The organism is Paracoccus shanxieyensis (assembly GCF_009711265.1).
Classification (GTDB): domain Bacteria; phylum Pseudomonadota; class Alphaproteobacteria; order Rhodobacterales; family Rhodobacteraceae; genus Paracoccus; species Paracoccus shanxieyensis.
This window is the reverse complement of the sequence record NZ_WMII01000005.1, coordinates 172,205-229,875: the sequence shown is the minus strand read 5'-3', so window position 1 is coordinate 229,875 and position 57,671 is coordinate 172,205. Positions and strand designations below refer to the sequence as shown.

43 protein-coding genes (2 of these 43 running past the window's edge) are annotated in these 57,671 nt (G+C 63.7%); 29 read left to right on the top strand and 14 right to left on the bottom strand.

The window, feature by feature from the left end; all coding sequences use genetic code 11:
• Window positions 1–1,806: the 3' portion of a calcium-binding protein gene (locus GL284_RS07505; protein WP_155043971.1), read on the top strand. It extends 180 nt beyond the left edge of the window; the window shows 1,806 of its 1,986 coding nt (coding positions 181–1,986); its start codon lies off the left edge, out of view; its stop codon occupies window positions 1,804–1,806.
• Between the two features lie 12 nt (window positions 1,807–1,818).
• Here the strand turns inward: GL284_RS07505 and GL284_RS07500 are convergent, their stop codons facing one another.
• The 4 genes from GL284_RS07500 to GL284_RS07485 form a co-directional block, all read right to left on the bottom strand.
• Window positions 1,819–4,728 (bottom strand): calcium-binding protein, encoded by a 2,910-nt coding sequence (locus GL284_RS07500; RefSeq protein ID WP_155043970.1) that lies wholly within the window; start codon window positions 4,726–4,728, stop codon window positions 1,819–1,821.
• 249 nt (window positions 4,729–4,977) lie between these two features.
• Window positions 4,978–9,522 (bottom strand): polysaccharide pyruvyl transferase family protein, encoded by a 4,545-nt coding sequence (locus GL284_RS07495; RefSeq protein WP_155043969.1) that lies wholly within the window; start codon window positions 9,520–9,522, stop codon window positions 4,978–4,980.
• A 450-nt stretch (window positions 9,523–9,972) separates the two neighbouring features.
• Window positions 9,973–11,133 (bottom strand): YncE family protein, encoded by a 1,161-nt coding sequence (locus tag GL284_RS07490; RefSeq protein ID WP_230383498.1) that lies wholly within the window; start codon window positions 11,131–11,133, stop codon window positions 9,973–9,975.
• A 62-nt stretch (window positions 11,134–11,195) separates the two neighbouring features.
• Window positions 11,196–13,424, bottom strand: a complete 2,229-nt coding sequence (locus GL284_RS07485; protein ID WP_155043967.1) for a TonB-dependent siderophore receptor — start codon at window positions 13,422–13,424, stop codon at window positions 11,196–11,198.
• Window positions 13,425–14,180: 756 nt separating this feature from the next.
• Between GL284_RS07485 and GL284_RS07480 the strand changes: the two genes are divergently transcribed.
• From GL284_RS07480 to GL284_RS07470, 3 genes are all read left to right on the top strand, one after another.
• Window positions 14,181–15,362 (top strand): efflux RND transporter periplasmic adaptor subunit, encoded by a 1,182-nt coding sequence (locus GL284_RS07480; protein ID WP_155043966.1) that lies wholly within the window; start codon window positions 14,181–14,183, stop codon window positions 15,360–15,362.
• A complete protein-coding gene (locus tag GL284_RS07475; protein ID WP_155043965.1) occupies window positions 15,359–17,281 on the top strand; it encodes an ABC transporter permease in 1,923 nt (640 codons plus the stop codon). Before GL284_RS07480 ends, GL284_RS07475 begins: the two co-directional genes overlap by 4 nt.
• Window positions 17,282–17,443: 162 nt before the next feature.
• Window positions 17,444–19,615: a TonB-dependent siderophore receptor gene (locus GL284_RS07470; protein WP_155043964.1), complete on the top strand. Its 2,172-nt coding sequence runs from the start codon at window positions 17,444–17,446 to the stop codon at window positions 19,613–19,615.
• Between the two features lie 251 nt (window positions 19,616–19,866).
• Here the strand turns inward: GL284_RS07470 and GL284_RS07465 are convergent, their stop codons facing one another.
• From GL284_RS07465 to GL284_RS07455, 3 genes are all read right to left on the bottom strand, one after another.
• Window positions 19,867–20,145: an SH3 domain-containing protein gene (locus tag GL284_RS07465; protein WP_155043963.1), complete on the bottom strand. Its 279-nt coding sequence runs from the start codon at window positions 20,143–20,145 to the stop codon at window positions 19,867–19,869.
• Window positions 20,146–20,307: 162 nt separating this feature from the next.
• Complete coding sequence (locus GL284_RS07460; protein ID WP_155043962.1) at window positions 20,308–21,255, bottom strand: alpha/beta hydrolase; 948 nt, start codon at window positions 21,253–21,255, stop codon at window positions 20,308–20,310.
• 4 nt (window positions 21,256–21,259) lie between these two features.
• Entirely contained in the window at window positions 21,260–22,222 is a 963-nt protein-coding gene (locus GL284_RS07455) for an alpha/beta hydrolase (RefSeq protein WP_155043961.1), read from the bottom strand.
• A 127-nt stretch (window positions 22,223–22,349) separates the two neighbouring features.
• Between GL284_RS07455 and GL284_RS07450 the strand changes: the two genes are divergently transcribed.
• The gene (locus GL284_RS07450) at window positions 22,350–23,243 is read left to right on the top strand and encodes a LysR family transcriptional regulator (protein WP_155043960.1); all 894 of its coding nucleotides are present in this window, start codon (window positions 22,350–22,352) and stop codon (window positions 23,241–23,243) included.
• 27 nt (window positions 23,244–23,270) lie between these two features.
• On the opposite strand, the gene GL284_RS07445 is transcribed toward GL284_RS07450, so the two are convergent.
• The gene (locus GL284_RS07445) at window positions 23,271–24,287 is read right to left on the bottom strand and encodes a LacI family DNA-binding transcriptional regulator (RefSeq protein WP_155043959.1); all 1,017 of its coding nucleotides are present in this window, start codon (window positions 24,285–24,287) and stop codon (window positions 23,271–23,273) included.
• A 272-nt stretch (window positions 24,288–24,559) separates the two neighbouring features.
• Between GL284_RS07445 and GL284_RS07440 the strand changes: the two genes are divergently transcribed.
• The 12 genes from GL284_RS07440 (at window position 24,560) to GL284_RS07385 (ending at window position 34,940) form a co-directional block, all read left to right on the top strand.
• Window positions 24,560–25,594, top strand: coding sequence for an ABC transporter substrate-binding protein (locus GL284_RS07440; RefSeq protein WP_230382935.1), 1,035 nt, complete (start codon window positions 24,560–24,562; stop codon window positions 25,592–25,594).
• Window positions 25,595–25,620: 26 nt separating this feature from the next.
• Window positions 25,621–26,664 (top strand): ABC transporter ATP-binding protein, encoded by a 1,044-nt coding sequence (locus GL284_RS07435; RefSeq protein ID WP_155043957.1) that lies wholly within the window; start codon window positions 25,621–25,623, stop codon window positions 26,662–26,664.
• A complete protein-coding gene (locus GL284_RS07430) occupies window positions 26,661–27,539 on the top strand; it encodes an ABC transporter permease (RefSeq protein WP_155043956.1) in 879 nt (292 codons plus the stop codon). Before GL284_RS07435 ends, GL284_RS07430 begins: the two co-directional genes overlap by 4 nt.
• On the top strand, window positions 27,539–28,330 hold the full coding sequence (locus GL284_RS07425) for an ABC transporter permease (RefSeq protein WP_230383497.1): 792 nt from the start codon (window positions 27,539–27,541) through the stop codon (window positions 28,328–28,330). The genes GL284_RS07430 and GL284_RS07425 overlap by 1 nt, the downstream gene beginning before the upstream one ends.
• A 47-nt stretch (window positions 28,331–28,377) precedes the next feature.
• A complete protein-coding gene (locus GL284_RS07420) occupies window positions 28,378–29,262 on the top strand; it encodes a phosphorylase family protein (protein WP_155043954.1) in 885 nt (294 codons plus the stop codon).
• A gap of 78 nt (window positions 29,263–29,340) precedes the next feature.
• Complete coding sequence (locus GL284_RS07415; protein WP_155043953.1) at window positions 29,341–29,994, top strand: TetR/AcrR family transcriptional regulator; 654 nt, start codon at window positions 29,341–29,343, stop codon at window positions 29,992–29,994.
• A gap of 70 nt (window positions 29,995–30,064) precedes the next feature.
• On the top strand, window positions 30,065–30,814 hold the full coding sequence (locus GL284_RS07410; RefSeq protein ID WP_482811959.1) for a maleate cis-trans isomerase family protein: 750 nt from the start codon (window positions 30,065–30,067) through the stop codon (window positions 30,812–30,814).
• Window positions 30,814–31,593 (top strand): alpha/beta fold hydrolase, encoded by a 780-nt coding sequence (locus GL284_RS07405; RefSeq protein ID WP_155043952.1) that lies wholly within the window; start codon window positions 30,814–30,816, stop codon window positions 31,591–31,593. The genes GL284_RS07410 and GL284_RS07405 overlap by 1 nt, the downstream gene beginning before the upstream one ends.
• A 3-nt stretch (window positions 31,594–31,596) precedes the next feature.
• Window positions 31,597–32,628 carry a 2,5-dihydroxypyridine 5,6-dioxygenase NicX family protein gene (locus GL284_RS07400; RefSeq protein WP_155043951.1) on the top strand — a complete coding sequence of 344 codons (1,032 nt, stop codon included), beginning with the start codon at window positions 31,597–31,599 and terminating at the stop codon, window positions 32,626–32,628.
• 47 nt (window positions 32,629–32,675) lie between these two features.
• The gene (locus GL284_RS07395) at window positions 32,676–33,299 is read left to right on the top strand and encodes an isochorismatase family protein (RefSeq protein ID WP_155043950.1); all 624 of its coding nucleotides are present in this window, start codon (window positions 32,676–32,678) and stop codon (window positions 33,297–33,299) included.
• Entirely contained in the window at window positions 33,250–34,335 is a 1,086-nt protein-coding gene (locus GL284_RS07390) for an XdhC family protein (protein WP_155043949.1), read from the top strand. The genes GL284_RS07395 and GL284_RS07390 overlap by 50 nt, the downstream gene beginning before the upstream one ends.
• A complete protein-coding gene (locus tag GL284_RS07385) occupies window positions 34,335–34,940 on the top strand; it encodes a flavin reductase family protein (protein WP_155043948.1) in 606 nt (201 codons plus the stop codon). Before GL284_RS07390 ends, GL284_RS07385 begins: the two co-directional genes overlap by 1 nt.
• A 39-nt stretch (window positions 34,941–34,979) precedes the next feature.
• Here GL284_RS07385 and GL284_RS07380 read toward each other — a convergent pair whose 3' ends face one another.
• Window positions 34,980–35,411 (bottom strand): MarR family winged helix-turn-helix transcriptional regulator, encoded by a 432-nt coding sequence (locus GL284_RS07380; protein WP_155043947.1) that lies wholly within the window; start codon window positions 35,409–35,411, stop codon window positions 34,980–34,982.
• A 190-nt stretch (window positions 35,412–35,601) separates the two neighbouring features.
• Between GL284_RS07380 and GL284_RS07375 the strand changes: the two genes are divergently transcribed.
• The 5 genes from GL284_RS07375 (at window position 35,602) to GL284_RS07355 (ending at window position 44,099) form a co-directional block, all read left to right on the top strand.
• Complete coding sequence (locus tag GL284_RS07375) at window positions 35,602–36,090, top strand: (2Fe-2S)-binding protein (protein ID WP_341870292.1); 489 nt, start codon at window positions 35,602–35,604, stop codon at window positions 36,088–36,090.
• Entirely contained in the window at window positions 36,083–39,499 is a 3,417-nt protein-coding gene (locus tag GL284_RS07370; RefSeq protein WP_155043946.1) for a molybdopterin cofactor-binding domain-containing protein, read from the top strand. Before GL284_RS07375 ends, GL284_RS07370 begins: the two co-directional genes overlap by 8 nt.
• A 121-nt stretch (window positions 39,500–39,620) precedes the next feature.
• Window positions 39,621–40,781 carry an FAD-dependent monooxygenase gene (locus tag GL284_RS07365; RefSeq protein WP_155043945.1) on the top strand — a complete coding sequence of 387 codons (1,161 nt, stop codon included), beginning with the start codon at window positions 39,621–39,623 and terminating at the stop codon, window positions 40,779–40,781.
• Between the two features lie 99 nt (window positions 40,782–40,880).
• Complete coding sequence (locus GL284_RS07360) at window positions 40,881–42,197, top strand: MFS transporter (protein ID WP_155043944.1); 1,317 nt, start codon at window positions 40,881–40,883, stop codon at window positions 42,195–42,197.
• 237 nt (window positions 42,198–42,434) lie between these two features.
• A complete protein-coding gene (locus GL284_RS07355; RefSeq protein WP_155043943.1) occupies window positions 42,435–44,099 on the top strand; it encodes a BCCT family transporter in 1,665 nt (554 codons plus the stop codon).
• A gap of 69 nt (window positions 44,100–44,168) precedes the next feature.
• Here the strand turns inward: GL284_RS07355 and GL284_RS07350 are convergent, their stop codons facing one another.
• The gene (locus GL284_RS07350; RefSeq protein WP_155043942.1) at window positions 44,169–45,476 is read right to left on the bottom strand and encodes a short-chain fatty acid transporter; all 1,308 of its coding nucleotides are present in this window, start codon (window positions 45,474–45,476) and stop codon (window positions 44,169–44,171) included.
• A 195-nt stretch (window positions 45,477–45,671) separates the two neighbouring features.
• On the opposite strand from GL284_RS07350, the gene GL284_RS07345 reads away from it, so the two are divergent.
• Both GL284_RS07345 and GL284_RS07340 read left to right on the top strand, forming a co-directional pair.
• A complete protein-coding gene (locus tag GL284_RS07345) occupies window positions 45,672–47,144 on the top strand; it encodes an alanine/glycine:cation symporter family protein (protein ID WP_155043941.1) in 1,473 nt (490 codons plus the stop codon).
• 151 nt (window positions 47,145–47,295) lie between these two features.
• Window positions 47,296–47,928: a helix-turn-helix domain-containing protein gene (locus tag GL284_RS07340; protein ID WP_155043940.1), complete on the top strand. Its 633-nt coding sequence runs from the start codon at window positions 47,296–47,298 to the stop codon at window positions 47,926–47,928.
• A gap of 49 nt (window positions 47,929–47,977) precedes the next feature.
• Here the strand turns inward: GL284_RS07340 and GL284_RS07335 are convergent, their stop codons facing one another.
• On the bottom strand, window positions 47,978–49,369 hold the full coding sequence (locus GL284_RS07335) for an ammonium transporter (RefSeq protein WP_155043939.1): 1,392 nt from the start codon (window positions 49,367–49,369) through the stop codon (window positions 47,978–47,980).
• A gap of 228 nt (window positions 49,370–49,597) precedes the next feature.
• Entirely contained in the window at window positions 49,598–50,449 is an 852-nt protein-coding gene (locus tag GL284_RS07330; RefSeq protein WP_196216718.1) for a helix-turn-helix domain-containing protein, read from the bottom strand.
• Window positions 50,450–50,541: 92 nt separating this feature from the next.
• Here GL284_RS07330 and pobA point away from each other — a divergent pair, with 92 nt between their 5' ends.
• The 5 genes from pobA to efeO (GL284_RS07305) all read left to right on the top strand — a co-directional run bounded on the left by pobA (window position 50,542) and on the right by efeO (GL284_RS07305) (window position 56,022).
• On the top strand, window positions 50,542–51,711 hold the full coding sequence (gene pobA, locus GL284_RS07325; RefSeq protein WP_155043937.1) for a 4-hydroxybenzoate 3-monooxygenase: 1,170 nt from the start codon (window positions 50,542–50,544) through the stop codon (window positions 51,709–51,711).
• Between the two features lie 148 nt (window positions 51,712–51,859).
• Window positions 51,860–52,696, top strand: coding sequence for an iron uptake transporter permease EfeU (efeU, locus tag GL284_RS07320; protein ID WP_155043936.1), 837 nt, complete (start codon window positions 51,860–51,862; stop codon window positions 52,694–52,696).
• Window positions 52,693–53,835 (top strand): iron uptake system protein EfeO, encoded by a 1,143-nt coding sequence (efeO, locus tag GL284_RS07315; protein ID WP_155043935.1) that lies wholly within the window; start codon window positions 52,693–52,695, stop codon window positions 53,833–53,835. The genes efeU and efeO (GL284_RS07315) overlap by 4 nt, the downstream gene beginning before the upstream one ends.
• Before the next feature lies 1 nt (window position 53,836).
• On the top strand, window positions 53,837–55,153 hold the full coding sequence (gene efeB, locus GL284_RS07310; protein WP_155043934.1) for an iron uptake transporter deferrochelatase/peroxidase subunit: 1,317 nt from the start codon (window positions 53,837–53,839) through the stop codon (window positions 55,151–55,153).
• 44 nt (window positions 55,154–55,197) lie between these two features.
• Entirely contained in the window at window positions 55,198–56,022 is an 825-nt protein-coding gene (gene efeO, locus GL284_RS07305) for an iron uptake system protein EfeO (protein ID WP_155043933.1), read from the top strand.
• A 50-nt stretch (window positions 56,023–56,072) separates the two neighbouring features.
• Here efeO (GL284_RS07305) and GL284_RS07300 read toward each other — a convergent pair whose 3' ends face one another.
• Window positions 56,073–57,281, bottom strand: coding sequence for an acyl-CoA dehydrogenase (locus tag GL284_RS07300; protein ID WP_155043932.1), 1,209 nt, complete (start codon window positions 57,279–57,281; stop codon window positions 56,073–56,075).
• Between the two features lie 14 nt (window positions 57,282–57,295).
• A protein-coding gene (locus tag GL284_RS07295) for a CaiB/BaiF CoA transferase family protein (RefSeq protein WP_155043931.1) crosses the window boundary here: on the bottom strand, window positions 57,296–57,671 show its 3' portion. Its footprint extends 773 nt past the window's final position; the window shows 376 of its 1,149 coding nt (coding positions 774–1,149); its start codon lies off the right edge, out of view — the gene reads right to left on this strand; its stop codon occupies window positions 57,296–57,298.

The following is a 57,671-nucleotide window of genomic DNA, read 5'->3' as shown; positions in this document are numbered from 1 at the left end:
CTGGCGCAGTCCCAGCGCCAGCAGCTGCGCCGCCAGCACGATCTGCGCGATCTGGCGGTGCTGAATGCGCCGGACACCGGCGAGCCTGCGCTGGATGCTGCGACCGGCCAGCCGCTGATCGTGGCGCTGAACGGCAAGACCTCCGAGGCGGCGGGCGTCGAAACCATGGTCGGCTGGCGCGCGCCGGTGGGCTTGCAGATCGCTTATGGCGGCAGCGCAGCCGATGTGCTGGACGCGCTGCAAGCCGCATTCCCCGAGGTCAATGTGCTGCGGCTGGATTTCAACGCCAGCACGGCCCGCAGCCCGGCTGCGGCGAATTGGGCGGCCTTTGCCCGTGCCGCAGCCGAGCGCGGCTATCGCCTGATCGTGCAGAATTCGGATGGCGAACTGGCAGGCGGCTTCGTGCGGGACGCGCCGGGCGCGCATATCATGGCGCGCGACCGGCTTGGGCCGATCGACGCCTTGCAGCAGCCCGATGGCCAGTGGAAAATCAATCAGGTGCTGCGCGACTGGCAGGTGATGCTGGACTGGTTCGCCCGGCCGGACAATGCCTTGATCCTTCAGGCGGTCGCGGGGTGGGAGCTGATCAATGAGCCGATGGCCTATGGCAACGGGCCAGAGCCGGGAAAGATCTACAGCCGGCACATCGCCGATCTGATCGGCGCGCTGGATTGGCGCGGCAAGCGGATTCTGGTTGGCGGGCTGGGGGCCTCGGCGCAGTTTGCCGATCTGGACCATGATCTGATCCGTCAGGCCGCCGGTCCCGCGCTGATCTGGTCGGTGCATCTGTATCCGACATGGGTGGTGCCGGGTTATCCCGACCTGTCCGGAACAGCGTTTCGCGACCAGCTGTGCAAGCGCATCGGCAGCCTGCGCGAACCGGGCGATGACATCCTGATTACCGAGACCCAGCTTTACACGCAGACCGGATCGCTCTGGCCCGCAAGCGATGAGAAACGCGCGGTTTCAAGCTTCAACATGGCGCGGGAACTGCCATGGCTGGCGGAACAGGGCATCGGCCTGACATGGTGGCCGCCGACCGGGCGCAAAAGCGAATTGCTGACATGGAACGGCCAGCGCAGCGGCTATAGCGTGGCGCTGGATTCGGCGGCCTTTGCGCATTGGGGCTGGTCGCGATCCGCCGATCCCACGGAAAAGGGCGAGGCATGGGCCACGCCGGGCGCCGATGTGGTGACGGTCCAGCCGGGCGGCGATCCCCGGCAGGACCGCATGACGGATGATCTGGCCAATGCGCATGGGCTGATCTTCGGCATGGCGGGGAATGACAGCCTGCAGGGTCATGATGGCACGGATATGCTGTATGGCGGCGATGACGATGACACCCTGATCGGCGGCGGCGGCGACGACTGGCTGTTCGGCGACCGCGGCAACGACGTGCTGGAGGGCGGCGACGGTCATGATGTGCTGATCGACCACGAAGGGCAGAACCGTCTGTCGGGCGGCGCGGGCGATGACCACCTTGAAGGCAGCGGCGTTCTGGATGCGGGGCAGGGCGCTGACCGGCTGATCGCCATCGGGCAGGGGCCCTTTACCCTGACCGGAGGGCCGGGCGCGGATCTGTTCGTGCCGACCGGGGCGGGCGAGATCACCATCACCGATTTCGCCCCTGCCGAGGATCGGCTGGACTGGTCACTGCTGGGACGGCAATTCCGCTGCGATCTTGATGTGCAGCAGGACGGGCAGGACACGGTGATGTCATGGCGCGAGCTGCGCATCCGTCTGGCAGGTGTCGCCTATGACCCGCAGAAGGATTGTCTGGTGCAACGGGGCAGGCGGGCGAAATGACCGCCGCCCGTCCTACAAGATGAACGAACTTGCCACCAGACCGTTGGAATTCTCGATCAGGATCTCGAAATCGCTGATGCGGTCGCCATTCATATCGGCCGCGATCAGCGTGCCAGCGGCGGTGGCCCTTGCCGCAAGCTCACCCGATCTGCCCGAGAAATCCGCCGCCCCGATATAGCTGAGCGCAGCGTCGCCCTGCGGGTTCATCGCGCTGAGGTCGATCCGGTCGCCCTGCGAATGCTTGAAATAGGTGATGGTGTCGCGAAGCCCCGCGCCGGGCCGGGAATCCGACAGCGCCAGAAACACGAAGACATCCGCTCCGTCACCGCCGCTCAGCAGGTCCGCGCCTGCGCCGCCGGTCAGCCGGTCCCTGCCCGCGCCGCCGATCAGGTAATCGTCGCCCGTGCCGCCGATCAGCGTGTCATTGCCCACGCCGCCGTCCAGCGTATCATTGCCCGTCAGCCCGTCCAGCAGGTTATTGCCGGCGCTGCCGACAAGCATATTGCCCAGCGAGTTGCCCGATCCGGTGCTGTTGCCCGCGGTCAAAGTCAGATTTTCCAGATTGGCCCCCAGCGCATAGCTGATGCTGGAAAACACATGGTCGGTGCCGCCATTGCCCTTTTCCGTCACCGTATCACCCGGATCGTCGACGAAATACACGTCGTCCCCCGCGCCGCCGACCATGACATCATTGCCCTGTCCGCCCGTCAGCGTGTCGTTGCCGCCCGAGCCGATCAACGTGTCATTGCCCGTGCCGCCGTCGATCCAGTCGTGATCGCCGTTTCCGTCGATCCAGTCGTCGCCATCGCCGCCAAAGATCGTCTCATTGCCGAAACCGCCCTGAATGCTGTCGGCATCGTCGCCACCATACATGTAATCATGCCCGGCCCCGCCGAACATGGTGTCGCTGCCGCTGTCGCCGAACATGTGATCGTTGCCATCGCCGCCATCAAGGCTGTCATTACCCGCGCCGCCCCACAAGGTATCGGCATCGGCATTGCCGGTGATCGTATCCGCGCCCGCGCCGCCTTCGATCTGGTCCGCGCCGCCATCGCCCGCCAGCAGATCGTCGCCATCGCCGCCGGCCAGCACATCATTGCCGACGCGACCATAGATCACATCATTCCCCGCGCCGCCGTTCAGCGTATCGTCCGAGGTGCTGCCATACACGGTGTCGTCTCCGCCAAGGGCGTGGACGCGTGCGCCCGCCCAGGTGAAGCTGTCGCCCTGAATATCGGTATAGCCGACCTGAATAAGCTCGCTCTGCTCGGTCCCCTGAACGATGCCGTCGGGGCGGCGCATGTTCAGAAAGATGCCGGTGCCATTGCTGTATTCGATGATCAGATCATCGGACAGACCGTCGCCATCGGCATCCATGAAAATGCCCAGTTCAAGCAATTCCGCCTCGGACCATTGCCGCCCTTCGATGATCAGGCTGTCGCCCTGATCGAAGCGCAGATCGCTGACCAGATCCGCGCCGCCGCCGGTCAGGATGAAGGTGTCGCGCCCGCGTCCTCCGGTCAGGATGTCGTCGCCCGCGCCGCCGTCCAGCACATCGTCCCCATCACCGCCCATCAGCACGTCATGGCCGCCAAGACCCATCAGCGTATCATTGTCGGCCTGACCGAACAGGTGATCGCGCTCGACCGTGCCCAGCAGCAGATCGTCGCCCGCGCCGCCGTAAAGCATGTTGCGGGCCTGTGCGATGCCGCTGATCGTGTCGTTGCCGCCATGGCCTGTGGCATAGCCCATGCCCAGCAATGGCAGCCGCGTGCCATCATCGGCAAGGACATTGCCCGGCAGCAGCGTGGCCGTGATGTTTTCGGAGGCCGCGTGATCGGGGTCGGAATAGCCCAGCAGAAAGGCGTTCATGCCCAAGGCATAGATATCGGGATGCACATAATTGATGTGCCGTCCGTTGCCGATATGCACGAATGAGGACGCGCCTGCCTCGGCGGCCGGAAACCAGCTTATGCCAATCCCGACATCGGCAAATGCCTCATAGGCGCGGGCCATCCAGAAGGACATCGCGGTGCTGGGATCCAGATTGGTCTCGGTCAGGAAGATGTTGTCATCGCCCAGAACCGCAAAGCGCCGGGCGATGAAATCCACCAGGCCGTCGATTTCCTGGCCGGCCGACGCGGCCCAGTTGGGATAAAGATGCGCCGACCAGATCAGATCGTCGCCGACTGCCGCGCGGATCTGATCCAACACTGTCGTCTGCAGATCGCTGGAAATCGTCTGCGCAAAAACATCGAACAGCGCCGAGTAAGCCCAGCCGCCCACCATCATCGGCACGTCAAGCCGCGCATCCAGCATCTGCGACAGCGCCGCGATGTGATCGCCATACATCCTGACGAATTCGCCGGTATTTCCAGCAAGCTGTTCGGCGCGGCTATAGGCGGCGGGCTCATTGATGGCCTCAAGCGCGTAGATCGCATCGCGCACGGTTTCGTGATCGTCCAGCCAGTCCAGCATTTTGGTCCAGCCCGATATCATGCGGTCATGCACCTCTCCGCTGAGCCCCTCGCGGATCTGATCCAGACCAAGGCCATCGTTCTGGCCCAGCCGCTGCGCGTCGCCATCGGCGTAGACGAACACAAAATCAAAGCCTTGTTCAGCGGCCGCGACCAGAAATCGGGTGAACATCGGATCCAGCGTCCCGTTCGAGCTGAACGAATATTCGTTGAACGGGATCCGGATCGTGGTGATATCGGGCAGGCTTTGACGCAGCAGTTGGGCGTATTCCTCGGGCTTGTTTTCCATGCCCATGGGCCGGGTCTGAAAATCGGACTGCCACAGATAGTATTTGTCATCTGACGCCAGATTGCTTTCGTAAGTCCCGGCAGCCTTGTCGGCCTGAATTTGCTTTTCGGCCACGACCTGCAAATTTATCATGCGAATTTCGGTGGTTGCAGACATGCCAATCTCCTGTCGGTTACGGAACTGCGATTTCTGTAACCGGAAGAATCTGAACCACTCGGTTCAGCATAGAGCACAACCACAGGTTATCTCAATTGCTCAAATGCAGCTTATTGGCTAAATTTTTATTATCCCCGTGATGGTCGGCTGAACCGACCTGATGATCCGATACGAAAAGGCGCCCGGACCGCAACGCGGGGGCGCCTTGTTTTGATATAAGGACTCAGGCTGCTCAGGCCGGGGGTGGTATCAGCTGCGCGGCCTAATCATTGCGCGCGTCAAGACCATGATCTGCCTCGGGATATTTGGCCAGAGCGCGCTCAACAATTCAACCGAGATCGTGCCATTCTTCACCAAACGGTTAAACAGCGTCAGTGCGGCCCGCGTTGCCTGAATCTCGGTGTCATGGCCGGGAATATTGCTCGGATTGTTCAGCAATTTGAACGCATCGGCATCGACAGACGCAGATTGCTTGCGCGCGGCTGTCGCACCGGACAGCGACCGCAAGCTGCAGCGCATCTGCCGCATGAATGCGCGGTGGTCGCGGGTGTCGCGCCAGATCTCCAGACTCTTGCGACGGGTGCGATTGCGCAAAACCTGCACGATCATCTCGGCAATCGAGCTGTCGGCCAATATCCGAGACCGGACATGGGGAATTCTGCGCTGTCCTGACACCTCTTCGGTCAACATGCGGAATTTCACGGCATTCTGCTTGTGATTGAAGCCGCCACTTTGTGTCCGCGCCGCGATGTCGGGCGAGACAGGATCAAGGCGCAACTCGCCTGTTTCGATCCCCTCGCGGATGATGTCATCGGCCAGCCGACTGCGCGTCACCACAACGCTGTTGCCCATGCCATCCTTCTTGTATTCAGGCAGCCAAGCATCGCCCAATGAGATATCGGCAAGCTCTGTCATCACATCGGTGCAGAAATCGCAGGCGCGCGATTTGAAAAGGCCGGTCCCCCACATATCCCCGAGCTTTTGCATCCGGATACGATGGTCCCGACCTGCGTCGTCCGTAACACCAAAGGAATAATCACTGGACAGGCTATCGGGTGATTTGATGCGATATTCAGCGTCGCGATAGCCGCCTTTTGCTCCTGCGCTCTGCGCCAGAAAATCTGTGTAGTAACGGCTTTTAAGCCCACCACAGATGATCCCCGCCACAAACGGGATCTTCTGCTTCAACTCGGGATGGTAATGCTGCTTGAGGCGGATCGATTTGACAAAACATGCCACGCCGGAAACGGCGACGCGACCATTGACGCTTTCGATTTCAGAATACAAATTTTCAAGCGTGACAGGATAGTACCTTGTTTTCGAGGTCGTCAGAATATCGTCGCCGCGCCCGAACATGCGGTAAGCATAGCCGCCTTGCGGTGTCCGACCAACGACGAACAGATGATCAACCTTGCCCTTTTCCAGCAGCGTCTTGAAGACATATGTTGCCATGCCGCCAGATGACGAACTGGGGCGATAGGATGGGCTGTATCCGACATAGGTTTGTAAAAATCGCCCCAGCCTCGCATCATACTTATCCGCATCCGGCAAACATCCGAGGGCGATACGATCCTCATCCTTTACGGCGTTGTCTGGCGCAGGATTGAAGGGGCATATCTTGATGATATTTTGCAAAGAGGCGTCGGTCTTTGCGCGCGGTTCAAGAAAACCCTCTGGTGACCATGCCATCTCAAGCGCGCCACTTGCTTCCGAGATACAGCCACCACAGCCCGTGCAATGAACGTTCAACGGATGCTGCTCGGAGCCGGATTGGGCGAACGTATCAACGGCTGCTGCTGAAACGGGCTGTGGAAGATCCGTTTTCGGCGATTTGTTATCCGAGCCGCCCCCGGATGGAGGGGTGTATTTGTCAATTTTCGGAAGTGCATTTTTCAGAAACTGCATCGACTTCTTGCGCAGCTGATCCAGCCGATCATTCACCGAAACCCAATCGATCGGCTGCATGAGCGCGTCGATATCCGCGCCTTCCGAGTCAACGATCAGCCGGTTTTCCAACCCAACCGCGCGAAGCAGGGATTTGAACCTGCCAAGACCACGGGTCGGATTGCCGTAGGCAATAAACGGACGATTGAAAATAATCGAAAATGCAACGCCATGAAAGGAATCCGTGACCACAAATTCTGCGTTGTGAAAACTGGCCAGCCACGCCTCGACCGTCTTGTCACCATCCTTACCCCGCAGCGGATCACCCGCAGAAAACGCCTGACCACTTGTCGTGCGAGGCTTCAACCCCGTCTTCTTCGAGATCCGCGCGATTACATCGACCTTGTCTGGCGTTGCATCCAGAACGTAGGTGAGCATGTAATCGTTTTTTCTACTCGACTGATTTTCATTGAAAAGTTCGGCATAGTCCTGACTTTTCAGCAGCAGCGTTGGATCCAGAACATGCTGCGCTGCCACATCAAACATGTCGCGGCACAGATCGACCGCGCTGTCCTCTCGCACCGAAACGGCGTCGAAATCTTTGAGCAGTTTTGATGCGAGGGCTTTCTCCGAAGGCTTGTATTCGTCATCTTCGGTCCCAAAGGAAGCAGCGTATGAGATTTTCTTTGTATCGATTTGGCTATTGTTCAGAAATCCAAGAAAGAAATCTGACAGAATGCTTCGAGCATATTTCGGCCGCCACACTTGATCGCTGCCGACAATCACCGAACCGAAGTCAAACCTATCGACGATTTCAGCAAGTGCGTGGCTACTATCAAACTGCCGGGATATTGGCGTCAGATATTTTTCGACGAAAAGACGGTTGGGAACGTTTTGACCCAGTCCAATGGTTTCAGAAAATATCGAAGCGTCATTCTTGTCGTCTTCCGACGTGCCTTCTTTCGCTCCGTGCCGCCGATTCAAAAGCACGGGACGATAGCCCAGTTCCCGCAGTTTTCGCATCAAGGCATAGGCCTGAAGATTGCCGCCGTAGTTGCGGTTCATTGGCAGCGTCAAGATCCCAACCTGCGTCGGATCCCCCGGCGCGCGGAGGTCAGGGGGAACATCAGCGACGACCGACGCTATGTCAGGCCTTTCAGTTTGTCCTGATTTTTCCTTTTTTGGTTTTTTTTTGACACTACCGACGGCCACAGGCTGCTCTGCAGGATCAAGCGCCTTTCCAAGCATGTCACGCAAAAGTTTTGCCGCAGACTTTCCGGTGGGTTGGCGCAGTTCAAGCTTGGCCAAAACACGATTTGCTTCGGTGGGTCTATCCAGGTTCAAGACCAGCGCCGAAGGGTTCTGGTTCAGGAATTCCTGCAGGCGCAGCCTGGGATCCGGGATTTTTTTGGCCGAGATGAGGGCCTCGATTTCCGAGGTTGCCTCTTTGCCTTTCAAAGCTTCACGAATGGCAGTCTTGCCGCCTTTCTGGGGCTTGTCAAAATGCTTTGCCTTGGATGCCGCAACGTGAGCCGAGTAACCGGAAACAATGCTGTCGTCATCTCGGGTCAAGATGACAGTGATTTCTTCGTCGATGGGCCAATCTTGCTTCCGTTCTGCGCGGTTGTAGTCGTGGAACCAGCGCACCGTCAGACCGAAATCATCTTCCCGGCTCTGCGCGCGTTTCAGGCTTTCAACAATATGTGTGATTGGCTTTGAACCAAACTTCTTTTCCGGCCAGAATGTTGCGCCATGGTTTCGTGCACGCTTGAAGACCCGGAACGAAAAACTTGACGCATCCGCAAGATTGGCATCCGTGATACTGAGCAGCGTGGAATGCGGAACGTCACCGTCGATCAGACTCTCTTTCTTCAGCGCGGGTGACATTTGCGTCACAAGCTCACGAGACGTGGCGATGTCTTCGGGCTGCAGGTCACCATTCGTGCTTTTTTGCAGAATGCTTCTTAGCTTCTGAACGTCGGGATTGGCAAGTATTTTTCCAAGCCTTTCAAGCCGTCCCGCGACGGCTTTCCGATGCAATTCGGACAAGACCGGATCTGCAAACAACCTGTCGCGTTCTTTGGAAAATCCAGACACGTTATCGGCGACGACAAGGTCCGAGACCTCGTTGATATCGCCGTTTCGCCAATAGTCGATCCCGTGCCTGTTTGAATTCATAAGCCCGTCGCCTCTGAATATCTTTAACAGATATTCATCGAGACTTTTGATCATGAAATGCGCGACCTCGGCATGGTCGCGATGTATTTTCTGGCGACCGCCATTCCATGTCAGGCGGGCTTGATCTATCGACTTGCCGCCAGCATCCACCCATTTTGCATCTTCAGGTTCTGTGGATCTGTCGGCTTTTTTCACGAACTTGGGAAAATGTATCGCAAGCCGAACATCATCTGAATTGCGAAACAAGGTCTTTACCCCGACCTTGGGCAGTTCCGACGTATCCATGGATTGCGTGAAACGTTCGATAACCGGAACATCTTTGAAATTCATGTTCTGTGATGACCCGAAAAGCCGCCATGGGATCACCATCATCCCGGCGGATTTCTTGTCCATCATTGTGAGAAGAACATGCAGCTTATGCGGCGGCTTTTTGACGACAAGAAATTCATCCGCGTCCAGAACCATGACGAAATCGGCGGTTTTGACCTCGGGTGCGATATTTGCGATTTTCAGCGCAGAGGAATGCGGCTTTGCGCCCAGCTCGACTTTGTTTTCGTAATATGTGATCGCATTCAGCTCTTGCAGGCGCACCAGCATTTCGTGCGTTCCGTCGCTGCAATCATTGGCAAGAACGACGATACGGTCAAAGCCAAGAGCGCGATGATATGCGACCCATTCGATGATATAGGGCGCTTCATCTTTCATGGACGTCACGACGGCGGAAATCGGCATGAAGCAATAACTCCAGAGATTACACGGCAAGGGTTCATGACCCCGCGATTCGCGCGTCAGGGTCGCACTTCGATCACTAAGATCAATAGTTAACGATTTCTTATAGTTACGTTAATCAGTGTTAACAGATTACAGGGGCCACAGTCACGGTGCAAGGTGGTGGTTGGCGCTGACGGGAACCGGTAATAAGTTGGCCGGAACGCCTGCCTTGTCGGACGCAGCGAGCGTAAGAGCCGCGCATTTCAGTAATTTGACATAACTCGTATTATTCAATCATCCACGCGCCTCTAAGGGCGCAGATGTAGCTTTCATTGAGATGGCGCGGACTCGCACCTCTGTGGTCAGGGTCTTTGTCGCTGAAACACAAGGCCCCAACCACAGACCGCCCACTTGCCCGCAAACCGAAAACCTGCGCGCAACCCTCAGGCCGCGCGCAGTTGATATCCTCGCTCAGCCGATGGCGTTCCCCAATGCGGTCAGGTCAAAGCGCAGCACGCTGTCGGCGGCGCCTTCGCGATACAAGGGATGCTCTTTCTCCATCGGCGCCTTGACGGTAACGAACAGTGCCTTGCCGCCATCGCCCAGCGTCAGGCTGTTGGGATGGGCGGGCAGCGGGATGCTGGCCTGAGGTGCGTAGTCTTCGCCCGACAGAACGATGACGCCGCCGGTCCCGTCCGTCTTTTCCCGACCCGCGCCACGATAGGTCACGAAGATCTGGTCGGTTTCGGCGGCATAGAGCACGTCCAGCGTGCCCAGCCCGATCGGCACGGTCTTCTGGACCTTGCCGCTGGCGATGTCAAAGACGTAAAGCTGACCGCTGTTGGCATCCGCCGCGAACAGCCGCCCGCGCTTGGCGTCCAGCGACAGGTTGACGAAGAAATGCTTCGAGCCGTCCTTGCTGGCCTCGGTCGTGTCGCCGGTCGACAGCGTGCCGACCCGCTCACCCGTCTTGCCGTCGACGATCAGCACCTCGTCGATGCCGCCACCGCTGACATAGACCCGGCCCGATGCCGGATCATGCACCAGACCCGCGGCCCAAAGCCCGGCATCGTCGATGCGGGTGACGGCGTTCTCCGCCATCGTATCGACGATCCACAGCGTCCCGGCATCGGAGGGGCTGGAGACGAAGACGCGGCCGCTGTCCTCATCGACCTCGACCATGCGGGTATGCTCAAATCCCTCGCCCTCGGGTTTGCCCAGCTGCACCGTCTCCAGCAGCAACCCGCTTTTGGCATCCAGCACACTGAGTGAGCCGTCCAGCGTATTGCCGACAAACAGCTTGCCGCGCTGATGGTCCATGGCCAGCGCAAAGGCGCGGCGCGGCAGTTCGATCCGGCGGATCGGGCTCAGATCCGCGGGGTCCAGCAGGTCGACATAGCCCGGCGTGCCCGCATCGAAGCTGGGGGTCGAGGCGACAAAAAGCGCCCCCAGTTCCGCAGCCTCGGCGGTCTCATAGACCCCGGGGATCATGTCTTGCCGGATTGCGGTCTGCGCGATGGCGGGTTGCGTCAGCACCTTGCCCCCTGAATTGTCCTGCGCGAATGCCGGGCCGATCAACAAGCCAAGTGCAGTCATCATGCCGGCGGCGCGAATTGTGTTGCGTATCATCATGGTTCCCTCTGTCAGAAATTGCCAGCAGCGACATGGCGGCGCTGCCGGTGGGTCAAAGCGTGTCAGAACGTGCCGCGCAGGGTCAGCGAGGCGCTGCGTGGCTCGCCATACCAATTGCCGCCGCCGGGCGTGCCGATGGTCGAGTAATAGGTCTTGTCGAACAGGTTGTTCACATTCAGATCCAGCGACCACTGATCGTCGATGCGATATTTGGCATGGGCGTCCCAGATCGCATAACCGCCCTGACGGATCTGGAATTCCGGCCGGGTCCACTGGTCGTCCACGCGCAGCCAATAGGTGCCGCTGTTGGCCTGGGCACTTTTCACGGTCACGCCGCCACCCAGAGTCCATTTCGACCATGCGCCGGTCAGGTCGTAATCGGTCCACAGCTTGAACATGTGTTTGGGCGTCAGCTCATGATAGGCCACGCCGTCGGCATCGTTCTTGTTGTGGTTATAGGAATAGGCCGCCATGATCTGCCAGCCGGGCTGCACCTCGCCCGAGACTTCCAGATCGATGCCCCGGCTGGTGATTTCGCCGCTGGGCAGATAGCAGCAGGGGCTGCCGTCATCGGGCAGGCTGGGGTCGCGGAAACCCTCGCCCTTGCGTTTGATGTGATAGACCGCCGCCGCGACATTCAGCGCGCCGTCCATCACCTCGCCCTTGATCCCCAGTTCGTAGTTGCGGCCCGTGATCGGGTCCAGCGGCGTGTTCCCCGCGCCGATCAGGTTCGCCTGCGGCTTGAAGATCTCGGTCACGCTGCCATAGGCGGTCCAGTCGGGCGTCAGTTCGTATGACAGCGCGGCATAGGGCGTGAAGATGCCGGTGTCCGACCACCCGCCATCGGTGTTGCGCGTCAGCAGATTGCCGTCTGCGTCATAGAACTCGTAGATCGTGGAAAAGTCATAGCGCCCATAACGCCCGCCGACCGTGGCTTTCAGGCGGTCGGTGACTTCCATGTCCAGCTTGCCATAGATGCCCATCTGCTTGGCCCCCCAGGCGGGCCAGCCGTGATCGCGGGTCGTGACCTCGGGTTCCGGCAGAACCAGCCCCGGGAAATCGCCGATGCCGAAATCGCCGGGCAGGCTGTTGGGCGAGACGTTATAGCGGATCTGCTTGCCATAGCTGCGCCGCCAATCCGCACCCACGACCAGATTGTAATCCCGGCCCCAGGCGTCGAAGCGTCCGGTCAGGTTCAGGTCCACCACGTCCGAATGGTTGCCATTGTTTTCCGAAAACATTGTCGGCTGGCCAAAGGATCCGGTCGCCGGATCGACCGGGCCGTTGGTGTTCAGGCGCAGGTAATCATAGTCGAACCGCTGCCGCATCGCGCTGGCCTTCAGGCGCCAGTCGCTGTTGAAGTCATGCTCCAGCGACAGATAGGTCTCGCGGATCGTCTCGTTGCGGCGGGCCCAGTCGACGGTCAGCGCCACATCGCGCGGCAGGCCGATCTGGCTGCCATCGGTATAGGTCGGCAGGCCGCTTTGCCAGCGATTGCCCTGCAGATGCTGATAGGCGACCCCACCCGTCAGCAGGGTCGAGGGCGTTAGATCATATTCCAGCACCCCGTAAAGGACGTGCTTTTCCTCCTCGGACGGCTTGTAAAAGAAATCGCGGTCCTGCCAGACCCCGACCATCCGGCCGCGCAGCCGGCCATCCAGCCCCAGCGGGCCGCCGATATCGGCCTCGACGCGGTGATTGTTCCAGCTGCCGACCGACGAGGCGAACGAACTGCGAAGCTGGTCGGTGGGCCTTTTGCGCACAAGGTTCAGCGTGCCGCCGGGTTCGCCTGCGCCGGAGAACAGCCCCTCGGCACCGCGCAGGATTTCCAGACGGTCATAGATCGCCATCTCGAAATCGGGGGTATAGGTCGAATCGTAAGACGTGCCCAAGCCGTCGACCTGATAGTTCTTGATCTGGAAGCCGCGGGCATAGAACGAGGTCTCGCCGCCCTCGCCCTGCGTCACGACGATGCCCGGTGCCTTGCGCATGGCGTCCGACATTGTGGTCAGGTTCTGATCCTGCAAAACCTGCTGCGTCATCACGCTGACGGTCTGCGGCACGTCCTTCAGCGTCTCGGGGCCGCGGGTGATGCTGGCCTTTTGCGTGGCATAGCTGCCGGTGCCCTCGGTCGTCGCGGCATCGGCGTTCAGCGTCACCTGATCCAGCACGACCTGCGCCGCGGCGCTGTCCTGCGCCGACGCATGGCGGACCGGCGCGATCATCGCCACGGCCAGCGCCAGCGCGCTGACGCCCAGCGTATATCTCGACAGATGGTGTCGATTGTTCATGGTTTCTGTCCCGTTGTTTTTCTTGGTTTCCGCACGGCTGGTCTGTCGCGGGCGCTCAGGGCGCGCCGGCAGGTCCGGTGGCGTGCTGGCGTCGGCGCTGCAGGGGCATCGCCCGCAGCGCCAAGACGCTGAAGCAGGGGCCGCTTAGCAATAAGGGTCGGATGCAAGCGCGGGGCTGCATTGCGATTCTCCTGCGAGAAACCGGCCGGAAAAACGCCGCCCAAGCCGGTTTTCATGATATATCAATGATTCCGCTGGAGGATCTTTCTGCTTCACGCAGGATCCGCATCTGGCTTTTCTGTCCCGCCTTCGCGGACGGGCGGAAATTGCTGCTTTCGCCCTGCCCTGCCTAGAGGCCGCGATGAAGAAGCATCGGATTGTGTCCTTGGTGTGACACCTGCCGTCATCGGCAGGGCGCGTCCAGACGCAAAGCCACGCGGCCCCTGCCCGTCCGCAAGGGGTTTTGACAAAGGATGCCGCCGGGCCGATTGCCAAGCGCTCACGAACGGGTTACCACCCGCGCAGCCTTCCGCCAAAAACTGCTTGAGGATCAAGCTGAGCAATGCCGTCCGGCATCGTGCCAGAGCTTCAAGGTTACGCCGTAACTGATCCGGGTCTGCCGCCATGCCGATGACTGCCTTTCACCGCCCCCCTGTGGGCTGTGCCGTCGCGGGACGCACCAGCGGCTGATCCCCGAACCGTTTCCAGATCTCTGGCCCCCGGCATGGCTGCGCGGGCCATCCAACGACCGGACCCATGATGGACGCGACCGCACCTGCCGATCTTTTGCCCGATGATGACGACCGACCGCGCCGCCGCCCGGTATTGCGCATCGCCCTGATGCTGCCCGTGCTGCTGATCGCTGTGGCAGCGGCATGGTTCATCTGGGGCAGGCCCGCGCCGGTGACCTATGACACCGCGCCCGTCGCCCGGCGCGATCTGGAAAACGCCGTCACCGCCAGCGGCCGGATCCAGCCCTATTCCTTTGTCGATGTCGGCGCGCAGGTCTCGGGCCAGTTGCGGCAGTTGCATGTCGCGCCGGGCGATGTCGTGCGCGCGGGTCAGGTGCTGGCCAGCATCGACGCCGAGGTGCAGGCCGCTCAGGTCGAAGGTTTGCAGGCCGAACTGTCCCGCCTTGCCGCGCAAAAGGCCGAGATCGGCGCGCAACTGGCCTTTGCCGAACGTCAGGCCGGTCGGCAGAATTCGCTTTTGGGTCGCAGTGCCAGCCAGTCCACGCTGGAACAGGCCGAACGCGACCGCGACGTGCTGCGCGCGCAAAGCGATGCCGTCGATGCCACCATGCGCCGCAGTCAGGCCGAATTGCGCGCCGAACAGGCCACGCTGGACCGCTCGCGCATCACCTCGCCCATGGCCGGGACGGTCGTTGCCATCGAGGCGCGCGAAGGCCAGATGCTGAACGCCAATTACGACACGCCGATCATCCTGCGCATCGCCGATCTGTCGGTCATGACCGTGCAAAGCGACGTGTCCGAGGCCGATGTCGTGCATCTGCAACAGGGGATGCCGGTCTGGTTCAGCACGCTGGGCTTTCCCGACCGCAAGTATCGCGCCACCCTGCGCCAGATCCTGCCCGCGCCTCCGATCCCGAAAGACGGCGAGGAGGCATCCACCATCGTCAATTACCGCGCCCTGTTCGACATCCAGAACCCGGAAGGCGCGCTGCTGTCAGGCATGACGGCGCAGGTGTTTTTCGTGACCGAAGCCGCCTCGGATGTGCTGTCCGTTCCCATCGCCGCGCTGGACGATGACGGCAGCCTGCGCGTCATGGCCAAGGGCATCCCGGAACGCCGCCGCCCCGAAACCGGCATGCGCACCCGCGCCTTTGTCGAAATCCGCAGCGGTCTGGCCGAGGGCGAGGCCGTCATCACCGCCGAACGGCGCGACGATGCCCCCTCGGCCCTGCGGATCGTGCCATGACCGCGCTGATCCGCGTCCGTGGCCTGCATCGCGTCTTTGGCGAAGGCGCGGCCCGCGCGCATGTGCTGCGCGGCATCGATCTGGATATCGAGGCGGGCGAATTCGTCGCCATCGTCGGCACCTCGGGGTCGGGGAAATCCACCTTGATGAACATTCTTGGGCTGCTGGATCGTCCCAGCGGCGGCAGCTATCATCTGGCGGGTCAGGACGTATCGTCGCTGTCGCGCGACCAGCTTGCCGTGCTGCGCAACCGGCTGTTCGGCTTTGTCTTTCAGCAATACAATCTGATCCCGGCCTTGTCGGCCTTGGAAAATGTCGCATTGCCCGCCAGCCATGCCGGCATGGGCCGCGACAGCCGCCGCGCCCGCGCAGCATCGCTGTTGCGCAGCCTTGGGCTGGGGCACCGTCTGCAGGCCCGGCCCAGCCAGATGTCGGGGGGCCAGCAGCAGCGGGTCTCGATCGCGCGGGCGATGATGAACGGCGGCTCGGTCATTCTGGCGGATGAGCCGACGGGGGCGCTGGATCGCGACAGCGGGCATCAGGTGATGCGGCTTCTGTCGGACATGGCGGCCAAGGGCCATACCGTCATCCTGATCACCCATGACATGCAGCTGGCCGCGCAGGCGCATCGCACGATCCGCATCAGCGAAGGGCGGATCGACAGCGACAGCGGCCGCGTCGCACGACCCGACATCGCGCCAAAGCCGCAGCGCCGCTATGGCGCACCGCCGCTGTGGTCCAGCCTGCGCGAAGCAGCGGCCACGGCGCTTGGCGCCATTCTGGCCAGCCCGGTGCGCACGGCGCTGACGCTTTCGGGGATCGTGATCGGCGTCGCCTCGGTCGTCGCGATGATGGCCATCGGGCGCGGCTCGCAAGAGGAATTCATCGCCCGCGCGTCGTCCATCGGCACGGATTGGGTGGTTGTCAGTTCCGACGAAGGCACGCGGATGCCCCGCGCGCCGCTGGTGCTGGCCGATGCCCAGATGCTGAAGGATCTGCCCAATGTCTCGGGGGTGATGCCGGGGCGGTGGGAACAGGCGCAGATTCAGGCGGGCGGGCTTGCGACGGATTCCGACGTGATCGGCACGGATCGCGATTTTCAGACCGTGCATGGCTGGCGTGCGGCGCGTGGCAGCTTTTTCACCGAGCAAGAGGAACGCGCGGGCGCGCCGGTGCTGCTGCTGGGCCATACCATCGCCGGGCGGCTGTTTCCCGATGGCCGCGACCCGACCGGCGAATTCCTGATGGTCAACAGCGCGCCCTTCCTGATCAGCGGCGTGCTGGAGCGCAAGGGCCTGAACCAGAATGGCGAGGATCGCGATGATCTGGTCGTGATGCCGCTGCGCAGTCTGGAAAGCCGCATCTATGGTCCGGGCGAATTGTCGGTGATCGTGGTGGCGCTGCGCGACATGGGCGTTTTGGCCGACAGCGTGGCCGACATCACCGACGCCATGACCCGCCAGCACGGCCGCGAGGATTTCTGGCTGACCGATGCCGCCACCGCCTTTCAAGAGGCGGCCAAGGCGCGGCAGGCGCAGAACATGCTGCTGGGCGTGATCTCGGCCATTTCGATCTTTGTCGGCGGCATCGGTGTGATGAAAATCATGTTCATCACCGTGCGCGAACGCCGCCGCGAGATCGGCATCCGCGCCGCCACCGGGGCACGCACCCGCGACATCTTCATCCAGTTCATGACCGAGGCGCTGGTCCTGTCGGGCATCGGCGGTCTGGTCGGGCTGGCGCTGGCCGGGGGTATCGGCATCGCTGCTGCATGGGGCTTTGGCATGGTGGTGATCTTTTCGGCCAGCGTCGCCGGGCTTGCCTTGCTGGGCGCATTGGTGATGGGCGCGGCCTTTGGCTGCATCCCGGCCATGCGCGCGGCCAAGCTGGATCCGGTCGTGGCACTTGGCAGTCACTGATCCCCGCCCCGGCATGTGGTGGCCGTCGTGCCACCCGTGCCACATGCGGGATTTATCTGTCATGAAACCGACATGACCGATTGTCCGCGCCGGTCAAAGGCGCGATAGCCCGTCCAGTTGCCAGCCTGTCGCCAGCCTTGTCCCGTCACAAGAGGCTGTCACATGTATCCAGTAATCCCCTTCCCCGGACTTTATCGAAGCACGGCGCTTTGCGCGGGCGTTCTGACCGTGCTGGCCAATTCCGCCAGCGCACAGGACGCCGACCCCGCCCGGACCACGGTTCTGGATGAGGTCGTCATCACCGCCGCCCCCGCCACCACGACCGAGGACAGCAACAGCTGGACCACCGAATGGATGCGCTCGGCCACGGGGCTGGTCCTCAGCCAGAAGGAAACGCCGCAATCGACCAGCGTCATCACGCATCAGCAGATGCAGGACCGCAATATCACCACGATCTCGGAAACGCTTGAGGCCGCGACGGGCATCACCGTGCAGGCCTATGAAAGCGACCGGACCAACTATTATTCGCGCGGCTTTCCCATCGACGCCTATCAATATGACGGCGTGCCGATCCCGCGCGATGGCGTCTGGCAATTCGGCGACAACAATCCCGACATGGCGCTTTACGATCATGTCGAGATCGTGCGCGGCGCGACCGGCCTGATGCAGGGCGCGGGTGAGCCGGGCGCCTCGATCAACTTCGTGCGCAAGCGCCCGACGCAGGACTTCCGCAGCGAGGCCGCCGTGTCGCTGGCCTATCCCAAAGGCGGGCGGGTCGAATCCGACATCTCGGGGCCGCTGAACGACAGCGGCACGATCCGCGGCCGGCTGGTGGGCGTGGTGGACAGCCGCGACGGCATCCTTGATGGCTATCACAAGGACAAATATGTGCTGTTTGGCGCGCTCGAGGCCGATCTGACCGACAGCACCATTCTCAGCACCGGGCTCAGCTATCAGAAAACCAATGCCGATGGCGTGACATGGGGCGGGTTGCAGCCGTTCTTCACCGATGGCGGTCTGATCGACTGGGATAAAGGCGCCAGCACCGGGCAGGACTGGACCTATGTCAACACCAAGCGGACCGAGTTCTATGCCTCACTGGAGCATGTGTTCCAGAACGGCTGGACCGGGCGTCTGGTCTATACCCATGTCAAGAACGACATGGACGCGACGCTGGCATGGCTTTACGGCACGCCCGACCGCATCACGGGCGACGGGCTCAGCGGTTACGGCACGCGCTATGACGGCGGCTACAAGCAGAACAACCTGAACGCCATTCTGAACGGCGATTTTCAGGCCTTCGGGCGCGACCATCAATTCGTGCTGGGCGCGATGTATTCCAAGGGCGAAGGCAAGTATTTCGGCTATGGCGCGGGGGCGACGCAGCCGGTCAACATCTATCGCCTGAACGACATGCCCGCGCCGGTGCTGTCGGATACGGCCACCTACACCGATGCGAGCGAAGCCAAGCAATATGCGATCTATGCCACGGGCCGGTTCGGCGTCACCGAACAGCTGCACATTCTGGCGGGCGCGCGGGTCAACTGGTGGGACGGCGCGACCGGCGACGGCACGACGAATTCCGCCTCTTACAGGTTTTCCGGCGAGGTGACGCCCTATGTCGGTTTCACCTATGACATCACCCCGACCTATACCGCCTATGGCAGCGTCGCCAGCATCTACAAGCCGACGCTGTCCCAGGATGTGAACCGGCAATATCTTGATCCGACCTATGGCTGGAACTACGAGCTGGGCCTGAAGGCCGACCTGATGGATGGCGCGCTGCAGGCCTCGGCGGCGGTGTTCCAGACCGATCAGAAAGATGTCGCGCAATATCTGTACTGGATCCCCGAGGAAAACCGCAGCGTTTATACCAGCATCGACGGCACGGCCACGCGCGGCTTCGAGCTTGAGCTGGCCGGCGCGATCAACGACCGCTGGAATGTGTCGGGCGGCTATACCTATCGCGAATCCGAGGACCGCGACGGCAACCCGCTTTACGTCGATCAGCCCAAGCATACGCTGAAGCTGGCCACGGATTACCGCGTGCCGAACCTTCTGGACGACAAGCTGACCATCGGCGGCGCGCTGCGCTGGCAAAGCGATACCGACAGCATGGATTTCACCTCGAATGTCGAACAGCCGAATGTGCATCAGGGCTCATATACCGTCTTCGACCTGAACACCTCGTATCAGATCGACGCGCGTACCGAACTGTCGATGAGCGTGAACAACGTCTTCGACAAGAAATACTACTCGACCACCGGCTTTTCCGACACCGTGGTCTATGGCGAGGCCCGCACGGCCGAGATCACCCTGCGGGCGAAGTTCTAGGACTTTGCGCGTCTGAAAATCTTCGCGCGCGGCTTTGGGGTCGCGCGCGAAGGCGTTTGTTGCCAGGGGGCCGGCAGTCCCGCCGTTACAGCGTTTATGCCTCAACCGCTTGGGCATCGCCGCCCTGCCTGCGCCGCCAAGGTCTGACGATGGCGAAAGGCGCCGGTCCGACCGGCGCCCTCTCGCGTCTTGGGCGTCCCGCTGCGCGCTGTCGTCTTCGGATCCGTGGTGTCACGCCACCACGCAAGCCCTCAACGATGTGCCAGATAATCCGCCGAGACATAGCCCGAGATGCCGGGACGGTCGGCCAGCGACACGCGGCACCACAGCTTGCCTTTGGTGTTCAGGCAATTCTGCCGGACAAGGCGCGTTCCGTCGGGCAGGCCGATGATGATCTTGTGTTCAAGCCCCGGTCCTTCGCGCAGTTTCAGCAGATCGTCCGGCCCGGCCCCCTTGACCACGGCACCCGAGCCGACTGCGCAACCTGCGGTCAGCGCCACTGCCAGAAGAGCTGTAAGATGAAATCGCATTGTCCGTCCTGAATCGTTTTGCCCCCCAATACGACACCATCACGGGACATGACAGCAAGCCGGAAACGGACATGCGGAAGGCCCTGCCCCGCATGACAGGCCAACCGCAGGAACACGGCGGGCGCAGCGCCCGCCGTGCAGCATCCACCGTATCAGGGCCTCCTAGGCCGCAGCCGTATCAAGCAGATGGGTCTTGAAGAACGGCACCAGCTTTTCCAAGGCCAGCGCCACCGGCTCGGGCTTGTCATAGAGGTCGTAATGCGACCAGTCCTGCAGCGATACCAGTTGCCGGTCCACCGAGGCCGTGGCCCGGCCATAGATCTCCATCCCGTCGCGATAGGCGCCGAACGCGCCGACCTTCTGGCCGACCACCACCATGACAGGCTGGGTCAGCAGGGTTTCGGCAAAGGCAAAGGCATCCCAGGCCAGCGTCTTCTGCGCATGGCTGAACAGCATCCGCGTGGCACCGCCTTCGGACTGGCCGCGCGGGGTCTTGTAATAATCGGTCGCCTCGGACACGTCGCGTTCGGTCAGGCCCGCTGCGGCTGCGGCATCGGGGCTGGCGGGCAGCAATTCGTTGACCTGCAATTCGCCGCCCCGCGCCTCGGCGGTGCGTTGAGCGGCCATCGCCTCCAAAGCGCCCAGCGGATTGTATTCGCTGAAGCCTTCGCGGAACAGGCGGCCGATATTGACGCCGGTGATGCTGACAGCGGCCTTGATGCGCTTTTCGGTCAGCGTGGCGTTGATCGCATAGCCGCCACCGCCGCAGACGCCGATCACCCCGATGCGGTCAGCATCGACATAGGGCAGCGTCACGGCATAGTCGATGACGCGGCTGACATCCTCGACCCGCTGGGTCGGATCCTCGATCCAGCGCGGCGCACCGCCGGATGCGCCCTGAAAGCTGGCATCATAGGCGATGACGACAAAGCCCTGCTCGGCCAGCGCCTTGCCATAGACATTGCCCGCGGTCTGTTCCTTGCAGCTTCCGAACGGGTGGACGCTGACGATGGTGGGCCATGTCTTCGCCTCGTCGAAGTTGGGCGGGAACTGGATGGTGGCGGCGATGTGCCATGCCATATCGGCATTCTGGATGCTCACGGATTGCATGATCTTATCCTTTCAGGAACGGTGCGGGCTTGCGGGGCGTGTCGCCTTCGGCACCCAGTTTCGACGTGAAGAACGGTGCAAGGACGGAAACCGCCTCGGCGACATAGGTGTCGCCATCGTAAAGCTGCATGTGGTTGGCACCCTTGACGATATGCAGGTGCTTGTCGGTGCTGGCGGCGCGGTCATACAGATCCTCGCTCATCCACTTCGATCCGGCTTCGCTGCCCGCAATGATCTGGATCGGCTGGGTCAGATAGACATCGGCCATGTGATAGGCGTCATAGGTGATGATCTGGCTGAGGCTGCGCAGCGTGGCCACGCCCGGCGCGGTGGCACATTCCGCGCGCGGCGTGTGGTAATATTCCCATGCCTGACGCAGTTCTTCGTTCGGGGCGTCGGCTTCCTTCAGCGGCGCCAGCGGCATTGTCGCATAGCTTTCGGCCGACGCATCCGTTGTGCGCGCGTCGGACCCGGCCTGAATCAGCGGCAGCGCCTCGGCGGATTTGACGGTGTTTTCCCAGCCATTGCGGAACATCGAGCCGATATTGACCGCGCTGACCGTGCCGATGGCCTTGATCCGGCGATCCTGAATGGCGGCATTGGCCGTATAGCCCGCGCCCGCGCAGATCCCCATCGCGCCGATGCGGTTGTTGTCGACATAGGGCAGCGTGGTCATATGGTCGATCACCGCGCTGACATCTTCGGTGCTGACATAGGGGTTTTCCAACTGACGCGGCATGCCGCCGCTTTCGCCCTGATATGAGCGGTCAAAGGCGATGGTGACAAATCCCTTGGCGGCCAGCTGCGCGGCATAGGTGCCTGCGGTCTGTTCCTTCACCCCGCCGCCTGGATGCGACACGATGATGGCGGGATAGGTCTTATCCTTGTCGAAGCCTTCGGGAAAGTTGATGACGGCGGCCATGGTGATGGCAGGATTGTTGCGGTTGGTGAAGCTGATCTTTTCCATCGTCGCATTCCTTTCGGTTGAACCTGTGGGCGCTGTGGCTGTGCGCGGCCCGTGTGCTCAATCTAGGTCAGGTTTATTGCGCAAATTAGACAGATAATTTATCTTGCCCTTATCATTGAGGTGATGAATGAAACGGGATGAGATTGCCGACCTGGTGGCTTTTGTGGCCGTCGCCGAAGAGCGCAGCTTTACCAAGGCCGCCACCCGCCTTGGCATGGCGCAGTCGGCGCTCAGCCAGATCGTGCGCCGCACCGAAGAACGGCTGGGCCTGCGGCTTTTGTCGCGCACCACCCGCAGCGTCGCCCCGACCGAAGCCGGAGAGCGGCTGCTGCAGACGCTGGCCCCGATGCTGAAGGATATGCAGGCGACGCTGGCCTCGCTGGGGGAATTGCGCGACAGGCCGACCGGCACCATCCGGCTGACCACGGTGGAACATGCGGCCAAGACCATCCTGCTGCCCGCCATGAAGCGGATGCTGGCCGACAATCCCGATATCAGGCTGGAAATCACCGTGGATTACGGTCTGGCCGATGTCGTGGCCGACCAGTTCGATGCCGGGGTGCGTCTTGGCGGCGACATCGCCAGGGACATGATCGCCCTGCGCATCGGCCCGGATATCCCGATGGCCATCGTCGGCGCGCCGGATTATCTGCGCGGCCAGCCCGCGCCCGCCACGCCGGCGCAGCTTGTCGAACATCGCGCGATCAATCTGCGGCTGCCGACCTCGGGCACGCTGAACCGCTGGCGGCTGACGCGTGGCGGGCGGGAAACCCGCGTCGGCATCGACGGACCGCTGGCCATCAACAATATCGACCTGATCCGCGATGCGGCGCTGGACGGGCATGGGCTGGCCTATCTGCCACTGGATCAGGTGCAGGACCATCTGGACCGCGGCCAGCTGATCCGCGTTTTGGGCCGGTTCACCCCGGACCTGCCGGGCTATCACCTGTATTATCCGCACCGCCGCCACGCCTCATCCGCCTTCACCCTGCTGATCGAGACGCTGCGGCTGCGGGCCTGAGAGGCTGGGCGGGATGTCAGGTCGCGGTTACGCGCCCACCTCCTCGAAGGTGCCGGGCATCAGCACATGCCGGGGCGGCAGGCCGGGCGTCACGATCCGTTCGATCAGCGACAGGACCAGCGCCCGGCCGATATCGGCCATGTCCACGGAATGCACCAACGCCTTCAGCGCCAGAAACCCGGTCATCCGGCTGGTATCGCGCGTGACCAGCGCCACATCCGTTCCGGGGGCAAGGCCCCGCTTGCGCAGCGCGCTGGCCGCGCCCAGCAGGCCAAGCTCGCTGGCGCAAATCAGCGCGGTGGGGGGATGGGGGTCGCACAGCATCCGGTGAAACAGCGTCTCGCTTTCCATCATGGTGAAATGGTCATAGCCGAACAGCGGATCGTCGACCGGCAAGCCTAGATCGGCATGCGCCTGCGCAAATCCCCGCACCCGCGCCGCGCTGATCAGATCCTCGCGCGAGAGCAATTGCAGACCGATGCGCCGGTGTCCGCGCGCCAGCAGGAAGCTGGTGGCGTGATGGGCCATCGCTTCGTTGTCGATGTCGACATAGGCGTGGTCGAATGATCTGTCGCTGCGGCCAAAGGTGACATAGGGCAGATCGCATTCGGCCAGAAAGGCCAGCCGCGGATCCTGCGCGACGATCCGGGTGATGATGACGCCATCGGTGCCGCCCGACAGATGCAGATGGCGCAGCACCGCCAGCTGGTCGTCATCCGAGCCGACAGAATGGATCGACAGCGTATAGCCCGCCTGCCGCGCGGCCATGGTCATGCCCTCGATCAGCGGCACTTTCGCAAGATCGGCCAGATAGGCCTGCGTCTCCAGCGGCAGGATGACGGTCAGGGTATGCGTGCGGCCGGTGCGCAGCGCCACGCCATGCGCATTCGGGCTGTATCCGGCGGCGCGGGCTGCGGCCTTGACCCGCGCGATGGTGGCGGGCCGCACCTCGGGGCCGTCCTTCAGCGCGCGCGACACCGTGGTCACCGACAGACCCAGAGCATCCGCAATCTGCCGCAGGTTGGCGCGCTTTCGGGTGATCATTCGCTTGCATCCGATTGTCTTGGGTTCATCTAGCCTTCGGCGCTGGCATTGTCATTCCCCGAGGCGTGAAAAAGTTCATCTGCCGCCCCTTGCTGCCTATAATCCGGGCGGCATCGCCCCAGATCCCCAGATAACGGGTGTATGCAAACAAAGTCAGATTGACCAAAACGCCATCTCGTGGAATCGTAACGTTACGAATATAACAATAACCGCGATTCTTCACGGAAGTTCCAATAGTTCTCAGCGCCGGGGAGGCCCTAATGAGATCCATGATGACGACGACCACTGCCCTGCTGCTTGGCACGCTGATCGCCCTGCCCGCCGCCGCGCAGACCGTGACCATCACCACGGCTGGTGGCGATTACGGCACCGGCCTGAAAGAGGCGATGTGGGGCCCGGCGGGCACCGAGCTGGGCTATGACATGCGCGAGGAAACCCAAAGCGACAGCCTGGCCGCCGTGCGGATGCAGGTTACTTCGGGCAGCGTGACGACGGATGTGGTGCATCTGGGATCGCCCGAAGGGGCGCAGGCCGCGCAGCTTGGCCTGCTGCAGCCGCTGGACTATGCGGTGATCGACGGCGCGGCCCTGCCGGATGGCGCGCATTCCGATTACTGCTATCCGTTCGACAGCTATGGCACGGTCATGGCGTGGAACGCCAAAAGCTTCCCGAATGGCGGGCCGCAAAGCTGGGCCGATTTCTGGGATGTCGAAAAATTCCCCGGCAAGCGCGCGCTGCGCGCCAATGCGCAGGACCTGCTTGAGGCGGCGCTGCTGTCGGAAGGCGTGGCCCCGGCGGATGTCTATACAGTGTTGTCGGAAGACGGCGGCATCGACCGCGCCGTCGCGCGTCTGGCGGAACTGAAGCCCTCGGTTTCGGTGTGGTGGACCTCGGGCGCGCAGTCGGCGCAGCTTCTGAAGGACGGCGAGGCCGATCTGGTGGTGACGTGGAACGGCCGCGCGCAAAGCGTGATCGACGATGGCGGCCCGGCCGATTACACCTTCCTGGGCTCGATCATCGGCACCGACTGCTTTGCCGTGCCCAAGGGCGCGCCGAACCCCGAAGCGGCGATGAAGCTGATCGCGGCCATGACCACCCCGGAACGCGAAGCCAAGCTGACCGACTTCATCGCCTATGGCCCGGTCAATCCCGCCGCCTATGAAGGCGGGCTGATTGCCGACACCAAGCTGAAACAACTGGCCACCGCGCCGGGCAATCTGGAAAGCTCGGTGTTTTCCAAGGCCGACTGGTGGACCGAGCATGGTGAAGAGGCCCAGGTCGCTTTCGACGAAATGATGAACAACTGACCCAGACCCGATCGGAGCCCAGTTCCATGACATCGCTGCCCATCTCGATCGACAGGATCCGCAAGGTTTACGGAAACTTCGTCGCTCTCGACAATGTCTCGCTGGAGATCCGTTCGGGTGAATTCCTGACCTTGCTGGGGCCTTCCGGCTCGGGCAAGACCACGCTGCTGATGGCGCTGGCCGGGTTCGCCCGGCCGGATGCCGGACATCTGCGCATCGCCGGGCGCGACATTACCCGGCTGGCCCCCAACCGGCGCGACATCGGCATCGTCTTTCAGAATTACGCGCTGTTTCCGCATATGTCGGTGCTGGCGAATGTCGAATACCCGCTGCGGCTGCGCAAGATCGCCAAGGCCGAAGCCCGCGACCGCGCCATGGCCGCGCTGGAGCGGGTCAAGCTTGGCGGATTCGGCGATCGCGATATTGCCGCGCTTTCGGGCGGTCAGCGTCAGCGCGTGGCTTTGGCCCGCGCCATCGTCTTCGAGCCACGCATCATGCTGATGGATGAGCCGCTGTCGGCGCTGGACAAGAACCTGCGCGAACATATGCAGTTCGAGATCCGCAAGCTGCATGACGATCTGGGCATCACCACGATCTATGTGACCCATGACCAGCGCGAGGCGCTGACCATGTCGGACCGCATCGCCGTGATGAATGCCGGTCGCATCCAGCAGATCGACACCCCCGATGAGATCTATCACCGCCCCCGCACCCGCTTTGTCGCTGAATTCATGGGCGAGGCGAACATCCTGCCGGGAACCGCCCTGCAGCCGCAGGGGGTCGCCACCGATGACAGCCTGATGATCCGCGCCGAAAGCTTTCATCTGCAACCGCTGGAAGGTCCGCAGGTCTGGATCAGCGGCTGTCTGACCGCAAAGGCGTTTCGCGGCGAAAACTGGCTGCTGCAGATCCTTGTCGGCGACCGCGAGGTGCTGCTGAGCATTCCCGCCACCCGCGCGCAAGGCTGCGAGGCGCTGACCCCCGGCACCCAGATCACCGCATGGGCCGCCCGCGACCGTCTGCATGTCTTTGCCCCCGAAACCGACACCCTGCCCGAGGCCGCGGCATGAGCGACGCGCAAGCCACGCTGCTGCAACGCGACGCCCGGCGCGAGCGGCTGTTCTTTCTGTCCATGTCGCTGCCGGCGATGATCCTTGTGGGCATCTGCGCGCTGATCCCGGTGGTCTGGATCGTGCAGCAATCCTTTCGTACGCTGGCGGGCGATTACACGCTGGAGAATTACGAAAAGCTGCTGACCAGCCCGCTGACATGGCGCGCGCTGCGCGTCACGCTGGAACTGTCCGGCGCGACGCTGGCAATCTGTCTGTTGCTGGGCGTGCCGCTGGCTTTCGTGCTGGCCACCACCTCGACCAAGGTGGCCAACCGGCTGATGGTGCTGATCCTGCTGCCGCTATGGACCTCGATACTGGTGCGGACCTATGGCTGGCTGGTGCTGCTGCGCAACGAAGGGCTGATCAACAAGGCGCTGCTGGGCTCCGGACTGGTGTCGGAACCGCTGCCGCTGATCTATAACTTCACCGGCACGCTGATCGGCATGGTGCATTACATGCTGCCACTGTTCGTGCTACCGACCTATGCGGCGATGCGCGACATCGACAGCAATGCACTGCGCGCCGCCGCAAGCATGGGCGCAAGCCTGTGGCGCAGCTTCTGGACGGTGATCCTGCCGCTGTCGATGGGCGGCATCATCTCGGGCGGGACCATCGTCTTCATCTATACGCTGGGCTTTTTCATCACCCCCGCCATCCTTGGCGGCGGCAAGGTCGCCCCCATTGCCATCCGGATGGAGCGCACGCTGTCCACCTTCCAGAACTGGGGCGCGGCCAGCGCGCTTGGCGTCCTGCTTCTGGTGCTTGTCGCGCTGGTCGCGGCCATCTTACTTGGCGCGGCCCGGCTGCTGCGCCGCCAGCGGATCGGAGCCTGATGATGCTTGACGCCTATCCCGACGCCCGGATCGGACGGGTTCTTCTGTGGGTGCTGGCCGCGCTGGTGCTGGCCTTTCTGGTGCTGCCGACGCTGGTCGTGGTGCCGCTGTCGTTTTCCGGCTCGGACCTGCTGGAATTTCCGCCGCGCAGCCTGTCGCTGCGCTGGTATGAGAATTTCTTCGGCTCGGGCGCGTGGATGGCGGCCTTGCGCACCAGTCTGGGGCTGGGGCTGCTGACGGCACTTGTCGCCGTGCCGCTGGGATTTCTGTGCTGCGTCGGCATGAACCGGCTGGGCGGGTCGTGGTCGCGGGCGATCTATGGCTATGTGCTGATGCCGTCGGTCGTGCCGGGGATCCTGCTGGCCATCGGGCTGTTCTTCGTGCTGGCCAAGGCCAAGCTGATCGGCACGCTGACCGGGGTTCTGGTCGGACATGCGGTGCTGGCCATTCCGGTCGTGTCCATCGTGCTGGCTCCGGCGGTCAACCGCTTCGACTGGGGACAGGCCATGGCGGCGCGCAGTCTTGGCGCGGGCTGGGCGCGGGTTCTGGGCGGGATCGTGCTGCCGCAACTGCGCTTTTCGCTGCTGACGGCGGCGCTGATGGCCTTTCTGACCTCATTGGATGAGGCGGTGATTTCGATTTTCGTGTCCAGCGGCGCAAACAGCACGCTGCCCAAGTTGATGTTTCTGTCCCTGCGCGACCAGATCGACCCGACCATCGCCGCCATTTCGACGCTGTGGACCATGCTGATCGTCGGGCTGGTGCTGTTCATGAACGCGCGGCAGAAATGACCGCCGCGCCGATATCCGACCCCATTTCGACCGCCGGAGACCCCACGATGACATCCACCCCGATCCCGCAGGTCGATCTTGCCCTGATCACCGGCTCTGCCAATTGGGGCATCGCCATCCCCGAGGACGTGGCGATGGACGGCATCGACCTGATCGCCCGCGATCTCAGCTTCCAGACGCCATGGGGCCCCAGCGACAACTGGAAACTGTTCCGGATGGATGGCGCGATCACCGTGGACGGGCAGACCCGGCAGGCGCTGTGCATGTATTCGCATGGCAATCCGCGCGACCATATCGACCACGAATGCCACCGCCGCGCCTATTGGGTGCTGCAACAGGCGGGCGTCCGGCGCATTCTGGCATGTTCGACGCTAGGCGCGGTAAATCGGGCCATCCAGCCGGGTGATCTGGCCATTCCGGCCGATGTGATCGAACTGACCCAGACCCCCTATTCGCTGCTGCCCGGACGCCAGCGTTTTGACGCCAGCGGCAAGCGGATCATCTGCGCGGACGGCGCCCGGACGCTGGCAGCCTTGGCCGAGGCAGTCTGGCCACAGGGACGGCGGGTGCATGGCATCGAACAGGGGCTGGTGGCCGGGCATTCCTATGGCCCGCGCCTGACCACCCCGGCCGAGGCGATGGCCTTTCGCACGCTGGGCGCCGATGTGCTGAACCATTCGCTGGCGATCGAGGCGACGCTGGCCCGCGAAATCGGCGCCTGCTTCGTGCCTCTGGCCTATGTCACGGCGGGGATGAACGATTACATGGACCGCAGCACCGGCGCGCTGCTGCAACAGGATGTGCTGTCGGGCCTGCAGATGCTGAGCTCGACACTGGCGCTGGCGGTGCTAGCGGCGATGACGCCTGTCTGCCCCTGCGGCTGCGATGCGCAACTGGCCCCGCAGCCCGAAAGCCGCCACGCCCGCTGGTGACATCCGGGCCGGGCCACCTGCTTGAGTTCACCTTGCGGTCATGCCACATGGTTGCGATCACAATCACAAGGATCGCCCATGACCGAACAGCCGCGCCGCGGTCCCGGCCGTCCCCGCGAAAGCGCCGATCTTCGCGATGTCATTCTGGACACGGCGGAACATTCCTTTGCCGAACACGGCTTCAAGGGCGCGACCCTGCGCGACATTGCCGGGGCGGCGCAGGTCAATCAGGCGATGATCCGCTATTACTTCGGCACCAAGGAACAGCTTTTCGACGAGGTGTTCCGGCGTCGCGGCAGCGCGCTGTCCGGGCAGCGCCATCTGCTGCTGGACCGGCTGCTGGCCGACAGCGCCAGCCCCTCGGTCGAGGACATCATCCATGCCTATCTGAAGCCGCAATGGGACATGAAATACAGCGGCCCCGGCGGCGCGGCCTTCGTGCGGCTGCAAGCCCGCCTTCATGCCGAGCCCGAAGAACATGCCCTGCGGCGGCGGCGCGAGGTCTATGACGAATCGGTCAAGCGCTATGTGCAGGCGCTGACCGGCGCGCTGCCGCATCTGGACCGCGACACGATCAGCATCCGCATGTCCTTTCTGGTCGGCGCCTACATGTTCATGCTGAACGATCTGGGGCGGCTGGGCGATCTGACCGACGGACATGTCGTCGATATGGGCAAGACCGAGATGATGGACCAGCTTGTGCGCTTTCTTTCAGCAGGTCTTCGCGCCTGAAAAAATTTTCGTTGTAATTATTCATTCGTATAATTACCGTCGCAGGCAACCAAGCCAAAGAGAGCTCCCCATGACCCCCATCCGCATCGGGCAGATCGTCCCCAGCTCGAACGTCACCATGGAAACCGAAATCCCCGCGCTGCTGAAAGCGCGCGAGATGGTCGCCCCGGAACGCTTCACCTTCCATTCCTCGCGGATGCGCATGAAGCATGTGACCAAGGACGAGCTGTCCAAGATGGATGCCGACAGCGACCGCTGCGCGCTGGAACTGTCGGATGCCAAGGTCAGCGTCATGGGCTATGCCTGCCTTGTCGCGATCATGTCGATGGGTCTGGGCTATCACCGCGCCTCGCAAGAGCGGCTGACCAAGGTGGTGCGCAGCAATGACAGCGACGGGGCCGTGGTGAATTCGGCCGGGGCGCTGATCGACGGGCTGAAAGCGCTTGGCGCGAAAAAGGTCGCGGTGGTCACGCCCTATATGAAGCCGCTGACCGAAATGGTGGTCGAGTACATCCGCGCCGAAGGTTTCGAGGTCGTGGATTACCGCGCGCTGGAAATTCAGGACAATCTGGCGGTTGCCGCGCATGATCCGATGAACCTGCCGGGCATCGTCGCGGGCATGGACACGGCGGATGCCGATGTGATCGTGCTGTCGGCCTGTGTGCAGATGCCCTCGCTGCCCGCGATCTCGGTCGTCGAGGCGCAATCGGGCAAGCCGGTGCTCAGCGCCGCCGTCGCGACCACATGGTCGATGCTGAAATCGCTGGACCTGCCGACCCGCGTTCCGGGTGGCGGTGCCTTGCTGTCGGGGGCTTACTGATGCGCGGCTATAACGTTCACGCCAACGGCATCCGCCAGCATCTGCTGCATTACAAGGGCAACGGCCCGGAACTGCTGCTGATACCCGGCATCACCTCGCCCGCGATCACATGGGGCTTTGTCGCCGAGCGTCTGACCGCCAGTTTCGACGTGCATGTGCTGGACGTGCGCGGGCGCGGCCTGTCGGAAGCGGGCGATCTGGATTACTCGCTGGACGCCATGGCGGATGACGCCATCGCGCTGGCTGGCGGGATGGACAGCCCGATCGTGCTGGGCCATTCGATGGGCGCGCGCATTGCCATCCGTGCCGCGCGGAAATCGCCCGCGCCGTTTTCCGGCCTGATCCTGGTGGATCCGCCGGTCTCGGGTCCGGGGCGTCGCGGCTATCCGGCGCAATGGCCGTGGTATGGCGATTCCATCCGCATGGCGCAAAAGGGCTGCTCGGCCGAGGAGATGCGCAAGTTCTGCCCGACCTGGACCGACGAACAGGTCGCACTGCGGGCCGAATGGCTGCACACCTGCCACTGGGGCGCGATCAAGACCGCCTTCGACGGCTTCCATGTCGATGACATCCACGCCGACCTGCCCGAAATCAGCCTGCCCATGCGGCTGGTCGTCGCTGGTGGCGCGCAGGTGATCCAGCCGCAGGACGTGGCCGAGATCCAGGGTCTGGTGCCAAAGATCGAAATCCGCACCGTCGAAAAGGCGGGCCACATGATTCCGTGGGATGACCTTGACGGGTTCATTGCCGCGGTCAGCGACTTCAAGACAGGGAAGTAGAAAATGGACCATACGAGTTTCACGGAAATCTGTCTTCACCAACTGAAGATGTCGGGCGTGCGCAATGGCGAACGTCTGATCGTGCTGACGCAGGGCAATGATCGTCTGGACTATGCCGACGCCTTCATGGCCGCCGGTCAGCGTCTGGGCGCGCAGATGTATCACATGCGCCTGCCCGCGCCGCTGCCAAGCGCCGAATGGTCGGTGGGCGTCACCGGCCTTGCCGCCATGCCCGAAGCGGTCGAGGCGCTGAAGGCCTGCGACATGCTGATCGACTGCATCTTCCTGCTGTTCAGCCCCGAACAATTCGCCATTCAGGCCGCAGGCACCCGCATCCTGACCGCCGTCGAGCCGCCGGAACTGCTGGCGCGGATGCTGCCTTATCCGGAGCTGCGCGAAAAGGTGACCATCGCCGCCGATCTGCTGGACCGCGCCAAGGTGATGCGCATCACCTCGCCGCATGGCACGGATGTGACCTACAAGCTGAACACCTATGAGACGGTGGCGGAATATGCCTGCACCGACACGCCCGGTCGCTGGGATCACTGGCCCTCGGGCTTCGTGTTCACGGGCGGGGACGATGACGGCGTGGATGGCCAGATCGTCGTCGCACCCGGCGACATCCTGCTGCCGCAGAACCTGATGGTCCGCGAGCCGATCACCTATACCATCGAAAAAGGCTGGATCACCGATATTCGCGGCGGGCTGGAAGCGCAGATCGTCAAGGAATACATGGCCGCCTTCAACGACAAGCGCGGCTTCGGCATGAGCCATGTCGGCTGGGGCATGAACCCGAATGCGAAATGGCACAACTTCGTGCCCGGCACCTTCGAGGGCGGCATGGGCATGGAGCCGCGCAGCTTCTATGGCAACGTCATGTTCTCGACCGGGCCGAACAATGAGCTGGGCGGACCGAACGACACCGCCTGCCATCTGGACATCCCGATGCGCGGCTGTTCGTTGTTCCTTGACGATGAGGCGGTCGTGATCGACGGCGATGTTGTCGTCAAGGACATCCAGATGAGCCGCAACTGACGCATCCGCGGCCCCTTCGGGGGCCGCTTTCGCCAAGGATAACAAGAATGTCGCAAGAACAGGTCTATTCCGCCGCGGGCTTTGGCGCTGCGGTGCCGCGCGGCACGCGTCCCGCCGTCGTGGTCGTCGATTTCAGCTATGGCTTCACCGACCTGCAATATCCGACCGCCTCGGATGCCAGCGCGCAGATGGCGCGGACCCGGCAGATCTGCGATCTGGCGCGCGCCAAGGGCCATCCGGTGATCTTTTCCACCATCGCTTATCACCCCGGCGAGGTCGACAAGCTGCCATGGCTGAAAAAGGCCACCGGCATGGCCGCGCTGATCGAGGGCACGCGGCTGGTCGAAATCGACGCCGCCACCGGCATCCAGCCGCAAGATGCCATCGTGGTGAAAAAGGGCGCATCATCGTTTTTCGGCTCGACGCTGGCCGCGCTGCTGGCGGGGGCGAATGTGGACACGCTGATCGTGACCGGAGCCACCACCTCGGGCTGCGTGCGCGCCACCGTGGTGGACGCGGTGCAATCGGGCTTTAACGTGCTGGTGCCCGCCGATTGCTGCGCCGACCGCGCGCAGGCCCCGCATGACGCCAATCTGTATGACATGAACCAGAAATACGCCGATGTCACCGACGCCGCCGATATTCTGGCATGGCTTAAGGGGCTGGCGTGATCCCCCGGTCCGCGCCGTGACCGGCAAGGGCCTGACGCGCCCGGTCCGGCAGGACGGGTTCGACGGCGATCCGGCGACGCTGGACCCGTGGCGCGCCGCCCTTGCCTGTGACGGCGATCTGGTCTTTGCGGTTCTGGTCGCTACGCACGGTCCCGCCTATCGCAATCCCGGCGCAACCATGGTCATCGACCCGCAGGGCCGTTACGCCGGGGCCATCACCTCGGGCTGCATCGAAAGCGATATCGTTCTGCGCGCCGCACAGGTGCGCGCCGATGGCCAGTCCCTGCATCTGCGTTACGGCGCGGGCTCGCCCTATATGGATCTGCGGCTGCCCTGCGGCGGCGCGATCGAGGTGCTGCTGTTCAGATCCCGCGACCGCCAGACGCTGCGCGCGCTTCAGACCGCGCGCGAGGCGCGTCAGCCCGTGGCGCTGCGCATCCACAGACATGGCGATCTGGCCCTGTCCGACTGGCAGCCCTCGGCCTTTGGTCAGACGCAGATCGTGCTTGGCTTCCGCCCCGAGATCAGCTTCGCGATCTTCGGCACCGGGGCCGAGGCCACGGTGTTCGCCCGCCTTGTCAACGGGATGGGCTATGCGCACACGCTGTTCAGCCACGATCAGCGCGCGGTTCAGGCCGCGCAGCGTCATGGCAGTGCCGCGCAGCTGCTGTCGCGGCCCGTAGATTACCGGCTGGCACAGGCCGACCGCGATACGGCGGTGGTGCTGATGTATCACGACCATGATTATGAGCCGGAAATCATCCGCAGCGCGCTGGCGACGCCCGCCTTTTACATCGGCGCGCAAGGCAGCCGCGCCACGCAGGCCGCGCGGCTGGCCCGGTTGTCGGCGCAGGGCGTGCCCGATGACCAACTGGCCCGCATCCGTGGCCCCATTGGCCTGATCCCCTCATCCCGCGATCCGAAATCGCTGGCAATCTCGGTTCTGGCCGAGGTGCTGAACGTCCATTCCAGCCAATCCACCCCCTTGCCACACCCCACCACAAGCCTACCCCCTGCCACCCTGCCGAGAGCCTGATGTTTTACCGCACCGCCGACCCGCTGCCGCTTCCGCGTGATCCCTTCACGGCCATCGTCTCACCCCGGCCCATCGCGTGGATCACGACGCGGGGCGCGGATGGCCGGATGAACCTTGCGCCCTATTCCTTCTTCAACGCCGTGGCCTATACACCACCGCAGGTCGTCGTCTCATCTGTCGGGGACAAGCCTGACCGGATGCAGGGCAAGGACACCCTGTCCCATATCCTTGAAACCGGCAGCTTCTGCATCAACATCGCGGGCTATGAGGACCGCGAGGCGCTGAACCAAAGCTCGGCCAATTACGGCGCCGATGTCGATGAGGCGGCGTTGCTGGGGCTGGCCACGGCGGAATGTCAGGTGATCGACTGCCCCCGTCTGGCGCAGGCCCCCGCCGCGCTGGAATGCCGCCTGACGCAGATCGTCCCGCTGGACGGCGCGGCGAACCGGCTGGTCATTGCCCGGGTCGAGGCGGTGCATCTGCGTGACGACTGCCTGCAGGATGGGCGGTTCGACGTGACGCGATACCGCCCGCTGACCCGGCTGGGCTATTCGGATTTCGGCGCGGTCGATCAGGTCTTCCGCATGAAGCGCCCGCAGGTCTAGGCCGGGTTCGGATGCCGAAAATCGCTTGTCTGCAAACGATCAGCAGATTTTCTGCAACAAGGCGGTCAACGTCGCGCGCTCATAGGGTTCCAGCGGCGCAAGCGTCTGCTGGGTGATTTCGGCCATGATCGGCGTGACCTCGGCCAGCAGCGCCCGGCCCTCTTCGGTGGTCGACAACATGTGGCGGCGCTTGTCATCCTTGTCCACGCGGCTGACGATCAGCCCGCGTTCCTTCAGCCGCAGCACCACGCCCTTGGTCGTCGCCGCATCCATGGCGACCATCCGTCCCAGCGCGTTCTGCGACACGGGCGTCGGTTCGGCCGCAAGCCGGTGCAGAATCGAGAACTGCACCGCCGTCAGCCGCCCGCCGATGCGTTCGGCGCAGATGGCCATATGCCGCTGATAGGCTTTGCGCAGCAGGAACCCCACCTGATCGTCCAGCTTATATGCAAGAAAAGATGCTTCCGTCATTCAACGTCCATTTGCGTCATGCCATGACCTAATGCCGCCCGGCGACTGTCCTGCGCAAGTCTCTTTGCGTGTATTTGGCGCGGAAAAAATGTGCAGGATGAAAAGATAGGCATCATCTGGGCAATTTTTATTTGTATACATTCAATTTTGAATTAGCATCCGGTTTCAGCCTGCAAGCCAAGAGAACACCGTGAGACCTGATCTGGAATTCAACCTGAATGGCCAAAGCTGCCGGGCCTCGGTCGGGGCGCACAGCCTGCTTCTGGATCTGCTGCGCGATGAATTCAAGTTGAACGGGCCGAAATACGGCTGCGGCATGGCGCAATGCGGGGCCTGCACGGTGCTGGTCGATGGCGCGCCTGCGCGGGCCTGCGTGCTGCGCGCCGCGCGGATCGCGGGCCGGTCGGTGACGACGCTGGAAGGTCTGGCCGATCCGGTCAGTGGGCGGCTGCATCCGGTGCAACAGGGCTTTGTCGATGCACAGGGCGCGCAATGCGGCTATTGCCTGAACGGCATGGTGATGACGGCGGTGGCCTTTCTGGCGCAGAACCCCGACCCCACCGAGACCGACATCCGGCAGGCACTGCGCGACAATCTGTGCCGCTGCGGCACGCATCAGGAAATCGTGGCCTCGGTCGCCCGCGCCGCCGTGCTGATGGCCGGAGGCCGCAATGACTGATGTGCTTCCGGGCCTTGTGTCGGTCTATGACGACCTGCCGGACGGGCGGGTCAGCTTTCTGCATATGGACGAAACCGGCATCGCCACGGGCTTCAACGGCCATGTCGATCTGGGCACCGGCATCGAAACCGCGCTGGCGCAGATCGTGGCCGAAGAGCTGGATCTGCCGCTGGACCGCGTGCGGATCGTGCTGGGCGACACCGCGCGCACGCCCGATCAGGGCGCGACCATCGCCTCCGAGACGATCCAGATCGCTGCCGTGCCCTTGCGCATTGCGGCGGCGCAGCTGCGGGCGTTTCTGCTGGGCGCGGCCTCGCAGCGGCTGAACACGCCGGTCGCCGAATTGCAGATCGACCAAGGCCGCATCAGCGCCGAGGGCGTGGGCAAGGATTACGGCGAACTGATCGCGGGTCTGGATCTGGCCATGCGGCTGGACCCCGAGGTGCCGGTCAAGAACCCCGCCGATTACCGCATCGTCGGCCAGCCGGTCGGGCGGCGCGACCTGCCGCAGAAGGTGACGGGCGCCTTTGGCTATATCCAGGATTTCCGGCTGGACGGCATGCTGCACGGCCATGTCGTCCGCCCGCCCTATTCCGGGCGCGACAGCGGCGATTTCGTGGGCCAAAGCCTTGTTGCGGTGGACGAATCCTCGGTTGCAGATATGCCCGGCCTGATCGCCATCGTGCGCGAGGGCGATTTTCTGGGCGTCGTCGCCGAAACCGCACCGCAGGCGCGCGACATCGCCGAGGCGCTGATCGCCCATTGGCGCATCCCGCCGCCGCTGCCCGACATGTCCGATCTGCACCACAGCCTGAAGGCGCAGCCCTCAAGCTCGCGCCTGCTGGACGGGTCGGGCGATTTCGACCGGGGCATTGCCGCCTGCGGCATCCGGCTGTCGCGCACCTATCTGTGGCCCTATCACGAACATGGCTCGATCGGGCCGTCCTGCGCGGTGGCCGACTGGAACGACGGCCGCCCCGTGGTCTGGAGCGGCACGCAGAACCCGCATATGCTGCGCGGCGATCTGGCGGTGCTGATGCAGCTGGAGCCGCCGCAGATCGAGGTGCGGCGCCTGCAGGCCGCGGGTTGCTATGGCCGCAACTGCGCCGACGATGTCTGCGGCGATGCGCTGCTGATGTCCAAAGCGGTGGGCCGCCCGGTCCGCGTGCAACTGACCCGCGCGCAGGAACATCTGTGGGAACCCAAGGGGGCCGCGCAGCTGATGGAGGTCGAGGGCGGCATCGGCCCGGACGGCGATATCGGCGCCTATGCCATCGACACATGGTATCCCTCGAACCGGGGGCCCAATCTGGCACTGCTGCTGACCGGGCGCATCTCGCCCGAGCCGCGCCCATCGGATATGGGCGACCGCACGATCATCCCGCCCTATCGGGTGCCGAACAAGCGCATCACCGTGCATGACATGGCCCCGGTGGTGCGGGCGGCATGGATGCGCGGCGTCTCGGCCCTGCCCAATACCTTTGCCCATGAAAGCTTCATGGACGAACTGGCGCATGAGGCGGGCGAGGATCCGGTCGCCTTCCGCATCCGCCATCTGGACGACCCGAACGAGGCCGATCTGGTGCGCCGCACCGCCGAAGCGGGTGGCTGGGCCGAACGCAGCGGCCCGCGTTTCCGGTGCGAGGGGCGGATGGCCTATGGTCAGGGCTTTGCCTTCGCCACCTATGTGCATGGCACGTTCCCCGGCAAGGCCGCAGCCTCGGCCGCATGGGTCTGCGATGTCACCGTCGATCTGGAGACGGGCGAGGTCACGCTGACGCGGGTCTTTGTCGGGCAGGATCAGGGGCTGGTCATCAATCCCGATGGCGTGCGCGCGCAGATCCACGGCAATGTCATCCAGACCGCCAGCCGCGCCCTGCGCGAAGAGGTGACGTTCAACGCCATCGTGCCCACGCCGAAAAGCTGGGCGGGCTATCCCATCCAGACCTTCGATGAAGCGCCCCGGATCGAGACCATGCTGATCGAACGCCCCGGCAGCCCGGCGCTTGGCGTCGGCGAAAGTGCGGCGGTTCCGGCGGCGGCGGCCATTGCCAATGCGATCTTTGACGCGACCGGCGTGCGGCTGCGCGAGGCGCCCTTTACGCCGCAAAAGGTCCGCGCGGCGCTTGGCATCCAGCCCCCTGCGCCCACCGCGCTGCCCGGTCCCGTCGCACGGATGCGCCGCGCCCTGGCCACGCACCCGCTGACCCGCGCGATTGCCGCCGTCACCGGCGCGTTGACGCTGGGGGCCATCGCGCTGCCGATCCACTCGGCGATCCCCGCGCAGCGCGCCCCCGCCGCCAGTGTCTTTTCCGCCGACACCATCGAACGCGGACGGCAGGTCTTTGCGGTCGGCGATTGCGCCGTCTGCCACACGGCCGAGGGCGGGCTGGCCAATGCGGGCGGGCGCGGCATGCAGACGCCCTTCGGCACGGTCTATACCACCAACCTGACGCCCGATCCCGAAACGGGTCTGGGCAACTGGTCCTTTGCCGCGTTTGAACGCGCGATGCGCCACGGCATCAGCCGGGACGGCAAGAACCTGTATCCCGCATTCCCCTATACCGCCTTCGCCAAGATCGACGATGGCGACATGTATGCGCTTTACGCCTATCTGCAGACGCTGCCTGCTGTAGCGTCCGAAACGCCCCGTTCGACCATGCTGGCGCCGACGAACCTGCGTCCGGTGAATGCCGCGTGGAACCTGATGTTTCACGACCCGAAGCCCCTGCAAAACGATCCGGCGCAATCGGCGGACTGGAACCGCGGCCGCTATCTGGTCGAGGCGGCGGGCCATTGCAGCGCCTGCCACACGCCCCGCAACCTGATGGGTGCCGAGAAATCGGGCCGGGATGCCTATGGCGGTGCGCTGATCGACGATTGGTGGGCCCCGGCGCTGTCGGGGGTGGCTGCGGGATCGCGCGGTTGGGATCAGGACAGCCTTTATACCTATCTGCGCAACGGCCACGCACCGGGCATCGCCAGCGCCTCGGGTCCGATGGCCGAAGTGGTCCACAGCCTGCAAGGCGTTCCCGATCAGGACCTGCGCGCCATGTCGGTCTATCTGGCATCGCTGGTGACCCCGGCCCCGCTGCGCGCGGTGACGCCAGCGGATGTGCCGCCCGGTCCGGGCGCGGCCACGTTCCGCGCCGCCTGCGCAAGCTGCCATGCGCCGGGCCTGCCGGGCGCGGTCACAGCGGCGCAGGTCGATCTGACGCAATCGGCGGCCATCCGCGCGCCCATGCGCGACGGGCTGATGACCGTGATCCGCGACGGGATCGAGGCTCCGCTGGATATGGACCTGCGCGACATGCCGGGATTCGCGCAGGAACTGGACGCCAGCCAGTTGCGCGAGCTGACCGACTATCTGCGCGCGCGCTATGCCCCGGATCTGCCAGCCTGGCCGTGATTGCTTGTGTGGCAACAGTTGCCGCATCTGCCCAGAACTTCATCTGCCGCGAAAATTATGCCCGCAAACGGACAAGAAAAATGCTGACAGGTCATAATTGGGTGTATACGAATGAATAAACATGAACTCGGAGACTGACGTGCAAACAGAGCAGATTGACATCGCCGTAATCGGGGCGGGCCTTGGCGGTGCTGCCGCTGCCGCTCTGCTGGAGGCGGAAGGCTTCAAGGTCGACGTGTTCGAGCAGGCCCCGGAATTTGTCCGGCTGGGCGCGGGCATCCATATCGGCCCGAACGTGATGAAGATCTTCCGCAAGCTGGGTCTGGAAGACCGTCTTGCAGGCATCGGCGCGCATCCCGATTTCTGGTTTTCCCGCGACGGGCGGACCGGCGAATACCTGTCGCGCATCAAGCTGGGCGATTTCGCCAAAAGCGAATACGGCGCGCCCTATATCACCATCCACCGGGGCGACCTTCACGCCGAACAGATCGCGATCCTGCCCAAGGAACGCCTGCATTTCGACCACCGCTTGACCGATATCGAAGAGCGCGAGGACCACGTCCTGCTGAGCTTTGCCAATGGCAAGCAGGTGGCGGCCAAGCTGGTGATCGGCGCGGACGGCATCAACTCGGCCATCCGCGAAAAGCTGCTGGGCGTCGAAAAGCCGCGCTTCTCGGGCTGGATCGGGCATCGCGCGCTGGTCGATATGGACAAGCTGCGCGCCACCGGGCTGGAATACGAACGCTGCGTGAAATGGTGGTGGGAACAGTCGCGCCACATCATGGCCTATGCCACCAAGGGCGATGACAGCGAATATTACTATGTCACCGGCGTCCCCGTGGACAGCTGGAACCACACCGAAGGCTTCGTCGACAGCTCGCGCGAGGAGATGGAGGCGATCTTTGGCGACAACGCCCATCCGATGGTGCGCGGCCTGATCGACGCCACGACCGAGGTGACGAAATGGCCGTTCTGGAACCGCGACCCGATGAGCCTGTGGAGCCAGGGCCGCCTGTGCATGCTGGGCGATGCCTGCCATCCCATGCGCCCGCATATGGCGCAGGGCGCCTGCATGGCGATCGAGGATGCGGCCGTGCTAGCGCGTTCGCTGACCCTGACCGGGGCCGAGGATTACAAGACCGCCTTCAAGATCTATGAAAATGCCCGCCGCGAACGGGCGACCAAGGTTCAGACCATCTCGAACGCCAATACCTGGCTGAAACAGCCGGAAGATCCGGCATGGGTCTATGCCTATGACCCGCTGACGGTCGAACTGACCTGATACTCCCGCCCGGCTGTGGATGCATCGCAGCCGGGCGTCCGCCTGCCTCACATGACCCGCGGGGAGGCGGGGTAACACGATGCATAAGCAGGGAAAATAATGTCATCTCCAACAATCTCCGTCGAACAGGGCATCCAAGCCGCTGGCGTCGGCAAATTCCAGTATCGCCTGTTCATCATCTTCGGCCTTGTCTGGCTGGCCGATGCAATGCAGGTGCTGTCCATCGGCTTCAGCGCGCCGTCCATCGCTGCGACCTTCGGCATCACCGTGCCGCAGGCTTTGTCCACCGGAACGCTGTTCTTTACCGGGATGCTGATCGGCGCCTTCGTGTTCGGCCGCCTTGCCGACCGGATCGGCCGGCGTCCGGTCCTGATGATCGCCGTGGTGATCGACGCGATCTGCGGCGTGGCCTCGGCCTTCGCGCCCGATCTGCAATGGCTTCTGGTGCTGCGCTTTCTGACCGGCATCGGCGTCGGCGGCACGCTGCCGGTGGATTACACCATGATGGCCGAATTCCTGCCCGCATCGCGGCGCGGGCGCTGGCTGGTGCTGCTGGAATCCTTCTGGGCCATCGGCACGATCTTCCTGGCCGTTCTGGCGCTGATCGCAGCCGCCTATGGGCCGGACGCATGGCGGATCATCTTCTTCGTCACCGGCGTGCCTGCGCTGATCGGCGTGGCGCTGCGCTTCTACATCCCGGAATCGCCGCATTTCCTGAACAAGACCGGCAAATCCGCCGAGGCCCATGCCGTCTTGCAGCGCGTGGCCAAGGTCAACCGCTCGACCAACCAAATCGCGCCGCTGACGCCCGAGGTGATGGAGCGCAAATCTGTCTTTGCCCTGTTCGGCTCTGATGTCCGCCGTCGCTCAATCTGTCTGCTCATCGCATGGGCGCTGATCTCGGTCGCCTATTACGGGGTGTTCGTCTATCTGCCGATCAAGATGGCGGGCGAGGGCTTTGCCTTCATGCGCGGTCAGGTCTTCCTGATCCTGCTGGCCGTCGTGCAGCTTCCCGGCTTTGCGCTGGCCGCCTATGGGGTTGAAAAATGGGGCCGCAAGCCGACGCTGGTGGGCTTTCTGATCCTCAGCGCCTTTGGCTGCCTGCTTTACAGCCTTGGCACCAGCGCCTTTGTCGTCGTCGGCTCTAGCCTGCTGCTGAGCTTTGCGCTGCTGGGCACATGGGGGGCGCTCTATGCCTTCACGCCCGAGGTCTATCCCACCGGCCTGCGCGCCAGCGGCATGGGCATGGCGGGGGCCATCGCACGCTTTGGCGGGCTGTTCGCGCCCTCGATCGTGGCCCCGGTCATGACCTCGCATTTCACGCTGTCGCTGGCGATGCTTGCGACCTTCCTGGTGGTCGCCGCCGGGGCGATCTGGATGGTGGATGTGGAATCGCGCAACCGCGCGCTGGACTGACCTGACAGCCGAACCGACCTGAAACCGGGGCCGGCCTTCTTATGGGCCGGCCCCTTCGCCATGGCCGCCGCCGCGTTCCCGTTATCCGGCCCCATGCTGGCAATCCTGCCGCGATGTCGCGCCTATTCGCTGGCTGCGGATGGCATTCGTAAAGAAATCGTGAAACCCTTGTGTTCAGGCGCGACTGCGCCGAGTCGAAGCATTCGGCGCCCGATCAAACTCATGAGAAAGGGACGCATGTCACAGACAAGCACATCAGACACCAACGCCGCCGATCCGGGCATCGAGGCCCTGCCGCCGCCCGAAGGCCCCACGCAGATCATCCAGACGGATTACGAAGTCGGTCAGGACAATATCGAGGGCGTGAAACCCGTCGCCTTCGACATCCACAATCCCGTCTTCATGATCTCGGGCATCGCCGTGGTGATCTTTACCGCGGCGACGCTGCTGTTTCCCTCGGCGCTGGGGCCGTTCTTCAGCGGGTTGCGCGATGTGGTCACCGGCAATTTCGACTGGTTCTTCCTGATTGCGGGCAACATCTTCGTGCTGCTGTGCCTTGGCCTGATCCTGTCGCCGCTGGGCTCGGTCCGTCTGGGCGGCCCCGAGGCCACGCCGGATTTCAGCCTGACCGGCTGGTTTTCGATGCTGTTTGCCGCCGGAATGGGCATCGGCCTGATGTTCTATGGCGTCAGCGAGCCCTTGGGCCATTTCACCGCCGCACTGGGCGGGCCGGTGGTCGAAAACGGCGTGCGCACGGATTGGGCGCCATTGGACGGGGCGGCTGGCGACGATATGGGCGCGCGGCGTCTGGCGATGGCCGCCACGATCTTTCACTGGGGCCTGCATCCTTGGGCGATCTATGCGGTGGTGGCGCTGGCGCTGGCACTGTTCGCCTATAACAAGGGTCTGCCGCTCACGCTGCGCTCGGTCTTCTATCCCATTCTGGGCGACCGGGTGTGGGGCTGGCCGGGTCACGTCGTCGACGTGCTGGCGGTGATGGCGACGCTGTTCGGGCTGGCCACCTCGCTGGGGATCGGCGCCGAGCAGGCCTCGGCAGGGTTCCACTTCCTGTTCGGCTGGAGCACGGCGATGACCGCCAAGATCATCCTGATCGTGGTCATCACCGGCATTGCCATGGCCTCGGTCGTGCTGGGCGTGGAAAAAGGCGTCAAGCGCCTGTCCGAGATCAACATGATCCTGGCTGTCCTGCTGCTGCTGTTCGTGATCTTCACCGGGCCGACCTGGCAGATCCTCAGCGGGTTCTTCGGCAATCTGGGCGCATATGCCACGCATATCGTGCCGCTGTCGAACCCCTTTGGCCGCGACGACGACAACTTCCGCCAAGGCTGGACGGCGTTCTATTGGGCGTGGTGGATCAGCTGGTCACCGTTTGTCGGCATGTTCATCGCCCGCGTCTCGCGCGGCCGGACGGTGCGGCAATTCCTGATGGCCGTGCTGATCGTGCCCTCGCTGATCTCGGTCCTGTGGATGACGGCCTTCGGCGGCACCGCGATTACCGAGACGCTGGCCGGTTTCACCGGCGTCACCGACGCGGCGCTGGAGCTGCAACTGTTCCAGATGCTGTCGCAACTGCCGCTGACCGCGATTTCCAGCTTCATCGGCATCGTTCTGGTCATCGTGTTCTTCGTCACCTCGTCGGATTCCGGCTCGCTGGTGATCGACACGATTGCCGCAGGCGGCAAGATCCATGCGCCGGTGGCGCAGCGCGTCTTCTGGTGCAGCCTCGAAGGGCTTGTGGCCATCGCGCTGCTGCTGGGGGGCGGGCTGGCGGCCTTGCAGGCCATGGCCGTTTCGACCGGGCTGCCCTTCACGCTGGTGCTTCTGGGCGCGTGCTGGGCGATCCTGAAGGGCCTGATGGCCGAAAAGCGCCAGCTTTCCTAAGGCGTTCGACCAAAGCGAAATGGGCGGAGACGATCCGCCCATTTCCACATTCCTCGCGGCTGGCACGCCTTAGATGAACGTCAGCCCGATCGAGATGATGATGCCCGACAGCACCAGATGCAGCGTGCAGAACCCCATGATATCCCGCGCCTTCAGGCCCGCGATCCCAAGGATCGGCAGCGCCCAGAACGGCTGCACCATGTTCGTCCAGCTGTCGCCCCACGCGACCGCCATGGCGGCACGGGCGGCATCGACCCCCAGCGCCTCGGCGGCGGGCAGGATGACCGGGGCCTGAATCGCCCATTGCCCGCCGCCCGAGGGCACGAAGAAATTGACCAGCCCCGCGCTCATGAAGGTCCAGAAGGCGAAGGTGTCCGGGGTGGCAAACGAGGTCAGCCAGATCGAGATCGTCTCGGCCAGACCGGAATTCAGCATGATTGCCATGATCCCGGCATAGAACGGGAACTGGATCACGATGCCCGCGCCGCCCTTGACGCCTTCGTTCAGGCTGGCCAGCAAGCGGCGCGGCGTGCCGTGCAGCACGATGGCGACGATCAGAAACAGGAAATTCACCACATTCAGCGTCAGCGTGCCGGAATTGGCGAAATACTGAAACAGATAGGCCAGTCCCGCAGCACCGATCAGCCAGCTGAGAACGCGGCTGTTTTCCATCCGCTCGGCCGGGGTGGTGGCGGCGGTGTCGGTCAGTTCGGGCTCGGCCAGCTTTTCGGGATCGACGAACACCTCTTCGCCGGGCCGCGGCATCATCATGCGGTTGACCAGCGGCACGGCGATGAACAGCGCGATGACGATGAACAGGTTATAGGCGGCAAAGATCGTGCGGTCGGTCGGGATGACGCCGATCACGCCCTCGAACGGGTGCCCGGCCGTGGCAATCGCCAGCGGGACCGAGCCTGCCAGACCGCCATGCCAGACGATGAACCCCGAATAGGCCGAGGCGACCAGCAGCCGGTAATCCACCCGCACCTTGCGGGCCAGCGCCTTGGCAAACAGCGCGCCGACCACCAGACCGAAGCCCCAGTTGATCCAGCTTGCCGTCAGCGACACAAAACTGACCAGCAGGATCGCCGCGCCGGGCGTGCGGGCCAGATCGGCCAGCCGCTCCAGAATGCGCCGCACCAGCGGGGTCGATGCCATCATGTAGCCGGTGACCAGCACCAGCAGCATCTGCATGGCAAAGGACAAAAGCTCCCAGAACCCGGTCCCCCACATCCCGACCACGGCCATGGGCGAATGTCCCTCGATGCCCATGGCTGCGACCATGACGACAAGGGTCAGGATGACGACGAAGATATAGGGGTCGGGCAACCAGCGGTCGACCAGCCGGACCAGGGGCCGGGATATGACGTTCAGCATGTTTCCTCCTCACGCGGTTGCGGCCAAGTGTGAGGGCGCTGGCCGGGGATTCAACCGCAAATCGACCAGACCGCGCAGGCTGGCCGCGCGCGCACCTGCCCGGCACTGGCCCCGCACCCGCCGCCCTGAAAGGTTGACAAACAAGGTCAGGCTCGCAGACATATCCCCAAAAATCGACATTTCTGCGGAGGAAAAATGGATTTGAGCGGTCTGGAAGAGCTGTTGGGCACCATCGGCGGGATCGTATGGGGGCCGTTTCTGCTGATCCCCCTGCTGCTGGGCACGGGCATTTATCTGACGATCCGGCTGGGCGGCATCCAGTTCCTGCGGCTGGGCGCGGCGCTGCGGCTGGGGCTGATCAAGCGGCAGGATGACGGTGCGGAAGGCGACATCTCGCAGTTTCAGGCGCTGACCACGGCCATGGCCGCGACCGTCGGCACCGGCAATATCGTCGGCGTGGCAACCGCCATCGGCATCGGCGGCCCCGGCGCGCTGTTCTGGATGTGGATGACCGCGCTGCTGGGCATGGCCTCGAAATATTCCGAGGCGTTTCTGGGCGTGCGCTTCCGCACCACCGACACCGCAGGCGAGAAATCCGGCGGCCCGCAATATTACCTTGAACGCGGCATCCCCGGCGGCTTCGGCAAGGTGCTGGCGCTGACCTTTTCGGTCTTCGCCGTCTGCGCCTGCTTCGGCATCGGCAATATGACGCAGGGCAATTCCATCGCCTCGAACCTCGAACGCAGCTTTGCCGTGCCGACATGGGCGACGGGGGCGGTGCTGGCGGCGATGACGCTGCTGGTGCTGGTCGGCGGCATCAAATCCATCGGCAAGGTCACGGCGGGCTTCGTGCCGGCGATGATCCTGTTCTATGTGCTGGGCGCGCTGTATATCCTGATCGTCAATATCGCCGACGTGCCTGCGGCCTTTGGCCAGATCTTCGGGCAGGCGTTCACCGGCACGTCGGCTGTCGGGGGCTTTCTGGGCTCGACCATCATGATCGCGGTGCAATACGGCGTGGCGCGCGGCATCTTCTCGAACGAATCCGGCATGGGCTCGGCGGCCATCGCCGCGGCCTCGGCGCAGACGACGCATCCGGTGCGGCAGGGGCTGGTGTCGATGACGCAGACCTTTATCGACACCATCATCGTCGTGACCTGCACCGGGCTGGTCATCGTCACCACCGGCGTCTGGCAAGAGACAGACCCGGCGACGGGCGAACAGATCTCGGCGGCGATCATGACGGGTCAGGCCTTCACGCATGGGCTGCCCGGCCAATGGGGCCACTGGATCGTCACCGTGGGGCTGGTGCTGTTTGCCTATTCCACGATCCTTGGCTGGGCCTATTACGGCGAGCGCAATATCGAACGGCTGGTCGGGCGCGGCGGCGTCATGCCCTTCCGCATCCTGTTCGCGCTGGTGGTCTATTTCGGCTGCACGGTGCAGCTGGGCGTGGTGTGGAACTTCTCGGACGTGATGAACGGGCTGATGGCCATTCCGAACCTGATCGGCCTGTTGATCCTGTCGGGCCTGATCGCGCGCGAGACCCGCCACTATCTGCGCCACGATCCCCGGCTGGAAGCGAACCGCGACCAGATCGAGGCCTTCATGCAGGGCCAGCCGGGATGGGAGGACTGGAAGCGGTCCGAACGCTCGGTCCATCGCTGAGACAACGACATCCCGGCAGCCCCCCTGCCGGGATGTTCCGTTCACCCCAGCCGCCGGGCGCGGGACGTGTCGCGCAAGCAAGGCTTGTATTCGCCCCGGCCAGCGCGCATTCTGGACTTTCCCCACAAGAAAAAAAGGCCCGCCAGACCGCATGTCCGAATCCGAGAAGCTGATCCAGAACCCGCATGCGCTGCGCGACACGCCCGAACGCAATCTTGAAGTCGCCATTGGCCGCGTCGTGCGCGATCTGCGCAAGCGCCAGCGCATGACCGGGTCGGATCTGGCCCAGCAGACCGGCATTTCCATCGGCATGCTGTCCAAGATCGAAAACGGCGTCATCTCGCCCTCGCTCAGCACGCTGCAGGCGCTGGCCAATGCGCTGCGCGTGCCGCTGGTGCAATTGTTCGACGGCTATGCCGAACCGCGCGGGGCCATGCATGTCAAATCCGGCGAAGGCGTCGAAACTCCACGCGCCGGGACGCGGGCCGGGCATCAATACCACCTGCTGGGCCATATCGGCTCGAATAGCTCGGGCGTGGTGGTCGAGCCCTATCTGATCGTGCTGTCCACCGAAAGCGACCGCTTCCCGACCTTCCAGCACGAAGGGATCGAGATGCTGTATATGCTGGAAGGCACCGTCGGCTATCGCCACGGCGAACAGGTCTATCGGCTGGAGCCGGGCGATACGCTGCTGTTTGATGCCGACGCGCCGCATGGTCCGGTGGACCTGATCCAGCTTCCGGCGAAATACCTGTCGATCATCACCTATCCGCAAAGCAAATGAAAAACCGGGCGCCTTGCGGCACCCGGTCCATGGCATCCTGCCCGGCAGGTTATTTCGAGACGGCAGCGACGCCTGCGCTTTGCAGCACGGGCTTGCCCTCGGTCTGCAGGGGCACCGGCGCACCGGCATAGACGCCGTCGCCCAGACGATAGCCGACCTCGCCATGTTCGCTGGTGTCCAGACCGTCGAACTCGGTTTCGGCATCGACGCGCAGGCCGACCAGCGCGCCCGTGACTTTCAGCGCGATATAGGTGGTCACCAGCGACACAAGGATGCTGAAGCCCATGATCGCCAGTTGCGGCACCATCTGGCCCATCATCGTGCGACCTTCGGGAAAGCCCGTGCCCCCCAGCGACGGCGCGGCAAAGATCACCGTCAGCACGCCGCCGACAACCGCACCGACGCCATGCACGCCGAACACGTCGAAGCTGTCGTCATAGCCGAAGCGGCGCTTGACCACCTCGACGGAAAAGACGCAGACCGGGGCGGTCAGGAAACCGACCGCCACCGCGCCCGCCGGACCGACAAAGCCACAGGCCGGGGTGATGGCGACAAGACCCGCGATCGCGCCCGAGACCAGACCGAAGGTGCTGGCCTTCTTGCGGTGGATCATCTCGGTCACCATCCAGCCAAGCGCCCCTGCGGCACCGCCCAGCATGGTGTTCAGCATGATCATCGAAGCGAAACCGTTCGCCGCGAGCGCACAGCCGCCGCAAAACGCCAGCCAGCCCACCCACAGCATCGCGCCGCCAGTATAGGTCATCGTCATGTTGTGGGGCGCCATCATCGTCTGGCCATAGCCCTTGCGCGGACCCACGACCAAGGCGCAGACCAGCGCGGCCATGCCTGCGTTCAGGTGAACGACGTTGCCGCCCGCAAAGTCCAGCACGCCGACATTGAACACCCAGCCGCCGCCCCAGGCCATATGCGCCATGGGCACATAGTTGATCATCAGCCAGATCGCCATGAAGACCAGCACGGCGCGGAACTTCATCCGCTCGGCAAAGGCACCCACGATGATCGGCGGCGTGATGGCCGCGAACATCATCATGAACAGGATATACAGATATTCCGGGATCGTGCCCACCATGCTGTCCTGCGACACGCCCGCAAGGAAGAACTTGGCCGTGCCACCGATCACCGCATTCAGCGAGGTGTCGCCGTCAAAGACCAGCGAATAGCCGAAAAAGATCCACAGCACGCAGATCAGCGAGATCGAGGCGAAAATCTGTGTCAGCACGGACAGCGCGTTCTTGCTGCGCGTCATGCCGGCATAGAACAGCCCCAGCCCCGGCAGCATCATCAACATGACGATCAGCGCGCAGGTGGCAACAAAGGCGGTGTCACCGGCACTCAGCACCGGCGCGGCGTCCTGTGCATGGGCAAGAATCGGGAAGGTGGCCAGAAGCGTGGCCGGAAGGCAGGCTTTCCTTAGGTTCATTGCAGATACCCATCATGGCAAAATGATGGGCTGATGATGGAACACTGCGCCGGGAAAGAAAGTTTCTTCTTGCGCAAGAAGCGCAATCGCCGCGGATTCCGCGAAACTGCCGCCTGCGGCATCAGTTTGCTTACAATCGCGACAGCGACGGAACAGAACCAGCGCCCATGCCACCAACTCGGGCAGCACAAGGCGCGATTCTGCCTGCCGCGCCAGACCGTTACCGCCCTAGCCGTGAAACCGCGCGCGATAGGCCGATGGCGTGTCGCCCCGCGCGATGCGGAACCGGCGCGAGAAATGCGCCGGATCGTCGAAGCCCAGCCGATAGGCCACCTCGGCCACGGGCAGTTGCGTAAAGGCCAGCAGACGGCAGGCCTCGGTCATCGCCAGCGCCTCGGCATAGGCCGATGCCGATTGCCCGGCCGCCTGCCCGCACAGCCGGTTCAGATGTCCGGGGGTGATCGACATGGCCCCGGCATAATCGCCGGGCCGCCAGCGGTCGGCCATATGGCGCAGCACCAGCGCGTGAAATTCCGACATGCGCCGCGATGCGCCATCGGTGCTGTCGGCATCGCTGGCGCGGTCAATCTCGCAGATGGTGGTCAGAATGGCATGCGACAGCGCCACCAGCATCTGCGCGCGGTAACTGCCCGGAGCGGCAAAGACCTGCGCCAGCATCCGGCCAAGGCCGGTCAGATGCGCATTGGCCGCAGCCTTGATCGGGCGCGACAGCCGCCGGTCCAGATCCGCGCCGCTGGCGCGCAGCCCGGCAGGCACATTGCGCGGAAAGGACAGCACCATCCCCTCGGCACCCTGCCGGAAGCGAAAGCCATGCACCACCGGCACAGGGATATAGACGAACTGACCATCGCGCAGACCGCGCAGCCTGCCGTCCAGACTGACCTCGGCCTCGCCCTGTTCCATCAGCAGGATCTGCGCCAGATCGCGATGCCGATGCGGCGCGATCACCCAGTCATGCAGCCGCGCCCGGTCCCTGATGCGTTCGCAATGCACCACGTCCGGAAAGTCCGAGGTTTCCCCGAACAGGTCGAAAACCGGAATGTTGCCAGATGCCACCATGCACGATTGATACAAGTCTTTGCCGCGCGCGTCCATTCCTTGCACCGCGCGGCGGCGCTATGCCTCTTTGGATCACAGGAGGAGGCAAAGCCATGGATACACAGGTCGTCATCATCGGAGGCGGGCCGTCCGGGCTGCTGTTGTCGCAGCTTCTGAACCGCGCGGGCGTTGCGACCGTCGTGCTTGAAAGATCCTCGCGCGATCATGTGCTGTCGCGCATCCGGGCGGGCATTCTGGAATGGGGCACGGTGCAGATGCTGCGCGAGGCGGGCGTGGCCGCGCGCATGGACCGCGAAGGGCTGCCCCATGACGGCTGCTATCTGACCGATGCCGATCTGATGGTGCATATCGACTTTCGCGCGCTGACCGGCAAACAGGTCATGGTCTATGGCCAGACCGAGGTGACGCATGACCTTTACGATGCGCAGGACGCCATGGGCACGCGCATCGTCCACGGCGTGCAGGATGTCACCATCCACGATCTGGACCAGCCGCAGGCCGCGGTGGAATACACGCTGAACGGCCAGCGCCACCGCCTGACCTGCGCCTATGTCGCGGGCTGCGACGGCTTTCACGGCGTCAGCCGCCAGACCATCCCCGAGCAAAAGCGCCGCGAGTTTGAACGTGTCTATCCCTTCGGCTGGCTGGGTATCCTGTCGCGCACGCCCCCGGTGCATGACGAACTGATCTATGCCAATTCGCCGCATGGCTTTGCTCTGGCCTCGATGCGCAACCAGTCGCTGGTGCGATATTATGTGCAGGTGCCGCTGACCGACCGGCCCGAGGACTGGCCCGACGACCGCTTCTGGGCCGAGTTCCGCCGCCGCATCCCCTCGGAAGCGGCCGACCGCCTTGTCACCGGCCCCTCGATCGAGAAATCCATCGCGCCGCTGCGCAGCTTCGTCAGCGAACCGCTGCGCTGGGGACGGCTGTTTCTTGTGGGGGACGCCGCGCATATCGTGCCGCCGACCGGCGCCAAGGGGCTGAACCTTGCGGTTTCGGACGTGTATTACCTGCATGATGCGCTGACGCAGGCGCTGCTGAAAAACAGCGACGGCGGCATCGACGCCTATTCCGAACGCGCGCTGCAACGTATCTGGAAAGCCATGCGTTTTTCGTGGCAGATGACCACCATGCTGCACCGCTTCGAGGGCGAGGACAGCTTTGCCGAACAGATGCGCCGCGCCAGCCTTGCGCATCTGGCAAGCTCGGAAACCGCGCGCCGCGATCTGGCCGAGAACTATGTCGGCCTGCCCTTTTAGATAGTGACCCTTTTAGTCTGGATTGACAAAACCAGGCGGCGGGCTATTGATTCACCCGCCGCAGCTTGCGGCTGTCTTGCCGCGATGCCCTTCCGTCCGCGTTCCCAGTCGCGCCGGATTCGCACCACGACATCAACTGGGGCGTGCCATGCTTGCACCATTCCTGATCATGCTGCGCGAAGGGCTGGAGGCCGCCCTGATCGTCGGCATCATCGCCAGCTATCTGCGCCAGACCGGGCGGCGTGAATGGCTGCCCGCCATCTGGGTCGGCGTGTTTCTAGCCATTGCGCTTGCGCTGTTCACCGGCGCGGCGCTGCAACTTGCCAGCGCGCAATTCCCGCAAAAAGCGCAGGAACTGTTCGAGGCGATCATCGCCCTGATCGCCGTTGCCGTGCTGGTCGGCATGGTCTTCTGGATGCGCCGGGCGGCACGGTCGATCCGGGGGGAATTGCAGGCCTCGGTCGATGCGGCGCTGGACCGCCGCGCTGCGACATGGGGGCTGATCGGCATGGTGTTTTTGGCCGTCGCGCGCGAGGGGCTGGAATCGGTGTTCTTTCTGCTGGCGATCTTTCAGCAAAGCCGCGACGGCGCGGCCCCCTTCGGCGCAGCGCTTGGGCTGCTGGTCGCCATCGGCGCGGGCTGGGGCATCTATGCGGGCGCGCTGCGGCTGGATCTGCGGCGGTTCTTCCGCTGGACCGGCATCTTCATCCTGTTCGTCGCAGCCGGGCTTTTTGCCAGCGCCGTCAAGGCCCTGCACGAAGCCGGGCTGTGGAACGCGCTGCAAGGCCCGGTCTATGATCTTGGCACGGTCCTGCCCGAATCCAGCCCCTTGGGCACGGTTCTGGCCGGGCTTCTGGGCTATCGCGAGGCCCCCAGTCTGGGCGAGTGTCTGGCATGGGCGGGCTTTCTTGTCGTCATGCTGCCGCTGTTTCTGCGCCCCGCCGCGCCACCACCCGCACGCCTGAAACCCATGGAGCAGAAATGAGCCTGCGCGCCATTCACTTCGGCATTGCCGGTGCCGTCGCGCTGAGCGTCGCGGGCGGTGCCGCCTTCTGGTATGCCTCGCAGCAACAGACCCGGACCGCCGCCGACCGGCTGGTCACGGTCGATGCCGCCACCTGCCAGCCCAATGCCATCACCGTTCCGGGCGGGCAGCGCAGCTTTGAAATCGTCAATGCCTCGGACCGGCCCATCGAATGGGAAATCCTGAATGGCGTGATGGTCGTGGCCGAACGTGAAAACATCGCGCCGGGCTTTCGCGCCAATCTGCAGGTCGCGCTGGCGCCGGGCGAATACGCCATGACCTGCGGGCTGTTGTCGAACCCGCGCGGCACGCTGACCGTCACCGCCTCGGACGAGGCTGCGGCGGCGGCATCCGAGGTCACGCTGCGCAAGTTCCTTGGGCCGCTGTCGGAATATCGCGTCTATCTGGTGATGCAGGGCAATGCCGCCGTCACATCCGCCGAAACGCTGCGCGATGCCATCGCCAAGGGCGATCTGGACGCCGCGCGCGCGGCATGGCGGCAGGCCCGCCTGCCCTATCGCCGGATCGAGCCGCTGGCCTATCGCATCTCGGACCTGAAAAACGCCATCGACCCGAATGCGGCCTATCTGCAGGGGCGCGAAAACGACCCCGGTTTTACCGGCTATCACCGTATCGAATACGGGCTGTTCGCGCAAAACAGCACCGACGGCCTGCAACCCGTGGCGGACAAGCTGGTGGCGGATCTGCGCGATCTGGCGGCGCGGCTGAAGGCCATGCCGCTGGACCCGGCGCTGTTGACCGCGCTGCCCGGCGACATGGCGGGACAACTGGCGCAGGCGCAGGTGCCGCAGGGCGAAAGTCCCTATGCCGGCAATGAATTGCAGGATTTTCAGGCCAGTCTGGAAGGCATCGCCAAGCTGGCCGACCTGCTGCGGCAGGTGGCCGCCAGCGTCGACCCAAGGCTGGACCGCGATCTGGCGCGCGATCTGCAGACGGCGCAGGACGGCGTCCGCGCGCTTCAGGCGCAGCATGCGAGCTATCACGATGTCCCGCCGCAGGCGCGCCAGACGCTGGCCGCCGATCTGACGCGGCTTTCCGACAGTTTCGGCAGGCTGCAACCCGTCATCGGGATCAACTGAGATGACCGGGCCGAACCGCCGCGATCTGCTGCTGGGTCTGGGGGCCCTCGGTGCCGCCACCGTCGCGCGGGGCGAAGTGGCCGCGCCTGTCGCCGCCCCTGCCCCCGCAGATCCGCCCGCAGATCCGCCCGCCGTGCAGGACGCGCCGCGCGTTCAGGCCGATCAGGCGGCCCGGCGCGTGCCGTTCCATGGCCGCCATCAGGCGGGCATCGTCACGCCCCGCCCGGCGGCGGGCATCGTCGCGGCCTTCGATGTGGTGGCAGGCTCGGTCGATGATCTGGAACGCATGCTGCGGCTTTTGACCGAACGCGCGGCCTTTCTGACGCAAGGCGGCGTCGTGCCCCCGCGCGATCCCAACCTGCCGCCCGCCGATTCCGGCCTGCTGGGTCCGGTCATCGCCCCCGACAATCTGACGATCACGCTGGGCCTTGGCGCGTCCTTCTTTGACCGCGACGGCTTTGACGCGCTGCGCCCCGCCCGGCTGGACCGCATGGCGCAATTTCCCAATGACGCGCTGGATGCGGATCTGTGCCATGGCGACATCTCACTGCAATTCTGCGCCAATCTGCAGGACACCAATATCCACGCCCTACGCGATGTGGTGAAGAACCTGTCCGAGTTTCTGGTGCTGCGCTGGATGGTCGAAGGCACCGTGCCGCCGGTGCCGCCCGCGCCCGATGGCTCGACCCCCAGCGCGCGGAATTTTCTGGGCTTCCGCGACGGCTCGGCCAATCCCGACAGCAATGACGCCTTGGCGATGGACCGCATCGTCTGGGCGGGCGAAGGCGAACCGGCATGGGCGCAGGGCGGCAGCTATCAGGCCGTGCGCATCATCCGCAATTTCGTCGAACGCTGGGACCGCACGCCCTTGGGCGAACAGGAACGCATCATGGGCCGCGTCAAGCACAGCGGCGCGCCCTTGGACCAACCGCAGGCCAGCGAACACCAGCCCCCCGATTATGCCGCCGACGCGGCGGGCCTTGCCACGCCGATGGACGCGCATATCCGGCTGGCCAATCCCCGCGATATTGCCAGCGACCAGAACCTGATCCTGCGCCGCCCCTTCAACTATTCGCGCGGCGCGGTGAAGAACGGCCAGCTGGATCAGGGGCTGTTGTTCATCTGCTATCAGCGCGACCTGCATCAGGGCTTCATCGCCGTGCAGAACCGCCTGAACGGCGAGCCGCTCGAGGAATATATCAAACCCGTGGGCGGCGGCTATTTCTTCGTCCCGCCCGGCGTGGCCGGGGACGAAAACGGGCAGCAGGGCGGGGACTATCTTGCCCGCGGACTGATCGACGCAGCCAGACGGGCCTGACGCCCGCCCAGCCGAAACCTGAACCGAACCGATGGAGCGTGAACATGGTCGGACATTACATGAAGACGACGGCACTGGCCCTGGCGCTTGGCGGCTGGGCAGGCATCGCGGGGGCCGCCGATCCCTCGCTGGATCTGGTCGGGCCGCTGTCCGACTACAAGATCTATGTGGCGGAAAACACCGCCAAGCTGGTCGAGGACACAACCGCCTTTACCGATGCCGTGAAGGCGGGCGATCTGGACAAGGCCAAGACGCTGTTTGCACCCACCCGCACCAGCTATGAAAAGATCGAACCCATCGCCGAGCTGTTTTCCGATCTGGACGTGTCGATCGACGCCCGCGCCGACGACTTTGAACAGGCCGAGCAGGATCCGAAATTCACCGGCTTCCACCGCATTGAATACGGGCTGTTCAGCCAGAATTCGACCGAGGGTCTGGGGCAATATGCCGACCAGCTTCTGGCCGACGTGAAGACGCTGAACGACCGCATCACCGCGTTGACCTTCCCGCCGGAAGTCGTGGTCGGCGGCGCCGCCGTGCTGATGGAAGAGGTCGCCGCCACCAAGATCTCGGGCGAGGAAGACCGCTACAGCCGCACCGACCTGTGGGATTTCGACGCCAATTTCGAAGGCGCGGAAAAGATCTATACCCTGCTGCGCCCGCTGGTCGAAACCGATGCCGCATTCGTCGGCAAGGTCGATGGCAATTTCGCCGCCGTGCACGAGGTTCTGGCCAAATACCAGACGCCCGAAGGCGGCTATGTCTTGTATGAAAAGCTGACCGATGCCGACCGCAACGCGCTTTCGGCCAAGGTCAACACGCTGGCCGAGGATCTGGCGACCCTGCGCGGCAAGCTGGGGCTGAGCTGACCGCATCGGCCCCTGCGCCCGCCGCGCTGGGGCCGTTCATCCGGCGCGGTTCAGAAGAACGCCTGCAACCCGGTGATCGCCCGGCCAAGGATCAGCGCATGAACGTCATGCGTGCCCTCATAGGTGTTCACCGTCTCAAGGTTCGCGGCGTGGCGCATGATCTGGTAATCTTCCTGAATACCGTTGCCGCCATGCATGTCGCGGGCCACCCGCGCGATGTCCAGCGCCTTGCCGCAATTGTTGCGCTTGATGACTGAGATCATCTCGGGGGCGGCCTGCGCCTCATCCATCAACCGCCCGACGCGCAGGCTGGCCTGCAGGCCAAGGCCGATCTCGGTCAGCATATTGGCCAGTTTCAGCTGGTAAAGCTGGGTATTGGCCAAGGGCCTGCCGAATTGCTGCCGGTCGAGGCCGTATTGCCGCGCGGCATGCATGCAGAATTCCGCCGCCCCCAGAACGCCCCAGCTGATGCCATAACGCGCGCGGTTCAGACAGCCGAACGGACCTTTCAGCCCCTCGACATTCGGCAACAGCGCGTCCTCGCCGACCTCGACGGCGTTCATGACGATTTCCCCGGTGATCGAGGCGCGCAGGCTCAGCTTGCCGCCGATCTTGGGCGCGGTCAGGCCCGCCATGCCCTTGTCCAGCACGAAGCCGCGGATCTTGCCGCCATGCGCCTCGGACTTGGCCCAGACCACGAAGACATCCGCGATCGGCGCGTTCGAGATCCACATCTTCGACCCCGACAGCACATAGCCGCCCGCTACCTTCTTCGCCACGGTCTTCATGCCCGCCGGGTCCGAGCCCGCATCCGGCTCGGTCAGGCCAAAGCAGCCGATCCATTCCCCCGAGGCAAGTTTCGGCAGATATTTCTGCCGCTGTTCTTCGGATCCATAGGCAAAGATCGGATACATCACCAAAGAGGATTGCACCGACATCATGCTGCGATAGCCGCTGTCCACGCGCTCGACCTCGCGGGCGACAAGGCCGTAAGCGACATAAGAGGCGCCGATGCCGCCATATTCCTCGGGGATGGTGACGCCCAGCAGGCCCATCTGCCCCATTTCGCGAAAGATTTCGGGGTCGGTCACCTCATCGCGATAGGCGGCGGTGACGCGGGGTTGCAGCTTGTCTTGCGCATAGGCGCGGGCGGCGTCGCGCAACATGCGCTCTTCCTCGGTCAACTGGTCGTCCAGCCGGAACGGGTCTTGCCAGTCGAAGCGGCCAAGATCGGGGGCGTCTTTCGGTTTCAAAGCCATACTGGCATCTCCTGTCAGGAATTGGAAAAGGACCATGCGCCGCCGCCAAGGGCGGGGGCGGCGCGGTCGGTGGTCAGGTCGCTGCGCGAAAACACCAGCGGCGCGCGCAGCCCTTCGATGCCTTCGGGCGCGATGCGCAGGCCCCGCGCGGCGATCTGCGGATCGGCAAGGGCTTCGGCGACGCCATTGATCGGCCCGGCAGGCACGCCCGCACGATCCAGCGCCGCGATCAGACCGGCGCGGCTTTGCGCGACCGTGCGCCCCGCGATCAGACCGACCAGCGCCGAGCGATTGGCCACGCGCGCGGGGTTGGTGGCATAATCGGGATTGTCGGCCAGCCCCTCCAGCCCCAGCACGCGACACAGGCTGGCGAATTGCCGGTCATTGCCA

Bases quoted from the DNA above. Each gene is read 5' to 3' on its own strand.
- GL284_RS07500 (WP_155043970.1), bottom strand. From the start codon at position 4,728: ATGTCTGCAACCACCGAAATTCGCATGATAAATTTGCAGGTCGTGGCC.
- GL284_RS07495 (WP_155043969.1), bottom strand. From the start codon at position 9,522: ATGCCGATTTCCGCCGTCGTGACGTCCATGAAAGATGAAGCGCCCTAT.
- GL284_RS07490 (WP_230383498.1), bottom strand. From the start codon at position 11,133: ATGATGATACGCAACACAATTCGCGCCGCCGGCATGATGACTGCACTT.
- GL284_RS07485 (WP_155043967.1), bottom strand. From the start codon at position 13,424: ATGAACAATCGACACCATCTGTCGAGATATACGCTGGGCGTCAGCGCG.
- GL284_RS07480 (WP_155043966.1), top strand. From the start codon at position 14,181: ATGATGGACGCGACCGCACCTGCCGATCTTTTGCCCGATGATGACGAC.
- GL284_RS07475 (WP_155043965.1), top strand. From the start codon at position 15,359: ATGACCGCGCTGATCCGCGTCCGTGGCCTGCATCGCGTCTTTGGCGAA.
- GL284_RS07470 (WP_155043964.1), top strand. From the start codon at position 17,444: ATGTATCCAGTAATCCCCTTCCCCGGACTTTATCGAAGCACGGCGCTT.
- GL284_RS07465 (WP_155043963.1), bottom strand. From the start codon at position 20,145: ATGCGATTTCATCTTACAGCTCTTCTGGCAGTGGCGCTGACCGCAGGT.
- GL284_RS07460 (WP_155043962.1), bottom strand. From the start codon at position 21,255: ATGCAATCCGTGAGCATCCAGAATGCCGATATGGCATGGCACATCGCC.
- GL284_RS07455 (WP_155043961.1), bottom strand. From the start codon at position 22,222: ATGGAAAAGATCAGCTTCACCAACCGCAACAATCCTGCCATCACCATG.
- GL284_RS07450 (WP_155043960.1), top strand. From the start codon at position 22,350: ATGAAACGGGATGAGATTGCCGACCTGGTGGCTTTTGTGGCCGTCGCC.
- GL284_RS07445 (WP_155043959.1), bottom strand. From the start codon at position 24,287: ATGATCACCCGAAAGCGCGCCAACCTGCGGCAGATTGCGGATGCTCTG.
- GL284_RS07440 (WP_230382935.1), top strand. From the start codon at position 24,560: ATGACGACGACCACTGCCCTGCTGCTTGGCACGCTGATCGCCCTGCCC.
- GL284_RS07435 (WP_155043957.1), top strand. From the start codon at position 25,621: ATGACATCGCTGCCCATCTCGATCGACAGGATCCGCAAGGTTTACGGA.
- GL284_RS07430 (WP_155043956.1), top strand. From the start codon at position 26,661: ATGAGCGACGCGCAAGCCACGCTGCTGCAACGCGACGCCCGGCGCGAG.
- GL284_RS07425 (WP_230383497.1), top strand. From the start codon at position 27,539: ATGATGCTTGACGCCTATCCCGACGCCCGGATCGGACGGGTTCTTCTG.
- GL284_RS07420 (WP_155043954.1), top strand. From the start codon at position 28,378: ATGACATCCACCCCGATCCCGCAGGTCGATCTTGCCCTGATCACCGGC.
- GL284_RS07415 (WP_155043953.1), top strand. From the start codon at position 29,341: ATGACCGAACAGCCGCGCCGCGGTCCCGGCCGTCCCCGCGAAAGCGCC.
- GL284_RS07410 (WP_482811959.1), top strand. From the start codon at position 30,065: ATGACCCCCATCCGCATCGGGCAGATCGTCCCCAGCTCGAACGTCACC.
- GL284_RS07405 (WP_155043952.1), top strand. From the start codon at position 30,814: ATGCGCGGCTATAACGTTCACGCCAACGGCATCCGCCAGCATCTGCTG.
- GL284_RS07400 (WP_155043951.1), top strand. From the start codon at position 31,597: ATGGACCATACGAGTTTCACGGAAATCTGTCTTCACCAACTGAAGATG.
- GL284_RS07395 (WP_155043950.1), top strand. From the start codon at position 32,676: ATGTCGCAAGAACAGGTCTATTCCGCCGCGGGCTTTGGCGCTGCGGTG.
- GL284_RS07390 (WP_155043949.1), top strand. From the start codon at position 33,250: ATGTCACCGACGCCGCCGATATTCTGGCATGGCTTAAGGGGCTGGCGT.
- GL284_RS07385 (WP_155043948.1), top strand. From the start codon at position 34,335: ATGTTTTACCGCACCGCCGACCCGCTGCCGCTTCCGCGTGATCCCTTC.
- GL284_RS07380 (WP_155043947.1), bottom strand. From the start codon at position 35,411: ATGACGGAAGCATCTTTTCTTGCATATAAGCTGGACGATCAGGTGGGG.
- GL284_RS07370 (WP_155043946.1), top strand. From the start codon at position 36,083: ATGACTGATGTGCTTCCGGGCCTTGTGTCGGTCTATGACGACCTGCCG.
- GL284_RS07365 (WP_155043945.1), top strand. From the start codon at position 39,621: ATGAACTCGGAGACTGACGTGCAAACAGAGCAGATTGACATCGCCGTA.
- GL284_RS07360 (WP_155043944.1), top strand. From the start codon at position 40,881: ATGTCATCTCCAACAATCTCCGTCGAACAGGGCATCCAAGCCGCTGGC.
- GL284_RS07355 (WP_155043943.1), top strand. From the start codon at position 42,435: ATGTCACAGACAAGCACATCAGACACCAACGCCGCCGATCCGGGCATC.
- GL284_RS07350 (WP_155043942.1), bottom strand. From the start codon at position 45,476: ATGCTGAACGTCATATCCCGGCCCCTGGTCCGGCTGGTCGACCGCTGG.
- GL284_RS07345 (WP_155043941.1), top strand. From the start codon at position 45,672: ATGGATTTGAGCGGTCTGGAAGAGCTGTTGGGCACCATCGGCGGGATC.
- GL284_RS07340 (WP_155043940.1), top strand. From the start codon at position 47,296: ATGTCCGAATCCGAGAAGCTGATCCAGAACCCGCATGCGCTGCGCGAC.
- GL284_RS07335 (WP_155043939.1), bottom strand. From the start codon at position 49,369: ATGAACCTAAGGAAAGCCTGCCTTCCGGCCACGCTTCTGGCCACCTTC.
- GL284_RS07330 (WP_196216718.1), bottom strand. From the start codon at position 50,449: ATGGTGGCATCTGGCAACATTCCGGTTTTCGACCTGTTCGGGGAAACC.
- pobA (WP_155043937.1), top strand. From the start codon at position 50,542: ATGGATACACAGGTCGTCATCATCGGAGGCGGGCCGTCCGGGCTGCTG.
- efeU (WP_155043936.1), top strand. From the start codon at position 51,860: ATGCTTGCACCATTCCTGATCATGCTGCGCGAAGGGCTGGAGGCCGCC.
- efeO (WP_155043935.1), top strand. From the start codon at position 52,693: ATGAGCCTGCGCGCCATTCACTTCGGCATTGCCGGTGCCGTCGCGCTG.
- efeB (WP_155043934.1), top strand. From the start codon at position 53,837: ATGACCGGGCCGAACCGCCGCGATCTGCTGCTGGGTCTGGGGGCCCTC.
- efeO (WP_155043933.1), top strand. From the start codon at position 55,198: ATGGTCGGACATTACATGAAGACGACGGCACTGGCCCTGGCGCTTGGC.
- GL284_RS07300 (WP_155043932.1), bottom strand. From the start codon at position 57,281: ATGGCTTTGAAACCGAAAGACGCCCCCGATCTTGGCCGCTTCGACTGG.